Source organism: Rhodococcus sp. NPDC060176, assembly GCF_042728675.1.
Taxonomy (GTDB): domain Bacteria; phylum Actinomycetota; class Actinomycetes; order Mycobacteriales; family Mycobacteriaceae; genus Rhodococcus_F.
In genome coordinates this window covers 57,672-115,342 of record NZ_JBHWYS010000002.1, presented here as the reverse complement: position 1 = coordinate 115,342, position 57,671 = coordinate 57,672, and the positions used below count along the sequence as shown (strand labels likewise).

Annotated in this window: 51 protein-coding genes and 1 tRNA gene (2 of these 52 cut by a window edge); 23 read left to right on the top strand and 29 right to left on the bottom strand. The window is 63.8% G+C overall.

Annotated features, from left to right (window positions below; all coding sequences use genetic code 11):
- From ACFWEM_RS09000 to pafA, 7 genes are all read right to left on the bottom strand, one after another.
- Positions 1-792 carry the 5' portion of a DUF4333 domain-containing protein gene (locus ACFWEM_RS09000; RefSeq protein WP_378532950.1) on the bottom strand. The gene continues 24 nt to the left of window position 1, outside the view, so the window shows 792 of its 816 coding nt (coding positions 1-792); its start codon is at positions 790-792; the stop codon falls past the left edge of the window.
- Between the two features lie 52 nt (positions 793-844).
- On the bottom strand, positions 845-3,556 hold the full coding sequence (locus tag ACFWEM_RS08995; RefSeq protein ID WP_378532948.1) for a DEAD/DEAH box helicase: 2,712 nt from the start codon (positions 3,554-3,556) through the stop codon (positions 845-847).
- Positions 3,557-3,604: 48 nt separating this feature from the next.
- Positions 3,605-4,633 carry a twin-arginine translocase subunit TatC gene (gene tatC, locus ACFWEM_RS08990; RefSeq protein WP_378532946.1) on the bottom strand — a complete coding sequence of 343 codons (1,029 nt, stop codon included), beginning with the start codon at positions 4,631-4,633 and terminating at the stop codon, positions 3,605-3,607.
- Between the two features lie 73 nt (positions 4,634-4,706).
- The gene (gene tatA, locus ACFWEM_RS08985) at positions 4,707-4,982 is read right to left on the bottom strand and encodes a Sec-independent protein translocase subunit TatA (RefSeq protein ID WP_003944836.1); all 276 of its coding nucleotides are present in this window, start codon (positions 4,980-4,982) and stop codon (positions 4,707-4,709) included.
- Positions 4,983-5,116: 134 nt separating this feature from the next.
- The gene (locus tag ACFWEM_RS08980) at positions 5,117-6,094 is read right to left on the bottom strand and encodes a helix-turn-helix transcriptional regulator (RefSeq protein ID WP_378532944.1); all 978 of its coding nucleotides are present in this window, start codon (positions 6,092-6,094) and stop codon (positions 5,117-5,119) included.
- On the bottom strand, positions 6,094-7,104 hold the full coding sequence (locus ACFWEM_RS08975) for a helix-turn-helix transcriptional regulator (RefSeq protein WP_378532942.1): 1,011 nt from the start codon (positions 7,102-7,104) through the stop codon (positions 6,094-6,096). The genes ACFWEM_RS08980 and ACFWEM_RS08975 overlap by 1 nt, the downstream gene beginning before the upstream one ends.
- A 110-nt stretch (positions 7,105-7,214) precedes the next feature.
- Positions 7,215-8,573 carry a Pup--protein ligase gene (pafA, locus tag ACFWEM_RS08970; protein ID WP_230815667.1) on the bottom strand — a complete coding sequence of 453 codons (1,359 nt, stop codon included), beginning with the start codon at positions 8,571-8,573 and terminating at the stop codon, positions 7,215-7,217.
- 144 nt (positions 8,574-8,717) lie between these two features.
- Here pafA and ACFWEM_RS08965 point away from each other — a divergent pair, with 144 nt between their 5' ends.
- Entirely contained in the window at positions 8,718-10,136 is a 1,419-nt protein-coding gene (locus ACFWEM_RS08965; RefSeq protein WP_378532939.1) for a phosphatase PAP2 family protein, read from the top strand.
- Between the two features lie 18 nt (positions 10,137-10,154).
- Here the strand turns inward: ACFWEM_RS08965 and prcA are convergent, their stop codons facing one another.
- From prcA to dop, 4 genes are all read right to left on the bottom strand, one after another.
- On the bottom strand, positions 10,155-10,922 hold the full coding sequence (gene prcA / locus ACFWEM_RS08960) for a proteasome subunit alpha (protein WP_378532937.1): 768 nt from the start codon (positions 10,920-10,922) through the stop codon (positions 10,155-10,157).
- Positions 10,919-11,797 carry a proteasome subunit beta gene (gene prcB, locus ACFWEM_RS08955; RefSeq protein ID WP_230815669.1) on the bottom strand — a complete coding sequence of 293 codons (879 nt, stop codon included), beginning with the start codon at positions 11,795-11,797 and terminating at the stop codon, positions 10,919-10,921. Before prcB ends, prcA begins: the two co-directional genes overlap by 4 nt.
- On the bottom strand, positions 11,794-11,988 hold the full coding sequence (locus ACFWEM_RS08950) for a ubiquitin-like protein Pup (protein WP_003944925.1): 195 nt from the start codon (positions 11,986-11,988) through the stop codon (positions 11,794-11,796). Before ACFWEM_RS08950 ends, prcB begins: the two co-directional genes overlap by 4 nt.
- A gap of 148 nt (positions 11,989-12,136) precedes the next feature.
- The gene (gene dop / locus ACFWEM_RS08945; RefSeq protein WP_283304750.1) at positions 12,137-13,636 is read right to left on the bottom strand and encodes a depupylase/deamidase Dop; all 1,500 of its coding nucleotides are present in this window, start codon (positions 13,634-13,636) and stop codon (positions 12,137-12,139) included.
- A 58-nt stretch (positions 13,637-13,694) separates the two neighbouring features.
- Here dop and ACFWEM_RS08940 point away from each other — a divergent pair, with 58 nt between their 5' ends.
- Positions 13,695-14,252 (top strand): NUDIX domain-containing protein, encoded by a 558-nt coding sequence (locus ACFWEM_RS08940; RefSeq protein ID WP_378532934.1) that lies wholly within the window; start codon positions 13,695-13,697, stop codon positions 14,250-14,252.
- Positions 14,253-14,287: 35 nt separating this feature from the next.
- Here ACFWEM_RS08940 and ACFWEM_RS08935 read toward each other — a convergent pair whose 3' ends face one another.
- Positions 14,288-14,965: a TIGR00266 family protein gene (locus ACFWEM_RS08935; protein WP_378532932.1), complete on the bottom strand. Its 678-nt coding sequence runs from the start codon at positions 14,963-14,965 to the stop codon at positions 14,288-14,290.
- Between the two features lie 119 nt (positions 14,966-15,084).
- Positions 15,085-16,860, bottom strand: a complete 1,776-nt coding sequence (arc, locus tag ACFWEM_RS08930; RefSeq protein WP_003944870.1) for a proteasome ATPase — start codon at positions 16,858-16,860, stop codon at positions 15,085-15,087.
- A gap of 195 nt (positions 16,861-17,055) precedes the next feature.
- Here arc and ACFWEM_RS08925 point away from each other — a divergent pair, with 195 nt between their 5' ends.
- Positions 17,056-17,580 (top strand): hypothetical protein, encoded by a 525-nt coding sequence (locus tag ACFWEM_RS08925; RefSeq protein ID WP_378532930.1) that lies wholly within the window; start codon positions 17,056-17,058, stop codon positions 17,578-17,580.
- Between the two features lie 64 nt (positions 17,581-17,644).
- On the opposite strand, the gene ACFWEM_RS08920 is transcribed toward ACFWEM_RS08925, so the two are convergent.
- A complete protein-coding gene (locus tag ACFWEM_RS08920) occupies positions 17,645-18,568 on the bottom strand; it encodes a tRNA (adenine-N1)-methyltransferase (protein ID WP_378534497.1) in 924 nt (307 codons plus the stop codon).
- A gap of 138 nt (positions 18,569-18,706) precedes the next feature.
- On the opposite strand from ACFWEM_RS08920, the gene ACFWEM_RS08915 reads away from it, so the two are divergent.
- Complete coding sequence (locus ACFWEM_RS08915; RefSeq protein ID WP_378446058.1) at positions 18,707-19,597, top strand: RecB family exonuclease; 891 nt, start codon at positions 18,707-18,709, stop codon at positions 19,595-19,597.
- Between the two features lies 1 nt (position 19,598).
- Positions 19,599-20,408 carry a thioesterase family protein gene (locus tag ACFWEM_RS08910; protein ID WP_317552802.1) on the top strand — a complete coding sequence of 270 codons (810 nt, stop codon included), beginning with the start codon at positions 19,599-19,601 and terminating at the stop codon, positions 20,406-20,408.
- Between the two features lie 46 nt (positions 20,409-20,454).
- Here ACFWEM_RS08910 and hisG read toward each other — a convergent pair whose 3' ends face one another.
- The 6 genes from hisG to metH form a co-directional block, all read right to left on the bottom strand.
- Positions 20,455-21,306: an ATP phosphoribosyltransferase gene (gene hisG / locus ACFWEM_RS08905; RefSeq protein WP_095970083.1), complete on the bottom strand. Its 852-nt coding sequence runs from the start codon at positions 21,304-21,306 to the stop codon at positions 20,455-20,457.
- A 97-nt stretch (positions 21,307-21,403) separates the two neighbouring features.
- Positions 21,404-21,667 carry a phosphoribosyl-ATP diphosphatase gene (locus tag ACFWEM_RS08900; RefSeq protein ID WP_003944933.1) on the bottom strand — a complete coding sequence of 88 codons (264 nt, stop codon included), beginning with the start codon at positions 21,665-21,667 and terminating at the stop codon, positions 21,404-21,406.
- Between the two features lie 59 nt (positions 21,668-21,726).
- Positions 21,727-22,587 (bottom strand): pseudouridine synthase, encoded by an 861-nt coding sequence (locus tag ACFWEM_RS08895; RefSeq protein WP_378534495.1) that lies wholly within the window; start codon positions 22,585-22,587, stop codon positions 21,727-21,729.
- Positions 22,588-22,644: 57 nt separating this feature from the next.
- Positions 22,645-23,505, bottom strand: a complete 861-nt coding sequence (locus ACFWEM_RS08890; protein ID WP_378532928.1) for a rhodanese-related sulfurtransferase — start codon at positions 23,503-23,505, stop codon at positions 22,645-22,647.
- 12 nt (positions 23,506-23,517) lie between these two features.
- Entirely contained in the window at positions 23,518-24,216 is a 699-nt protein-coding gene (locus ACFWEM_RS08885) for an HAD family hydrolase (RefSeq protein WP_378532927.1), read from the bottom strand.
- Positions 24,209-27,778, bottom strand: coding sequence for a methionine synthase (gene metH, locus ACFWEM_RS08880; RefSeq protein ID WP_378532925.1), 3,570 nt, complete (start codon positions 27,776-27,778; stop codon positions 24,209-24,211). Before metH ends, ACFWEM_RS08885 begins: the two co-directional genes overlap by 8 nt.
- 168 nt (positions 27,779-27,946) lie before the next feature.
- Between metH and ACFWEM_RS08875 the strand changes: the two genes are divergently transcribed.
- The 6 genes from ACFWEM_RS08875 (at position 27,947) to ACFWEM_RS08850 (ending at position 38,344) form a co-directional block, all read left to right on the top strand.
- Positions 27,947-28,801: a PAC2 family protein gene (locus ACFWEM_RS08875; RefSeq protein WP_223257810.1), complete on the top strand. Its 855-nt coding sequence runs from the start codon at positions 27,947-27,949 to the stop codon at positions 28,799-28,801.
- Positions 28,798-29,961 carry an MFS transporter gene (locus ACFWEM_RS08870; RefSeq protein ID WP_378532923.1) on the top strand — a complete coding sequence of 388 codons (1,164 nt, stop codon included), beginning with the start codon at positions 28,798-28,800 and terminating at the stop codon, positions 29,959-29,961. The genes ACFWEM_RS08875 and ACFWEM_RS08870 overlap by 4 nt, the downstream gene beginning before the upstream one ends.
- Positions 29,962-30,108: 147 nt before the next feature.
- Positions 30,109-31,194 (top strand): hypothetical protein, encoded by a 1,086-nt coding sequence (locus tag ACFWEM_RS08865; protein ID WP_378532921.1) that lies wholly within the window; start codon positions 30,109-30,111, stop codon positions 31,192-31,194.
- Between the two features lie 33 nt (positions 31,195-31,227).
- A complete protein-coding gene (locus tag ACFWEM_RS08860; RefSeq protein WP_230815680.1) occupies positions 31,228-32,733 on the top strand; it encodes a TIGR02677 family protein in 1,506 nt (501 codons plus the stop codon).
- The gene (locus ACFWEM_RS08855) at positions 32,730-34,172 is read left to right on the top strand and encodes a TIGR02678 family protein (protein WP_378532919.1); all 1,443 of its coding nucleotides are present in this window, start codon (positions 32,730-32,732) and stop codon (positions 34,170-34,172) included. Before ACFWEM_RS08860 ends, ACFWEM_RS08855 begins: the two co-directional genes overlap by 4 nt.
- Positions 34,169-38,344 carry a TIGR02680 family protein gene (locus ACFWEM_RS08850; protein ID WP_378532917.1) on the top strand — a complete coding sequence of 1,392 codons (4,176 nt, stop codon included), beginning with the start codon at positions 34,169-34,171 and terminating at the stop codon, positions 38,342-38,344. The genes ACFWEM_RS08855 and ACFWEM_RS08850 overlap by 4 nt, the downstream gene beginning before the upstream one ends.
- A 57-nt stretch (positions 38,345-38,401) precedes the next feature.
- Here ACFWEM_RS08850 and mshC read toward each other — a convergent pair whose 3' ends face one another.
- A complete protein-coding gene (gene mshC / locus ACFWEM_RS08845; protein ID WP_378532915.1) occupies positions 38,402-39,643 on the bottom strand; it encodes a cysteine--1-D-myo-inosityl 2-amino-2-deoxy-alpha-D-glucopyranoside ligase in 1,242 nt (413 codons plus the stop codon).
- A 10-nt stretch (positions 39,644-39,653) separates the two neighbouring features.
- Positions 39,654-41,741, bottom strand: a complete 2,088-nt coding sequence (locus ACFWEM_RS08840) for an MMPL family transporter (protein ID WP_378532913.1) — start codon at positions 41,739-41,741, stop codon at positions 39,654-39,656.
- A 133-nt stretch (positions 41,742-41,874) separates the two neighbouring features.
- Here ACFWEM_RS08840 and ACFWEM_RS08835 point away from each other — a divergent pair, with 133 nt between their 5' ends.
- Entirely contained in the window at positions 41,875-42,336 is a 462-nt protein-coding gene (locus tag ACFWEM_RS08835; RefSeq protein WP_378532911.1) for a MarR family winged helix-turn-helix transcriptional regulator, read from the top strand.
- Here the strand turns inward: ACFWEM_RS08835 and ACFWEM_RS08830 are convergent.
- The 4 genes from ACFWEM_RS08830 to ACFWEM_RS08815 are packed head-to-tail and all read right to left on the bottom strand — an operon-like array spanning position 42,333 to position 45,398.
- Positions 42,333-43,139: an SCO1664 family protein gene (locus tag ACFWEM_RS08830; RefSeq protein ID WP_378532909.1), complete on the bottom strand. Its 807-nt coding sequence runs from the start codon at positions 43,137-43,139 to the stop codon at positions 42,333-42,335. The two genes, ACFWEM_RS08835 and ACFWEM_RS08830, sit on opposite strands and share 4 nt — an antisense overlap.
- A 4-nt stretch (positions 43,140-43,143) precedes the next feature.
- The gene (locus ACFWEM_RS08825) at positions 43,144-43,743 is read right to left on the bottom strand and encodes a DUF3090 domain-containing protein (RefSeq protein ID WP_030537532.1); all 600 of its coding nucleotides are present in this window, start codon (positions 43,741-43,743) and stop codon (positions 43,144-43,146) included.
- A 55-nt stretch (positions 43,744-43,798) separates the two neighbouring features.
- Positions 43,799-44,494, bottom strand: a complete 696-nt coding sequence (locus ACFWEM_RS08820; protein WP_378446070.1) for a histidine phosphatase family protein — start codon at positions 44,492-44,494, stop codon at positions 43,799-43,801.
- 58 nt (positions 44,495-44,552) lie between these two features.
- Entirely contained in the window at positions 44,553-45,398 is an 846-nt protein-coding gene (locus tag ACFWEM_RS08815; protein ID WP_230815760.1) for an undecaprenyl-diphosphate phosphatase, read from the bottom strand.
- Between the two features lie 228 nt (positions 45,399-45,626).
- On the opposite strand from ACFWEM_RS08815, the gene ACFWEM_RS08810 reads away from it, so the two are divergent.
- From ACFWEM_RS08810 to ACFWEM_RS08790, 5 genes are all read left to right on the top strand, one after another.
- Positions 45,627-46,562, top strand: coding sequence for an aldo/keto reductase (locus ACFWEM_RS08810; protein ID WP_003946175.1), 936 nt, complete (start codon positions 45,627-45,629; stop codon positions 46,560-46,562).
- Positions 46,563-46,654: 92 nt separating this feature from the next.
- A complete protein-coding gene (locus ACFWEM_RS08805; RefSeq protein WP_378532906.1) occupies positions 46,655-47,341 on the top strand; it encodes a heme oxygenase (biliverdin-producing) in 687 nt (228 codons plus the stop codon).
- Positions 47,338-48,345 (top strand): hemin ABC transporter substrate-binding protein, encoded by a 1,008-nt coding sequence (locus ACFWEM_RS08800; protein WP_378532904.1) that lies wholly within the window; start codon positions 47,338-47,340, stop codon positions 48,343-48,345. Before ACFWEM_RS08805 ends, ACFWEM_RS08800 begins: the two co-directional genes overlap by 4 nt.
- A gap of 138 nt (positions 48,346-48,483) precedes the next feature.
- A complete protein-coding gene (locus ACFWEM_RS08795; RefSeq protein WP_378534493.1) occupies positions 48,484-49,506 on the top strand; it encodes a FecCD family ABC transporter permease in 1,023 nt (340 codons plus the stop codon).
- Complete coding sequence (locus tag ACFWEM_RS08790; RefSeq protein WP_378532902.1) at positions 49,503-50,366, top strand: heme ABC transporter ATP-binding protein; 864 nt, start codon at positions 49,503-49,505, stop codon at positions 50,364-50,366. Before ACFWEM_RS08795 ends, ACFWEM_RS08790 begins: the two co-directional genes overlap by 4 nt.
- Here ACFWEM_RS08790 and ACFWEM_RS08785 read toward each other — a convergent pair.
- Positions 50,347-50,769, bottom strand: a complete 423-nt coding sequence (locus ACFWEM_RS08785) for a hypothetical protein (RefSeq protein WP_378532900.1) — start codon at positions 50,767-50,769, stop codon at positions 50,347-50,349. The genes ACFWEM_RS08790 and ACFWEM_RS08785 overlap by 20 nt on opposite strands.
- A 183-nt stretch (positions 50,770-50,952) precedes the next feature.
- Between ACFWEM_RS08785 and ACFWEM_RS08780 the strand changes: the two genes are divergently transcribed.
- The 3 genes from ACFWEM_RS08780 (at position 50,953) to ACFWEM_RS08770 (ending at position 53,372) form a co-directional block, all read left to right on the top strand.
- Positions 50,953-51,978: a hypothetical protein gene (locus ACFWEM_RS08780; protein WP_378532899.1), complete on the top strand. Its 1,026-nt coding sequence runs from the start codon at positions 50,953-50,955 to the stop codon at positions 51,976-51,978.
- Positions 51,978-52,226: a DUF5703 family protein gene (locus tag ACFWEM_RS08775; RefSeq protein WP_007733391.1), complete on the top strand. Its 249-nt coding sequence runs from the start codon at positions 51,978-51,980 to the stop codon at positions 52,224-52,226. The genes ACFWEM_RS08780 and ACFWEM_RS08775 overlap by 1 nt, the downstream gene beginning before the upstream one ends.
- 75 nt (positions 52,227-52,301) lie before the next feature.
- On the top strand, positions 52,302-53,372 hold the full coding sequence (locus tag ACFWEM_RS08770) for a quinone-dependent dihydroorotate dehydrogenase (RefSeq protein ID WP_378532897.1): 1,071 nt from the start codon (positions 52,302-52,304) through the stop codon (positions 53,370-53,372).
- Between the two features lie 58 nt (positions 53,373-53,430).
- On the opposite strand, the gene ACFWEM_RS08765 is transcribed toward ACFWEM_RS08770, so the two are convergent.
- Both ACFWEM_RS08765 and ACFWEM_RS08760 read right to left on the bottom strand, forming a co-directional pair.
- Positions 53,431-53,967 carry a YbhB/YbcL family Raf kinase inhibitor-like protein gene (locus tag ACFWEM_RS08765; protein ID WP_378532895.1) on the bottom strand — a complete coding sequence of 179 codons (537 nt, stop codon included), beginning with the start codon at positions 53,965-53,967 and terminating at the stop codon, positions 53,431-53,433.
- Between the two features lie 65 nt (positions 53,968-54,032).
- Positions 54,033-55,385: a M20/M25/M40 family metallo-hydrolase gene (locus tag ACFWEM_RS08760; protein ID WP_378532893.1), complete on the bottom strand. Its 1,353-nt coding sequence runs from the start codon at positions 55,383-55,385 to the stop codon at positions 54,033-54,035.
- A gap of 118 nt (positions 55,386-55,503) precedes the next feature.
- Between ACFWEM_RS08760 and ACFWEM_RS08755 the strand changes: the two genes are divergently transcribed.
- The 3 genes from ACFWEM_RS08755 to ACFWEM_RS08745 form a co-directional block, all read left to right on the top strand.
- Positions 55,504-55,589, top strand: a tRNA-Leu gene (locus ACFWEM_RS08755).
- A gap of 108 nt (positions 55,590-55,697) precedes the next feature.
- Positions 55,698-57,239 (top strand): SDR family NAD(P)-dependent oxidoreductase, encoded by a 1,542-nt coding sequence (locus ACFWEM_RS08750; RefSeq protein WP_378532891.1) that lies wholly within the window; start codon positions 55,698-55,700, stop codon positions 57,237-57,239.
- Positions 57,240-57,372: 133 nt separating this feature from the next.
- A protein-coding gene (locus tag ACFWEM_RS08745; RefSeq protein WP_378532889.1) for a universal stress protein crosses the window boundary here: on the top strand, positions 57,373-57,671 show its 5' portion. 133 nt of this gene lie beyond the right edge of the window; the window shows 299 of its 432 coding nt (coding positions 1-299); it begins with the start codon at positions 57,373-57,375; its stop codon lies beyond the right edge, outside the window.

The window sequence follows — 57,671 nt, the reverse complement described above, 5'->3', positions numbered from 1 at the left end:
TGTGCCGTTGTCGTCGACAAATGTCACGGTCACGTTCGACTTCACGCCCGCGATCGAGAGCGTGCAGGTGAACTTGTTGCCTGACTTGACTTCCTGGTCCGCGGGGCACTGAACGTTGCTCACGTTCTTTGCCCCGTAGGACTCGGTGACGATCTTTTCGACGCCGGCCTGAGCTGCGCTCTGATCGAGTGTGTTCTTGCCGAAAACACCGAGCACCAGGGCAACCACGACGGCCGCCAGAACAACGAGAACACCGATCGCACCGAAGATCAGGGGCTTCTTCGACTTACCCGCCTGGTTTCCGGGCGCACCGGGACTCGGGAACGACTGGGCCTGGTTCCACTGGTTCTGTTGTCCCGGAGCTTGGCCGGGTGCTGTGGCGCCCCACGCCTGCTGAGGCGCGGCAGCAGGCGGCTGACCCCACGCCTGGGTTGCATCCGGTGCCTGCTGTTGCCCGGGCTGACCCCACGGCTGAGCCGGAGGTTGTTGCTGAGGCTGGCCCCACGGCTGTTGCTGACCAGGCTGCCCCTGGCCTGGTTGCTGGGGCTGGCCGTACGCAGGCTGACCACCCGGCTGCCCAGGCTGACCGTAGGCAGGCTGGCCCCAAGGCTGTTGCTGACCGGGCTGCTGTTGCGGCTGACCCCACGGCTGTTGCTGGCCGGGCTGCTGACCAGGCTGCTGCTGACCGCCCGGCTGCTGGGGATTCTGCCCCCACTGCTGCTCGTTCGGCTGCTGCTGATCACCAGGACCCCATTGCCGATTCGGATCGTTCGGTCCGTAAGGCCCGCTCATGTTCGCCTCCCACTCGAAATACCAGTCTGCGAATCAAACCACATAGTTGTGGTCATGCTGCGTCGACAGCAACTACCCCGCGACGAATCGCAGCTACCGCCCGCGCCGCGGTCTTCGCCACGTCGGCGTCCGTCGATGTCAGGCGGACCTGATCGAGGAGGTCGATCACCTGACGACACCACCGGACAAAATCACCCGCAGACAGCGCGCGGCCTTGCACTCCGGCTGCGATCAGAGCGTCGACCAGCGAATTTTCACTAGCCCAGTGGTAAACGGCAGTGACGAATCCGAGATCGGGTTCGCGCGTCGGCGGCAGCTTGTGGCGAATTTCGTCGGACCGCAATTCGCTCCACAGTCGTTGAGTGTCGTTGAGCGCGTGACGAAGTGCCGCTGTCGGCACCCGATCGACCGTGTCGCCGTCTCGACGTGATTCGTAGACCACCGAGGACACGACTGCCGCCAGTTCGGCCGGGCTGAGACCTGTCCACGCACCGGTCCGCAGGCACTCGGCCACCAGAAGGTCGCTTTCCGAATAGATGCGACTGAGTCGTCGTCCGGATTCGGTGACTTCGGGCGCTGCTTCGGCAGTCATGTACTCACGCTCTTTGAGTAGCGCGATGATTCGGTCGAACGTCCGCGCCAACGAGTTTGTGGTGGCCGCAGCCTTTTCCCTCATCGACTGCGTTTCCCGGGCCAATCGGTTGTAGCGCTCACCGATCCGGCTCAGATGTTCACGATCGGGCCAGCTGTGGCACGGATGCGAGCGAATAGCGCGTCGCAAAGTAGCGACCTCGGCGTCTTCGGACGCACCCGCCTTGTGACGCTTCTTCCGCCGAGGGGCGCTGATTCCGGTGCTACGCAACGCCGAGGCCAGATCGCGCCGAATCCGGGCGGTGTGGTGATCGACATGCTTGGGTAGGCGCATCTTTCCCAAAGCCTCGGCTGCTTCCGGGAAATCGCTCGAGGAGAGTCGGCCGGCCCACTGATCGGCAGTCAGAACCAGCGGACGGGGGTCTTTCGGATCGTTGTCCGGAACGAGGACCACGGCCACTCCGGAATGACGACCGATGGGAATCGCGATCACGTCACCGCGGGTGAGTGCACGGAGGGACTCCACCGCATCTTCGCGGCGATCCTCGCGGCCCTTACGTTCGAGCGCCCGCTCGCGCGCACTGAGCCGCTCACGCAACGACGCGTATTCGAAGTACTCGCCGTCTGCACCACCGAGTTTCTCCTGCAAACCCTTCAGTGCTTCTTCGTTCCGTTCGATGCCACGCACCAGGCCGACCACCGAGCGGTCCGCTTGGAACTGTGCGAAGGAACGCTCGAGCAGCTTGCGTGAATCGGCCGCTCCCATGCGCTCGACGAGGTTGATCGACATGTTGTACGAGGGGCGGAACGAACTGCGGAGCGGGAACGTCCGTGTCGACGCCAAGCCGGCGACATCCGTCGGCTCGACCCCGGGCTGCCACAACACAACAGCGTGTCCTTCGACGTCGATGCCGCGACGGCCGGCCCGACCGGTCAGCTGCGTGTACTCCCCCGGCGTCAGTTCGGCATGCGTCTCGCCGTTGTACTTGACCAGTCTTTCGAGCACCACGGTGCGTGCCGGCATGTTGATACCGAGGGCCAACGTCTCGGTCGCGAAGACCGCTCGCACGAGACCCTTGACGAACAGTTCCTCGACTGTCTGGCGGAATGCCGGCAGCATGCCCGCGTGGTGGGAGGCCAGTCCGCGTCGCAGTGCCTTGCACCAGTCCCGATATCCGAGGACTTCGAGATCCTCTTCGGGTAGTTCCCCGGTGTGCTTCTCGATGATGGTGTCGATCTCGCGAACCTGCTCCGGCGAAGTGAGATCGAGTCTGGACCGCAGGCACTGTGCAAGTGCCGCATCACAACCGGCGCGGCTGAAAATGAAAGTGATCGCCGGGAGCAGTCCGGACTGATCGAGTTGAGCGATGACCTCAGGTCGCGGCAAGGGCCGGAAATCGTTGGAACTCTGGTAGCTGCCACGCCGTCCGCGGCCACGCGGCTGCCAGCTCTCGACGCGTTCGAGCGCCTGACGCTGCTTGACGTGGCGAACCAGATCCTGGTCGACGAGTACGGTCTTCGGCCCAGCGGCGGGATGACTACGACTGTCGAAGAGATCGAAGATCCGTCGACCGACCATGATGTGCTGCCACAGCGGGATCGGCCGCGTCTCGTCCACGACCACGGTGGTGTCGCCGCGGACGGTTTCCATCCAGGCGCCGAACTCTTCGGCGTTGCTCACAGTCGCCGACAAGCTCACCAGGCGAACATCCTCGGACAGATGCAGGATCACTTCCTCCCACACCGCCCCACGGAACCGGTCGGCCAGGTAATGCACTTCGTCCATGACGACGTGCGAAAGCCCGCGCAGTGCCTCGGAGTTGGCGTAGAGCATGTTCCGCAGGACTTCGGTGGTCATGACGACCACCGGTGCGTCGGAGTTGATGCTCGAATCACCCGTCAGCAGGCCGACCTCGCTCGCGCCGTAGCGCTCGACGAGCTCTGCGTACTTCTGATTGCTCAATGCCTTGATCGGCGTCGTGTAGAAACACTTGCGGCCGGCCGCGAGAGCCAGATGGACAGCGAACTCGCCGACCACGGTCTTGCCTGCGCCGGTTGGTGCGCAGACAAGGACACCGTGGCCCGCTTCGAGCGCAACGCATGCCTTCACCTGGAATGGATCGAGTTCGAACTTCAGGCTGGACGCAAACGTGCTCAGTTCACTCTTGTTCATAACCACCTCGTCAGGGTTTCACACGCCGCCGACGTGGTGGCACGGCGCTCAGAGAGTGTCAGTGAAATCCTGACCTGGTGCGTTGTCGCCGGCGGTGTCGGATTTCTTCGCGGCCGGAGCCTTGGGCTTGGACTTGCGTCCGAACAATCCACTCGATTCGGCCTTGGGTTTGGTCGGATTGTCGAAAGCCTCGTTCAGATCGGACGGAGCCGAGATGGAGGAAGCTTCCTCGTCGGAGATTGCGCCCCAGTCTTCACCGGATCGCTTGGCCTTACGTTTGTCGTTGAGGCGAGCGATCTGGACCGCGACCTCGAAGAGAAGCGTCAGGGCCAATGCGAGCGCCAGCATCGAGAACGGATCCGAACCCGGGGTGGCAACTGCGGCAAAGACGAACAGCCCGAAGATCAAACCTCGACGCCAGGCCTTCAAACGCTCGTACGTCAGAATGCCGGCAAAGTTCAGTACGACCACGAGCAACGGAATCTCGAAGCTGACACCGAAGATCAGCAGCAGATTGATGATGAAGCCGAAGTACTCCGAACCACTGAGCGCGGTGATCTGGACGTTGTCGCCGATGGTCAGGAGGAAGTGCAAAGCCTTTGCCACGACGAGGTACGCCAGGATCGCGCCGAGAATGAACAGGGCAGCACCCGCGGTGACGAATCCGACCGCGTATCGACGTTCCTTTGCGTAAAGGCCCGGGGTGATGAATGCCCACAGTTGGTACAACCACACCGGGCAGGCAAGGACGATTCCGGCGGTGAGCGCCACTTTGAATCGCAGCATGAACTGCTCGAACGGCCCGGTCGCCAGCAATCGGCACGCGTCGTCGGTGCTGAGGTTGGCGCGACTCTCGGACGGAAGCTCGCAATACGGTCCGCGAAGCAGATCGCCCAGGCTCTCGAGACCGAGTATCGAGTGTGAGTACCAGAAGAAGCCGAACGCCGTGGTGATGATCACGCCGAGGAATGCGAACAACAAACGAGTCCGCAATTCGTACAGGTGGTCGACCAACGACATGGTGCCGTCTGGATTGACCTTCCGCTTGCGGTTACGCGGGTCTAACGGAATACGCACTGTGCATCCTGGTCTTGGTCAGCAGACAACCGGGGTGAACGAATATTTCACCCCGGCTAGAACGCAGTGTGTACTAGAGCGGCTTGACTTCGGTCGGCTGCGCAACAGGTGCCGCTGCACCGTTTGCGACCACCGCGGTGTTGGCCGTCGGCAACTGTGCCGGAGCAGGCTGTGCGACCGGCGCGCTTGCGGGCGCCGCATCGTCGTTCTGCATTTCCTTGACTTCGCTCTTGAAGATGCGGAGGGAACGACCCAAACCGCGTGCTGCATCGGGAAGCTTCTTCGACCCGAACAGAATTACGACGACAACAGCGACAATCAGCCAATGCATCGGCTGCATTGCACCCATAACGACCTCCCATGATCAGATTCCTCGATGCTACCGGACACAACCGGCGCTCGGAGGTGTCAAAGCACTTACTTCAGCTACCTTTTACCTGTTTGTTTCCTGCGAACTCACTGAGGGTGAAGATTCCCGAAGTTTTACGAACCGATTACGTCGTACGCGTCGAGGGCCGCAACGGCCCGATCGTGTACTTCGGAGACCAATTCCGGCGGATGCAGGACCCGAACACCCTCACCGAACCCGAGGACCAGCCTTGCCATCCATTCGAGAGTTCCGAAACTCATCGTCGCCTCGACCGACCCGTCGTCGTTCACGTGCACGACGTCCATCGGGTAGTAGTCGAGCATCCACACCCATTCTTTGGTGATGAACAACCGTGCTTCCGGAAGAGAACCGTCGCCGCTGAACAACTCGAGATTCGAATCCTCCTCGAGGGCTTGTGGCGGAGGATCGGCAGGTTCGTCGAGTTGGACTGCTGCGTCGATCCGATCGAATCTGAACAACCGCACCCCCTCGGCTTGGCGACACCAGGCCTGGAGGTAGCTGTAGTTGTCGACCAACACGATACGAACGGGATCGACGATGCGCTCCGAGACCGCGTCTCGCGAAGCCGAGTAATACGTCAATCGAAGGGCGGTCTTGTCAGCGAGCGCGGCTCTGACCGTCGCGGCGATCGGGTCTTCGGCGATATCCGGAGCCAGCGAAGTACTGCGATCTTGGCCGCCGGCTCGCGCCGCGGCCGAGCCTGCTGCGTCCTCGATCTTCGCGATAGCGCGCTGGGCCGAAGACGGATCGACCATGCCCGGCATTTCCACCAATGATCGAAGCGCGATCAGCAATGCAGTCGCCTCTGTGGAGGTGAGGCGCAACGGGCGATCGATTCCGGCCGAGAACGTGACCTCGATGCTTTCCTCGGAGAAAGACAGGTCGATGAGATCGCCCGGACCGTAGCCGGGCAGTCCACAGACCCACAGCTGATTGAGGTCGGTCATCAGTTGAGTGGTGCTGACACCGAGTTCCTCGGCAGCCTCGGCGGGACTGATACCCGGATTCGCGATGAAGTACGGCACGAGGTTGAGCAGCCGCGCCAACCGAGATGACAGTCGATTGCTCATCAGTTCTCCCCCTGTCCGTCGTTGCCGGTGATCGGGCTCGCCGCGGCGCGTAGCTTCGCGACGACTTCCGCACGCAAATCCGGTGGGTCCAACACCAGTGCATCCACCCCGTGTCCGGCGATCAACCGAGCGGTCCACTCCCAGGATCGGACGGGGACGGACAGCACGCTGCCGTCGCGATCGGTCAACCGCCGATCGGACGACGCCGTCGCAAGCCGGCGAAGCTCGTGTGCGCGACCGTCTGCGACCCACACCGTAGCGGTCCCGGTCACCACGCCCGACCCGGTCACCCGGTCGACGACCTCGCGAAGATCGACACCCTCGGGTTTGTGGACCGATCCGGCGGGCCCGAACTCCCTGACGTCGTCACCGATCCGGGAGAGCCGGAAGGTTCTCACCGCATCACGGTCGACGTCGTGCCCGACCAGGTACCACTTGCCGTTGTGCGTGACGACGCCCCACGGTTCGACGGTGCGTTCGGTGAACGGTTCGTTCAATGCGCCGCGGTGCTGAAAATGAACTGCTCGGCCGGCGTCGACCGCTGCAAGCAGCTTTCCGAGGGCGGGCTCCGAGCCGCGGGTGCGTGCGGGAATCGCAGTAACCGGTGCGGCACTGACTTCTGCGTCGACCTGCACGCCGGCTGCTCGGAGTTTGAGTAGCGCACTCTGGGCTGCCGAAATAAGTTCCGGAGATTCCCACAACTGCACTGCGACGGCGACGGCAGCAGATTCCTCGCTGGTGAGGTCCACGTCCGGAAGCTCGTAGGCATTGCGATTGATCCGGTACCCCTCGACCGTCGAGAACCGTCCTGCCAGACCGGTTTCCAAAGGGACACCCAGGTCACGAAGTTCGTTCTTGTCGCGCTCGAACATGCGACTGAACGCTTCGTAGTTCGCGGAATCGTTGTACCCGGCCACACTGTCGCGGATTTTCTCCGCCGTGAGGAACTGTCTGGTGGACAGCAATGCGATCACCAGGTTCATCAACCGCTCGATTTTTGATGTCGCCACGCCGAAATCCTAGTGGCTATCCGATAACCGAACGCGCGCCGGACACTTTCGTGCCCGGCGCGTCGCCGCAAAACAGACCTGCCGTCTTGTACATCTCGAAAATGAGGGACCTACATCGAAGCGATCAAACGCTCGACACGCTCGTCGACAGAACGGAAAGGGTCCTTGCAGAGCACAGTTCTTTGCGCCTGATCGTTGAGCTTGAGGTGAACCCAGTCGACCGTGAAGTCCCGGCCGGCGGCCTGGGCTGCGGTGATGAAGTCCCCTCGCAGCTTGGCGCGGGTGGTCTGCGGCGGATTCTCGACGGCCTCGTCGATCGTCTCGTCCTCGGTGACCCGCTTGACCAAGCCTTTGCGTTGCAGCACGTCGAAGACGCCGCGGCCACGTTTGATGTCGTGGTAGGCCAAGTCGAGCTGCGCGATCTTGGGATCGGACAGATCGAAGCCGTGACGGTCCTGGTAGCGCTGGAACAGCTTGCGCTTGATGACCCAGTCGATCTCCGTGTCGACCTTCGCGAAATCCTGAGCTTCGACGGCGTCGAGGGTACGACCCCAGAGATCGACAACCTGCTCGACCTGCGGGTCCGGTTCGCGGTTGCGCAGATGTTCGACTGCCTTGGAGTGGTACTCGCGCTGAATATCGAGAGCACTGGCCTGACGTCCACCGGCCAGCCGGACAGGCTTCTTGCCGGTCACGTCGTGGCTGACCTCGCGGATGGCACGAATCGGGTTGTCCAGGGCGAAATCGCGGAACGAAACTCCGGCTTCGATCATTTCGAGCACGAGTGCTGCAGAACCGACCTTGAGCATCGTCGTCGTTTCGGCCATGTTGGAATCGCCGACGATCACGTGGAGACGGCGGTACTTCTCGGCGTCCGCGTGCGGTTCGTCGCGAGTGTTGATGATCGGACGCGAGCGAGTGGTCGCCGACGAGACGCCTTCCCAGATGTGTTCCGCACGCTGCGAGAGGCAGAACGTCGCAGCCTTCGGTGTCTGCAGCACCTTGCCGGCGCCGCAGATCAACTGGCGCGTGACGAGGAACGGCAACAAGACATCCGAAATCCGGGAGAACTCCCCGGCGCGCGCGACGAGGAAGTTCTCGTGGCATCCGTACGAGTTTCCGGCCGAGTCGGTGTTGTTCTTGAAGAGGTAGATGTCGCCACCGATCCCCTCCTCGGCGAGTCTCGCCTCGGCGTCGATCAGCAGTTCTTCGAGCACACGCTCACCAGCTCGGTCGTGATTGACCAACTGGATGAGACTGTCGCACTCGGCCGTCGCATACTCCGGATGCGAACCCACATCCAGGTACAAGCGGGCTCCGTTGCGGAGGAAGACGTTGGAGCTGCGACCCCACGACACGACACGACGGAAGAGGTAACGAGCAACCTCGTCGGGGCTCAGTCGCCTGTGCCCGTGAAAGGTGCAGGTAACGCCGAATTCCGTCTCGATACCCATGATTCGTCTCTGCACACTTCGACAGTACAACCAGAATGCGAGGTTCACCCCTGTACTTCGATCGCGTCGTAAGTCACGACTCGACAACGTCGGGCGGCGGCATAGTGTGACGGTGTGAGCCTTATTCGCCGAAAAGTTGTCCGAAGCGACGTCAAAGTCATGGAAAGCACTGGAGCACTGCGCCCTTCCGTGCTCGACCCGACCATGCGGTTTCTCTCCAGAGCGGCCGATCACGGCGTTTTGTGGATGGTCGTCGCCGCCTTGCTCGCGTTGATCGGTGGCCGGCCCAGGAGGGCCGCGGCACGTGGGATGCTCGCACTTGCCGGTTCGAGCGCGCTGGCCAACGGCATACTCAAGCCCCTGTTTCCCCGGCGGCGCCCACCGGCGCGTGTCTGGCTGAGCCCGAAGCGAGGAGTCGACATTCCGACGTCGTCCTCGTTCCCCTCCGGTCATTCGTCGTCAGCGGCGGCATTCACCGCGGCAGTGGCCATGGAATCCCCGGCGGCAGGCGCGGCCATCGCACCATTGGCCGCAGCGGTCGCGTACTCACGCGTTCACAACGGAGTGCACTGGCCGTCCGACGTATTCGCCGGCCTCGCGGTCGGCGGCGCAATCGCTGCCGGCACACGACGTTGGTGGGCGGTGCGCGACGAAGAGCCCGCCGAACTCGGACCCGAGTGCGTAGTTCCCGCGCTCTCTCGGGGAGAAGGCTTGCTGGTCTTCACCAATCCGGGTTCGGGCTCCGAGGACGACGGGATTGTCGAATCGATTCGAGAATCACTACCGGCAGCGATCATCTACGAATTCGACGCCGACATCGACTTCGACATGCAGATCGACGCCAAGATCCCCGAACTCTCGCCGAAAGCGTTGGGCGTATGCGGGGGCGACGGAACAGTGGTCACGGTCGCGACCGCGGCAACAAAGCACGACCTACCCCTTGCGGTTTTTCCCGGCGGAACGTTGAACCATTTCGCCCGTGATGTCGGCGCGGTGAACGTCGAGGAGACCGCGCAGGCAGTCGAGTCCGGGCAGGCCGCATTTGTCGACCACGCTGTGGTGCGCACGGATTCCGGCGTGACTGCACGCTTTCTCAACACCGCCAGCCTGGGTGGATACCCGGACGCCGTGCGGCTGCGGGAGAAGTGGGAACCGCGATTCGGAAAGTGGCCGGCCGCGGGTGCCGCAATGATCCGTGTTCTCGCGGCGGCGGAGCCGATGACTGTCACCATCGACGGGAAACCGACTACCATCTGGATGCTGTTCGTCGGAAACGGGCGATACTCCCCCGCTGATCAGGTGCCGATGTCGCGTCCGGAGATGAACCGTGGACTACTCGACGTCCGCTACCTGCGCGCAGACAAGAAGTTCTCGCGCTCACGTCTTCTGTTTGCAGCCGCCACAGGAACATTGGGCAGCTCGCGGGTCTACGTACGCGAACTCGTGTCGTCGATGTCGGTACGAGTGGCCGATTCACCGGTAGCCATCGCCACCGACGGCGAAGTGGTGGCCGACGCGCGCCGGTTCGATTTCGACACCGAACCGGGCGCGGTGGCCGTCTACAGAATCACGCAGTAACTCCCAGACCTGCAGTAACTACGAGGGTGCGTCGCCGTTTGCCGGCGGCGCATCCTCAGTTGCTACCGGAGCTGGAAGCATCTCTTCCAAAACCGTTCCAGCGATTCGTTTGAACGCGCGGCGTGGACGGTTGCTGTCGAGGACGGCCACCTCGAGCGCACTCACATCGAGTGTTCGTGGTTCCGCCTCAGTGGTTCCGGCCGGTGCCGGGCCACCCTTTTGAAGCGCCCCTACCGCGATCCGCACTGCGGATTCGAGGTCGAGATCTCGCTGGTACGACTCACGCATCGCCGTCACGATCGGTTCGGTTGTACCGCCCATGACGACAAATTCCTGCTCGTCCGCGATGGAACCGTCATACGTGATCCGGTAGAGCTGAGCCGGCGTACTGCTTCCGAAGCGGCCGATCTCGGCAACGCAGATCTCGACCTCGTACGGCTTGGGCTGCTCGGTGAAGATCGTTCCCAACGTCTGCGCGTACGCATTGGCGAGGGAACGCCCCGTGACATCCCGACGGTCGTACGAGTACCCGCGCATGTCCGCGTGCACGATGCCCGCGCGGCGCAGATTCTCGAACTCGTTGTACTTGCCCACTGCAGCAAATCCGAGACGGTCGTACAGTTCACTGACCTTGTGCAGCGCCCGCGACGGATTCTCCGCGACAAAGAGAACTCCGTCGCGGTAGGTGAGAACGACGACGCTGCGTCCGCGGGCAATTCCCTTGCGCGCCAATTCCGAACGATCGCGCATGATCTGTTCGGCTGATGCGTAGTACGGCATCGTCATAGCGCAGACTCCCCTTCCGGACTCGCGGTCGCAGTGCGAGCCGCGACGATCTCCCTGGCAATCTCGGCAGCCCGCGTTGTCGACAACTCCACCGCGCCGGCAGAGGTGATGGTGACCGCTGTCGGATAGATCCCGCGTGTCAGATCGGGACCACCGGTAGCCGAATCGTCATCTGCTGCGTCGTACAGCGCTTCGACTGCGAATCGAAGTGCAGTGTCCTCGTCGATTCCCGGGGAATACAGCTTCTTGAGCGCCGATTTCGCGAACAGAGAACCCGACCCGACTGCGTGATATCCAGCGCGCTCCTCGTATCGCCCACCGACGACGTCGTAGGAGACGATCCGGCCGGCCGTTGACGGATCGACCGCGTCCAGGTCGTAACCCACGAGCAGCGGCACGACCGCCAATCCCTGCATCGCTGCTCCGAGATTTCCGCGAACCATCGACGAAAGTCGATTGGCCTTACCGTCGAACGTGAGTGGGACGCCTTCGATTTTCTCGTAATGTTCGAGTTCGACTGCGAAGAGCCGAACCAGTTCGATTGCGATCCCGGCCGTTCCGGCGATACCCGCAGCCGAGTAATCGTCGGTGACGTACACCTTCTGCACGTCACGGCTGGCGATGAGGTTGCCCATCGTCGCTCGGCGATCACCGGCGAGCAGAACACCACCCGCATAGCTGATCGCGACGATGGTGGTGCCGTGCGGAGCTACGTCTCCCCCGCCCATGACAACACCTCCTGTGTCGGCGAAGCGGTTCTGCGGAAGATGCTCCGGTGCATGCACACGAAGGTATTCCGAGAATGACGACAGATTCGAGCCGAAGCTCAACCGTGTGTCCCCGTCGGTGATCCGGGGCGCGCGATCCACCGTCACTGGCCGCCCTTCTGGACATAGGCGCGGACGAAGTCCTCGGCGTTCTCTTCCAACACGTCGTCGATCTCGTCGAGCAGGTCGTCGGTTTCTGCAGCCAGCTTCTCGCGACGTTCCTGGCCTGCGCTGCCGTCGCCACCAGTGGTTTCGTCGTCTTCGCCGCCACCGGCACGCTGCGTCTGTTCTTGAGCCATCGCCGTCGACCTCCTTGTGTGAAGGGAGCTCTCGCGAGCATCCTGTTCGGCCCAGCAGAGTCGGTAACTGATCCCGCTCGGACCTTCACCCTACCGAGCGGCACCGTCAGGTGTGGAGAGACGCGACGGCGAGCCGCATCGGCTGATTTCAGTGAGTGAGCTGATCAACCAATTCCGCGGCGCTGTCGACGGAGTCGAGCAACGCTCCGACGTGCGCTTTGGTGCCTCGAAGCGGCTCGAGGGTGGGGATTCGGATCAACGACTCGCCCCCGAGATCGAAGATGACCGAATCCCAGCTCGCGGCCGCGATATCGGCACCGAATCGACGTAGGCACTCGCCGCGAAAGTATGCGCGAGTGTCGGTGGGAGGGTTCATGACCGCGTCGAGAACCTGTTGTTCGGTGACAAGCCGCTCCATGGAGCCGCGAGCAACCAGGCGGTTGTACAGACCCTTGTCGAGCCGCACGTCGGAGTACTGCAGATCCACCAGATGCAACCGCGGCGCCGACCACGCGAGTCCCTCACGATTGCGGAAACCTTCGAGCAGACGCAGTTTGGCCGGCCAGTCCAGGATGTTCGCGCACTCCATGGGATCGCGCTCGAGGAGGTCGAGAACCATCGCCCACTTGGCGACGATGTCGTCCGCTCGCGGATCACGATCGGTCTCACGGTCCAGGAACTTCGAGACACGTTCGAGGTAAATACGTTGCAGCGCAAGTCCTGTCAGTTCACGTCCGTCTGCCAGCGCCACGGTCTTGCGCAGAGTCGGGTCGTGGCTGATGTGGTGGACGGCGGTGACCGGACGTGCCAGCTGCAGATCGGTGAGGTCGACACCAGCCTCGATCAGGTCGAGTACCAGCGCCGTTGTTCCCACCTTGAGGTACGTCGACATCTCCGCGAGGTTCGCGTCGCCGATGATGACGTGCAGCCGGCGGTACTTGTCCGCATCCGCATGCGGTTCGTCGCGGGTGTTGATGATTCCGCGCTTGAGCGTGGTCTCGAGGCCTACTTCAACCTCGATGTAGTCCGATCGCTGCGAAAGCTGGAATCCGGCCTCGTCGCCGGACTGACCGAGACCCACACGACCGGAACCACAGATCACCTGCCGGGACGCGAAGAACGGCGTCAAGCCGGTCACGATCGACGCGAACGGGGTGTCGCGCGAGCACAGGTAATTCTCGTGCGTGCCGTACGACGCCCCCTTGCCGTCGACGTTGTTCTTGTACAGCTGCAGCCGTGGTGCACCGGGCACGCTGGATGCGTGCCGCGCAGCAGCTTCCATCACGCGTTCGCCGGCTTTGTCCCAGATCACGGCGTCGAGCGGGTCGGCGACTTCGGGGGCCGAATATTCCGGATGGGCGTGGTCGACGTACAACCGTGCCCCGTTGGTGAGAATCATGTTCGCGGCGCCGATCTCGTCCGCGTCGATCACCGGTGCAGGGCCGCTCATGCGCCCCAGGTCGAAGCCTCGGGCGTCACGGAGCGGAGATTCGACCTCGTAGTCCCAGCGTGTGCGCTTGGCTCGTGGCACGCCCGCTGCGGCGGCGTAGGCAAGCACCGCCTGGGTTGAAGTGAGAATCGGATTCGCCGACGGCTCACTGGGTGAAGATATTCCGTATTCGACCTCGACACCGATGATCCGCTGCATGACACAAGAGCCTATGTGATTGCGGCGCGGTGCCTACAGCCGTGGCACAGTTGGAGGAATGCACCAACCTCTCACCGCAGACCTCAATCCCGCGGACGAGGTAGTCGCCGTGTACGACCGGACGGGTAATCCGATCGGCCGAGCAACACGTTCCGTCGTCTACTCGGGCGGGCTCTGGCACGCGAGCGCAGGAGTCCTCGTTCGCACCGGGGACGGTTCGCGTATCTACGTTCATCGCCGAACCGACACGAAGGCAGTATTCGGGGGCTATCACGACTGTCTTGCCGGAGGCGTCGTCGATCCAGGTGAGACGCCGCAGGAAACTGCGATTCGTGAAGTTGGTGAAGAGCTCGGAATCTTCGGAACGGCAGATCAGCCACTCCAACTGACGGAGATCGCTCGAAAATCCTGGGACGGCGAGTGGAACAATTCTCCGTTGCGCTGTCACCTGTTTGCGTTCGAACTCAGGTACGACGGTCCGATGGCTCATCAGCCCAGCGAGATCGCCGAAGGTTGGTGGTGGACGCCGAAAGAACTCGGCGCCCACCTGCAAGACCCGTCGTGGCCGTTCGTTCCGGACTCGCGCGCTCTGCTGGCCGACTATTGCTGGAGCTGAACACCGCTGGGACTGAACACTGGTGGGACCTGTGATCAGCCCGGGGTGATCGCCGAGAGCCACGCCGCAAACGCGCTGGGGTTGCGGGTCTGTGCGAGAACGCGTCCGGGGCCGGTGAAGTCGAAGACAAATCCTTCACCGGACTTCATCGACTGAATGGTGCGCCCTTGAACGGCGCGCCGCATGTTGAAGTTCATCCCGAGGTCGTAGGCGACCACGTGACCGGTGTCGATCGTGATCGTCTCGTCCGGCTGCAAGTCGATGACGTCGATCGCGCCGTAGACGGCCAGCACTACCTCACCGTCGCCACTTGCCCGCAGGCCGAATCCGCCCTCACCGCCGAAGAGGTTGGACATGCCTCCCCATTTGGACTCGACTGTGACGCCGTAGGAGTTGGCCAACCAGGTTCCACGGTTGAGGAAGAACGGGCGATCGGACGTGATGGTCAGCGGGATCAGATCGCCGGGAAGAACGCCCGTCACATCGACCCAACCACCTTGCGGCGGAGCGGTATACGTCGTGACGAAAAACGATTCTCCACTGAGCATCGACCGCTTGAGGCCTTGCAGGACGCCGCCCTGCGCCTTCGCTTCGAGAACCACGCCGGCAGAATGCGCGAGCATTGCCCCGCTCTCCACGCGCAGCGGTTCGCCGGGCGCGAGGTAGCAGCGAGCGACTGTGGACGACGGATTGTGTCGAAGATGTATCTGCACGGCGGGACTCTAAACCAGCGCGACCGACCGGTCCAATCGCAACGGAGGGAACAGCAGCGGCGCACCGATCGGGCCGACAACTCTCGAGGAGTGGCCGGCCCGATCGGTGTTGGTTTTCGCTACAGGTACTGGCCCGTGTTCGACTCCGTGTCGATCGCGCGGCTTGCACTGGCGTTCTTGCCCGTGACGAGAGTACGGATGTAGACGATCCGCTCCCCCTTCTTGCCCGAAATACGTGCCCAGTCATCAGGATTGGTGGTGTTGGGCAGATCCTCGTTCTCGGCGAACTCGTCGACGATGGAATCGAAGAGGTGCTGCACACGCAAGCCCGGAGCACCGGTGTCGAGCACCGACTTGATCGCGTACTTCTTGGCGCGGTCGACGATGTTCTGGATCATCGCACCCGAGTTGAAGTCCTTGAAGAACAGAACTTCCTTGTCACCGTTGGCGTACGTGACCTCGAGGAAACGATTCTCTTCGCTCTCCGCGTACATGCGATCGACGACGCGAACGATCATCGCCTTCAAGCATGCAGTGCGATCTCCACCGAACTCGGCGAGGTCGTCCGCATTGATCGGCAGACCGTCCACCAGGTACTTCGAGAAGATGTCCTGAGCAGATTCCGCGTCGGGACGCTCGATCTTGATCTTCACGTCCAGTCGGCCCGGACGCAGGATGGCCGGGTCGATCATGTCCTCACGGTTGGACGCACCGATGACGATGACGTTCTCGAGCCCTTCCACGCCGTCGATCTCGCTGAGCAGCTGCGGAACGACCGTTGTCTCCACGTCGGAGGAGACTCCCGAACCACGGGTACGAAAGATCGAGTCCATCTCGTCGAAGAAGACGATCACCGGAGTACCCTCGGACGCCTTCTCGCGAGCACGCTGGAAGATCATCCGAATGTGACGCTCGGTTTCGCCGACGAACTTGTTCAGAAGTTCCGGGCCTTTGATGTTCAGGAAGTAGGACTTGGCGTCCTTGCTGTCCTGACCGCGGGCTTCGGCGATCTTCTTGGCCAACGAGTTGGCGACTGCCTTGGCGATGAGCGTCTTACCGCAACCGGGAGGACCGTAGAGTAGTACTCCCTTCGGCGGTCGCAGCGAGTACTCGTGAAACAGGTCCTTGTGCAGGAACGGAAGCTCGACGGCGTCACGGATCTGCTCGATCTGACGACCGAGACCACCGATGTCGTCGTAGTGAACGTCCGGAACTTCCTCGAGAACCAGATCCTCGACCTCGGCCTTCGGGATGCGCTCGAAGGCGTATCCGGCCTTGGTGTCGACGAGCAACGAGTCGCCGGGACGCAGTTTTCTGGTCGGAGAATCAGCGTCGTACGCGATGATGTCGGCTTCGGGATCGGCGAAGACGGCCGCCAACGGTGCCGCGAGCCAGACGATGCGCTCTTCGTCGGCATGCCCGACCACCAGCGCGCGCAGTCCGTCGTCGAGTACCTCACGGAGCGTGCTGATCTCGCCGACCTGCTCGTAGGTGCCCGCCTCGACGATGGTGAGTGCCTCGTTGAGGCGAACCGTCTGTCCGAGGGCAAGGGTGTCCGTGTCGATGTTCGGTGAGCACGTCAATCGCATCTTGCGACCGGACGTGAACACATCGACGGTCTTGTCCTCGTGTACCGAGAGAAGGACTCCGTAACCGCTCGGCGGCTGACCGAGTCTGTCGACTTCTTCACGAAGTGCGATGAGCTGCTGACGGGCCTCCTTGAGGGTGTCCATCAGCTTGCTGTTTCGGATGGACAGCGAGTCCACCTTCGACTCCAGCTCACGCACCTGCTCCGGCGATTGTGCGAGTTGTCGGCGCAGAACCTGTGCTTCCACTCGTAGCGCGTGGAGTTCTTCTGCTGCCGCAACCGAATCCGGGTTCTCTGTCGAGCTCATGTGCGTCTCCTCCCAGTGCGATCCATCAACGCTACCGGCATAAGGCCCCAACTGTCGCCAGACACGGTGCGCGAGTGCGAATTCACACCCGCACGGGGACCGTGCCGACTGGTCTCGAGCCAGAATTTGGTCATGTTAGCCTTGCCTACAAGATGGAGACAGCGCCTGTCTCTCTTTACAACGAAAGGTAACGCTGTGATCATCCGCAAGACTCTCATCAGCGCTTGTGCCGTCGCTGCCGTCCTGACCATGGGTGCATGCAGCTCGGACGACAACAAGGATTCGACGGCTGCCAGCTCGACTTCCGCCGCCGCCTCGAGCTCCACGGCCAAGGCCTCGGCTTCCGCCACGACGTCAGCTGCCGCTGCCGCAGCGGCTCCGACGGCGGAGGAGCTCAACGCCTCGCTCGTCGCTCTGATCGATCCGGCCAAGCCGATCGAGGAGAAGACCGCTCTGGTGGTCGACGGAACCAAGCGTCAGGCCAACATCGAGACGATGAGTGCTGCGCTGGGCGGTAACCCGGCCTACGCGATCACGTTCAACGTGGACAACGTGAAGGTCGACGGTCAGACCGCAACTGCAGACGTCGCCGTCGTCAGCCCGCACGGCGCCGCCCCGGCCACCCCGTGGACCTGGGAGCTCGAAGACGGTTCCTGGAAGCTGTCCGACACCTCGGCTTGCGTGCTCCTGGAAATGGGCCGCGCTTCCTGCACCGCATAACTTCCAGCTACAACAAGAGCGGCGATCCGGATACCGGATCGCCGCTCTTGTTGGTTTCGTGTGACTACTTGGCCGCGGTGTTCGAGCCCTTGCCCGCACGCCGTTGGGGCTTCGGGGTGACAGTTCCTTCGGCGAGACGACGAGCGCTCACGAGGAACGCGGTGTGGCCTTGCATCCGATGTTCGGGGCGCACCGCCAAACCGACGACGTGCCAACCGCGCACGATCGATTCCCACGAGCGCGGCTCGGTCCAGCATTCCTGCTCGCGCATCGCCTCGACGACCTTCGAGAGCTGAGTAACGGTCGCGACGTAGACGATCAGAACGCCGCCAGGCACGAGCGCCTTCGAGACGGCGGGCAGGACGTCCCACGGAGCCAGCATGTCGAGTACGACGCGATCGACCTTGCCTCCGTGCGCTTCCGGATCGAACTCGGCGAGATCGGCGATGGTCAGTTCCCAGTTCGGCGGACGTTCCCCGAAGAAGGTCTCGACGTTGCGAACCGCATGTTCGGCATGATCGTCGCGGACCTCGTAGGAGATGACCTTGCCCTCGGGTCCGACGGCACGCAGCAGCGAACATGTCAATGCGCCGGAGCCGGCTCCGGCCTCGAGCACGCGTGCTCCTGGGAACACGTCGCCTTCGTGGACGATCTGAGCCGCGTCCTTCGGGTAGATGACCTGGGCACCGCGCGGCATGGACAGCACGTAGTCCACCAGCAGGGGGCGCAGTGCGAGATAGGGCGTGCCGTTGACCGACTTGACGACGCTGCCCTCGTCGGCACCGATCAGATCGTTGTGAACGATTCCGCCCTTGTGGGTGTGGTACTCGCGGTTCGCCTCGAGAACGATCGTGTAGTGGCGTCCCTTGCCGTCGGTCAGCTGGACTCGGTCGCCGACGCGGAACGGTCCCGACGGCCGCTTGCCCGGCGCAGTGAGATCAGCGTCTGGAAGCTCTTGTTCGGGAATCTCGGCGACAGCGGACTGCACAACCTCATCCACTTCGGTCGTGACTTCTTCTGATTGCAGCTCGTTCGCCATGCGCAGATGATCCCTGTTCGCTTGTTTCCGGTGTCCTCGCCACCGGCTCCGACGGAGTTGTCGGACCAACCGCATAGCCTGCCAGGTGTGAGCTCTGTCGAATTGCCAACCCCCACTCCAACGGGTGCCACATCACACGAGCGCCCGCGTAGTCGGCCGGCGCTCTCTCCGTCTCGGGCGGGTGACTACAAACAATGCCCCCTGCTCTATCGGTTTCGAGCGGTCGACAGAATTCCGGAAACACCAACCAGAGCGCAGGTCAGAGGCACCGTCGTACACGCGGCACTGGAAGCGCTGTTTGCACTCCCGACCGGTCACCGGGTTCCCGATCGCGCAGCCGAACTCGTCCGGCCCGCGTGGGAACGTGTCAGTGCCGAGTCTCCCGAGGCCGCCGATCTGATTCCGGACGACGAGCTGGACGCGTTTCTCGGTGAAGTCGGCAAGCTCGTCGCGACCTACTACACGCTCGAAGATCCCACTCGATTCGATGCCGAGGCATGCGAGGTGTACGTCGAGACCGAATTGGACAACGGCGTTCGACTCCGCGGTTTCGTCGACCGGATAGACGTTGCACCGACGGGCGAGGTGCGGGTGGTCGACTACAAGACCGGGAAGGCTCCTCGTGAGTTCACCGAGTCCAAAGCGCTCTTCCAGATGAAGTTCTACGCTCTCGTATTGCTGCGCACTCGCGGAATCGTTCCCGCGCAACTGCGCCTGATCTACCTGGCCTCCGGCTCGATTCTCACGTACGCCCCGGACCACGACGAGCTGATCAGATTCGAACGAACCCTCTCCGCCATTTGGAAGGCGATCCTCGCAGCAGGTGCGACCGGAGACTTCAGACCCAAGCCTGGCAAACTGTGCGACTGGTGCGATCACAAGTCACTGTGCCCCTCGTTCGGCGGAACACCACCGCCGTATCCAGGTTGGCCGGATCTGTTGAGCGCCGAACCTGTTGTCGCAAAGGAGAATTCATAACATGACGGACAGTTCGTACTACCGCTACCTCGGAACGACGGAGGAAGGGCACGAGCGGTTCGCGAGCACGCAGGCAACTGTCAGCATCTGGGGCCCGACGCTGCAGCACGGCGCTCCCCCGTCGGCGCTGTTGGTACGAGCCCTCGAGCGGTGCGGTGCGCGCGACGAGACCCGTCTGACGCGTGTCGTCGTCGAGATTCTCGGACCGATTCCGATCGCCGACCTCGAAGTCCGGTCCTGGATCGAACGACCCGGTCGCCGTATCGAATTGATCGTCGCCGAACTGTGGGCGACCACCACCGACGGATCTGCACGTGCTGTTGCGCGAGGGACTGCGTGGCGGATGGAGACGGTGGATACCGGTGACGTCGTCCACGTTGTCGATCCCCCGCTCGAACCCCGCGACAGTGGAACCCCGGGCGTTCTCGAGGGTCTCTGGAGCGTCGGCTACCTCAAGACCCTCGATTGGTCCTGGATTGCTCCGATCGGGTGCGTGGGCACCGGAAAGGTGTGGGCACGCCCCAAGCCCGAACTGGTCGAGGGCGAGAAGATGTCTGCCCTCGAGCGCTTGTTCGCGGTGGCCGACATCTCCAACGGCGTCGGCGCCAAGCTCGACCCGGAGCACTGGACGTTCCTCAACACCGATCTCACGGTGCACATCTTCCGCGTGCCCGAGGGTGACTGGGTCGGTGTCGCCGCCGAAACCACAACCGGTCCGGACGGCGTCGGCATGTGTGCGGGTGTGCTCTACGACGAGCAGGGTGCCGTCGGCCGTATCGCCCAGACTTTGCAGATTCGCGCCCGTTCCTGACTTCCAGGAACGGGCGCGAATGCGCGTAGATCTATTCAGGCAGTGATCAGAAAGCGCGTACCGAGCGGATGTTCGACGCGAGGATGGCCTTGGCGCCGAGTTCGGCCAAGGCATCCATCACCTGGTTGTGTCCCTTGATCGGGACCATCGCGCGAACCGCGACCCAGTCAGGATCGGCCAACGGTGAGAGCGTCGGCGACTCCATACCGGGGGTCATCTTGATGGCGTCGTCGAGGATGGTGCGCGGGCAGTCGTAGTCGATCATCAGGTTCTGCTGAGCGAAGACGATTCCCCGTACGCGTTCGATGAGCTGGTTGCGGGCGGGATCGTCCTGCGGAGCGCCGGTGCGCTCGATCAGGACGCCCTCGGAATCGCAGAGCGATTCGCCGAAAGCCACGAGGTTGTGTTGACGGAGAGTGCGACCCGATCCGACCACGTCGGCGATCGCGTCGGCGACACCGAGCTGAATCGAGATCTCCACGGCGCCGTCGAGACGGATGACGGTGGCGTCGAGTCCGCGATCTGTGAGGTCCTTGCGGACGAGATTCGGGTACGACGTCGCAATACGAAGGCCGGACAGATCCTCGACCGTCCAATCCTTGCCGGCCGGTGCTGCGTAGCGGAACGACGAACGGCCGAAGCCCAGCGACAGACGCTCGGACACGGGAGCTCCCGAGTCGCCGGCGAGGTCGCGACCGGTGATGCCGAGATCCAGTTCACCGGAGCCGACATAGATCGCAATGTCCTTGGGGCGCAAGAAGAAGAACTCGACCTGATTGGCAGGATCGAGGACCGTCAGATCACGGGAATCGGTGCGTCGACGGTAGCCGGCCTCGCTGAGAATCTCGGCGGCGGACTCGGACAGTGAGCCTTTGTTGGGAACTGCTACGCGCAGCATGGTGGATGTCCTTTCGGAAGGTGTGGTTGACGTGAGACGACGTGAATCGGAAGCCCTGGACGAGCGAGATGGCGAACATCTCGCTGGTCAGCTCCGATCACAGATGTCGGTACACGTCCTCGAGGGTCAGTCCGCGACCGACCATCAACACCTGCGTCCAGTACAGCAGCTGGGAAATTTCCTCGGCTAGCTGCTCATCGCTCTGGTATTCCGCAGCGATCCACACTTCACCGGCTTCCTCGATGACCTTTTTGCCCTGCGCATGCACACCGGCGTCGAGGGCGGCGACAGTGCCGGACCCCTCGGGGCGAGTAGCAGCACGCTCGGTCAATTCGGCGAACAAGGATTCGAAGGTCTTCACGGGTAGACATTCTTTCACGAGGACGGAAGCGGTTTTCACACGCCCACGAACAGCGGTGTTCACAGCCCTGCGTCGAGGCTGCGCGAACTGACGAACCTGCGGGTCTGCCCGGTGATCGGATCCGGGTACTCCAGCGCCCGCGCCAACAATCGCAATGGCGTGGAGAAGTCGCCAGGCACCGCGGGTAGGTACTCGGGGTAGTAATTGTCGCCGACGATCGGGATTCCAAGTGAGTTCAGATGCAGGCGAAGCTGATGGGTCCGGCCGGTCCGTGGGAGCAACCTGTATCGCCCGAGCGTCCGGCCGGCCGAATCGGTGATCACCTCGATCAGTTCGATCGAGGTCTCACTGTTCGGCTCACCCTCGATCTCGGTGGCCGTCATCTCGCCGTGAACCTTGTTGATGCGACTGCGCACCGTGCGCGGGAAAGTCAGTTCCGGATCGACGCCCGCAATCGCCTCGTATTCCTTGACGATCCGCTGCTCGGCAAAAAGTTCCTGGTACGGCCGTCGTAGGTCCGGTGTCACGGTGAACACGATGACCCCCGCCGTCATCCGGTCGAGGCGGTGAACCGGCGCAAGATCCGGAAGATCCAGGTCGCGACGCAGTCGCACGACCGCACTTTCGACGATGTGCGCTCCCCGCGGAATGGTCGCCAGGAAGTGTGGTTTGTCGATCACGAGAATCGAGTCGTCGCGGTACAGGATCTCGATCTCGTGCGGGACCGGAATCTCGGGAGCTGGTTCGCGGTAGAAGTACACGAAACGGGTCGGCTGATAAGGCGTTTCGCCGGTGATCTCGCGCCCGTGCTCGTCGACGACATCCCCGGCGCTGACGAGGTCCGCCCACAGATCCCGCTCCCCCGGATTGTCGGCGATCAGGTGCTCGAGGACGGTACGCGCGGACGACTCGGCCGGCATCCGCAGCCGATCCGGCCCGAGACCGTTTCGGATCGGCAACGGAGCCTTGGGCACTGCTCAGTCCTGCTCGAGGTCTGGTGAACAACTTTCGCAGAGCAATTCGAGGGTGCGACCGTCGCCGTCGATCCGATTGCGGAACCGCGGCGTCGGAGTACCGCAATCGACACAGACGCCGAGCGTCTTGGCTTCGGATGAGAACTCGATGTTCATCCGCTTGTCGAACACGTATAAGGAACCGTCCCAGAGACCGCGGTCGCCGAAAGTTTCGCCGTAACGGACGATTCCGCCGTCCAACTGGTAGACCTCGTCGAAGCCACGTGAGCGCATCAGTGAAGACAACACCTCGCAGCGCACTCCCCCGGTGCAGTAGGTGACCACGGCTTTGCCCTTGAGATGGTCGTACTTGCCGCTGTCGAGTTCGGCGACGAAATCGCGAGTGGTGGCCACGTCTGGAACCACTGCATCTCGGAAACGGCCGATCTCGGCTTCGAACGCATTGCGCCCGTCGAAGAACACGACCTCGTCACCGCGACTGTCGACGAGTTCGTGTAGTTCTTTGGGCGCCAGGTGAACCCCGCCGCCGACTACACCGTTCTCGTCGACCTTCAGCTCGTCGGGGGCACCGAACGTCACGATCTCCGAGCGAGCCTTGACGCTCAGGCGAGGGAAATCGTCACCGAGTCCGTCCGACCACTTGATGTCAGCGGTGCGGAACGGCTCGTAGCCACGCGTACCTCGGACGTATCGCTTGACATCCTCGATGTCTCCGCCGACCGTCGCATTGATCCCGTGAGGCGAGACGATGATCCGACCCGTCAAGTTGTTCGACTCCGCGAGGCTGTGCTGCCACAGTTTGATCGCTTCCGGGTCCGCCAAGGGCGTGAACTGGTAGAACAGAACAATTTTCGGAATAGCCACAGCAAATCCAGCCTAACGTGCCGCGCTCGAGTGAACGTCGTGAAGATCGTGAATGGACAAGTCCACCAGGGACTCTCGGAACACGCGGCCAGGACCGGCCGGGACGTCGACCTCACACGGAACGACGAGCACCGCGCAACCCGCGGCGCTGGCCGACGCCGTACCGGTCGGTGAGTCCTCGATCGCGAGGCACTGCGCCGGCTCGAGTCCGAGCAGGTGCGCGCCGCGCAGGTACGGATCCGCTGCCGGTTTCCCGTTGGGGACCTCGTCGCCGCACACCGAGTGGTCGAAGAACTCACGGCCGAGCATGCCGAGTGCCCGATCGACCAGTACTCGCTCGGTGTTGGTGACCAGTGCAGAACGCAGACCACCGTCACGCACGGTCGACAGAGCATCGCGAGCGCCCGGTCGCCAGGTCACGCCGTCCTCGAACAGATCGCCGACGCGGGTGTACATCCAGTCCTTCGCCTCGGCGATGGCATCGGGATGCTTCTCCAGGCCGAGCGCGTCGAACACCGTCGCCAGGGCGAAGGGGCTCGACGCACCGATGACGGCGATGCGAGTCGCTTCCGTCATCGGTCCGCCCAGGCGCAGGGACAGCTCACGTAGCGCGATGTCCCACAGCTTCTCCGAATCGAGCAGGGTGCCGTCCATGTCCCACAGGACACCACCGAGGGTCGTTTCGGATACTTCGGTCAACAACTCAGACATTGAAATACTTTGCTTCCGGGTGGTGCAGGACAAAAGCGTCGGTGGACTGCTCGGGATGCAGCTGCAGTTCCTCGGACAGTTCGACGCCGATCCGCTCGGGTTCCAGCAAAGCAACCAACTTGGCACGATCCTCGAGGTCCGGGCACGCGCCGTATCCGAACGAGTAACGAGCGCCGCGGTACTCGAGATCGAAGTACCCGGCAACCTCGGTCGGATCCTGCTCCGCGACGGTGTGGCCCTCGGGAAGCACAAGCTCTTCACGGACGCGTCGATGCCAGTACTCGGCCAGAGATTCCGTGAGCTGGACGCCGATTCCGTGTACTTCGAGGTAATCGCGGTACGAATTCGACGCGAACAACTCGTTGGCGAAGTCCGCGATCGGCTGACCCATCGTCACCAGCTGGAACGGAAGAACGTCGACCTGGCCGGTGGCCTCGGCGTCCTTGCGCGAGCGGACGAAGTCCGCGATGCACAGGAAGCGATCGCGGTGCTGACGCGGGTAGGTGAACCGGAACCGTTCGGGTGCATCCGGTTTCGGCTCGGTGAGCACGATGACGTCGTCGCCCTCCGAGATCGCCGGGAAGTACCCGTACACCACAGCGGCGTGCGCGAGGATTCCCTCGGACGTCAGGCGATCGAGCCAGTATCGCAGCCGCGGACGGCCTTCCGACTCGACCAGTTCCTCGTACGTCGGACCGTCGCCCTTGCGCTGACCGCGAAGACCCCACTGGCCGAGGAAGAGAGCGCGCTCGTCGAGCAGGCCCGAGTACTCGGACAGCGAGATTCCCTTGACGATGCGCGAACCCCAGAACGGAGGTGTCGGCACCGCAATGTCGGTGGCAACGTCGGAACGCTCCGGCAGGATGACGGGAACCGCTGCAGCCTTACGCTTTTCGGCGATTCGCTTGGAACGCTCGTGACGGGCTTTACGCTCGGCCGCCTTCTCACGCGCTGCGATGGCCTCCGGGCTGTCCGGCGCTGGGCCGCCGCCACGCTTGGTCGTCATGATCTGGTCCATCAAGTTCAGACCCTCGAAAGCGTCGCGGGCGTAGCTGACGTCGCCCTCGTACACCTCCTGCAGATCGTTCTCGACGTACGAGCGCGTCAGCGCCGCACCGCCGAGCAGAACCGGGAACTTCTCGGCGACACCGCGTGCATTGAGTTCCTGCAGATTTTCCTTCATCACGACAGTGGACTTCACGAGCAGTCCGGACATGCCGATGACGTCGGCCTTCTTGTCCAACGCGACGTCGAGGATGGTCGCGATCGGCTGCTTGATGCCGATGTTGACTACCTCGTAGCCGTTGTTGCTCAAGATGATGTCGACCAGGTTCTTGCCGATGTCGTGAACGTCGCCCTTGACGGTCGCGATCACGATACGGCCCTTGCCGTCCTCGTCGGTGGCTTCCATGTGCGGTTCGAGGAAGGCAACCGCAGCCTTCATGACCTCGGCCGACTGCAACACGAACGGCAGCTGCATCTGACCGGAGCCGAACAGCTCACCGACGGTCTTCATGCCGGACAGCAGAGTCTCGTTGATGATGGCCAGCGGCGGCTTGATCGTCATCGCCTCGGTAAGGTCGTCGTCGAGGCCGTTGCGCTCACCGTCGACGATGCGACGCTCGAGGCGGTCGAACAGCGGAAGTCCCGCGAGTTCCTGTGCACGGGACTCACGCGCCGACGCAGCCGAAACGCCCTCGAAGAGAGCCATCAGCTTCTGCAGTGGGTCGTAACCCTCGCGACGACGGTCGTAGACCAGGTCGAGTGCGGTTTCACGCTGCTCGTCCGGAATGCGGGCCATCGGCAGAATCTTGGACGCGTGAACGATCGCCGTGTCCAGACCGGCCTCGGTGCACTCGTGCAGGAACACCGAGTTGAGGACCTGACGTGCGGCCGGGTTCAAACCGAACGAAATGTTGGAGATACCCAGGGTGAAGTGCAGTTCCGGGTAGGCGGCCTTGAGCTGACGGATGGCTTCGATGGTCTCGATGCCGTCGCGTCGAACCTCTTCCTGACCGGTCGAGATGGGGAAGGTCAACGCGTCGACGATGATGTCGGACTCGGCGAGTCCCCAGTTTCCCGTGATGTCCTCGATCAGACGCTTGGCGATGGCAACCTTGGTCTCGGCGGTGCGAGCCTGGCCTTCTTCGTCGATGGTCAGGGCGACAACGGCCGCGCCGTGTTCCTTGACCAGCGTCATGATCTTGTGGAAACGCGATTCCGGGCCGGCGCCGTCTTCGTAGTTGACGGAGTTGACCGCGCAGCGGCCACCGAGGTGCTCGAGACCGGCCTGCAGCACGGCAGGCTCGGTGGAGTCGAGCATGATCGGGAGCGTCGAGGACGTCGCCAAACGGCTTGCCAGTTCTGACATGTCGGCGGCACCGTCACGGCCCACGTAGTCGACGTTGAGGTCGAGCATGTGTGCGCCGTCGCGGGTCTGGTCCTTGGCGATGTCCAGGCACTTCTGGTAGTCCGCGGAGAGCATTGCCTCGCGGAAAGCCTTGGAGCCGTTGGAGTTCGTGCGTTCGCCGATCATCAGGATGCTGGCGTCCTGCTCGAACGGCACCGCGGAGTACAGCGAAGAGGTGCTCGGCTCGTGGATCGGAGTGCGCTGGGCCTTCTCGACCTGGCGGACCGCCTCGGCCACCGCGCTGATGTGCTCCGGTGTCGTACCGCAGCAGCCACCGACGAGACCGAGTCCGAACTCGGACACGAAACCACTGAGGGCTTCGGCCAATTCGTCGGCGGTCAGCGGGTACTCGGCACCCTTGGGGCCGAGTTGCGGCAGGCCGGCATTGGGCATGACCGACACCGGCAGCGTCGAGTACTTGGAGAGATGTCGGAGATGCTCGCTCATCTCGGCCGGCCCGGTGGCGCAGTTCAGGCCGATCATGTCGATACCGAGCGGCTCGAGTGCCGTCAGCGCCGCACCGATCTCACTGCCCAGGAGCATCGTTCCGGTTGTCTCGACCGTCACGTGCGTGATGATCGGCAGCCGCAGTCCGAGTTGCTCCATCGCGCGCTGACTGCCGAGGATTGCAGCTTTCACCTGAAGCAGGTCCTGGCAGGTTTCGACGAGGATGGCGTCGGCGCCACCGTCGATCATGCCGAGCGCAGCTTCGGTGTACGCGTCACGAAGGACTGCGTACGGTGCGTGTCCGAGGCTGGGGAGCTTGGTTCCCGGCCCCATCGAGCCGAGTACGAATCGGGCCATTCCGTCGCGGCCGGGTCCCATCTCGTCCGCTACTTCGCGGGCGAGAGCAGTGCCTTTTTCCGAGAGTTCGCGGATCCGGTGAGAGATGTCGTAGTCGGCGAGGTTGGGCAGGTTGCAACCGAAGGTGTTGGTCTCGACGGCATCGGCACCAGCGGCGAAGTACGCACGGTGGATGTCTTTGAGCACGTCGGGACGGGTGTCGTTGAGGATCTCATTGCACCCCTCGAGGCCGAGGAAGTCGTCCAGGGTGAGGTCCGCGGCCTGCAACATGGTGCCCATCGCTCCGTCGCCGATGACAACGCGCTGTTTCAGCGCATCAAGCAGGGCAGAGTTAAATGGGGCAGACATGCCGTCCAGAGTAGTGGGCGCACCGACAAGCTCTGGCCGTAGGCTGGGTGGGTGAGTCCAAGTGAGTTCCCCGTCACTCCCGACGGCCCGGTCGATTTCGACGATTCCGCGGCCTTCGAGAGCCCTGACGGCTTTGCCGTCGACACCAGCGACCGCCTCGAGGGCGACATCCCTGTCCTACGTGACCCCATCCTCGTTGCAGCTTTCGAGGGCTGGAACGACGCCGGTGACGCGGCCAGTGGTGCGGTCGAACATCTCGAGCTGATCTGGGATGCCCAGCCGCTCGCCGAACTCGATTCCGAGGACTACTACGACTATCAGGTCAACCGTCCCACGGTCCGTCAGGTCGACGGAGTCACCCGCGAAATCGTCTGGCCGGCAACACGTTTGTCGGTCTGTTCGCCCCCTGGCAGCGAGAGCGACATCGTCCTGCTGCGCGGGATCGAACCCAACATGCGGTGGCGCAGCTTCTGCGAGGATCTGCTCGAGTTGATCGACCAGCTGAACGTCAAGACCGTGGTCATTCTCGGTGCACTGCTTGCAGACACTCCGCACACACGCCCGGTCCCGGTCACGGGCACGGCGTACAGCAGTGAATCCGCCGCCCGGTTCAATCTGGAACAGACCCGGTACGAAGGCCCGACGGGTATTACCGGAGTCCTTCAGGACGAGTGCGTTCGTGCTGGTGTACCGGCTATTTCGTTCTGGGCGGCCGTGCCGCACTACGTGTCGCAGCCACCCAACCCGAAGGCCACAGTGGCCCTCCTTCAACGCGTCGAGGATGTTCTCGACATCGAGGTCCCCCTCGGGGAGCTCCCAGCTCAGTCGGAGGACTGGGAGGAAGCGGTCAACGAAATGACCGCGGACGACGAGGAAATCGGCGAATACGTGCGCACCCTGGAAGAACGGGGCGACGCTGAAACCGACATCAGCGAAGCCATCTCCAAGATCGACGGCGACGCCATCGCCGCGGAATTCGAGCGCTACCTCAGACGGCGAGGCCCCGGCAGCTTCGGACTGTGAGCAAGAACACTCCAGAGGAAGAAGGCGGAAGTACACAGCGCCCCTTGCGCCTCCGACTTCAACTGATCGCGCTGTACGCCGGCGGGTTCCTCGGCCCGTTCGGCGGCGGTGTGGTTGCTTCGATCCTCCCCGAGATCGGTAACGATCTCGGGGTCGGGCCGTCGGCGGCCGCCTCCTCGCTCACCGCGTACCTGCTCCCCTTCGCCGCACTGATGTTGGTGTCCGGGACACTCGGGACACGGTGGGGCAAAGTCCGGACCGTGCGGATCGCATACAGGGTCTACGTCTTCGCGTCGTTGGCGTGCTTCCTCGCCCCGACTCTCGAGATCTTCCTGGCCGCCCGGGTACTGCAGGGCTCGGCGAACGCATTCACCACGCCGCTACTTCTTGCTTCGTTGGCGGCCGCAACACCGCAGGCTCGACTGGGCCGAGCGCTCGGAGCCTTCGGCGCTTTCCAGGCTGCTGGGCAGTCGTCAGCTCCGTTGATCGGCGGCCTCGCGGCCGAATTCGACTGGCGTCTGGCCTTTCTCGTCATTGCTGTGGTCGCAGGCATCCTGGGAGCCGTCGGGCTCCCGAAGTCCGAAGCGCCGACGGCAACTACTCCCGCACGCCTACGCGATGCACTGCGCCCCGAAGTGCTCCGGATCGGCATCGCTGCACTGCTCGGCTGGGGCGCCCTCGGTGGGCTGAGCTTCCTGCTTGCCTTCCGCTTCGAAGACGAGTTCGGACTGTCCCCCACCGTCCGCGGCCTACTGCTCACCGTTTTCGGTGTGGCCGGCATCCTCTCGGCCCGACGCATCGGAATCCTCATCGATCGCATCGGCGCACGGTCCTCCGTGATGATCGGCGCCCTGGGCGGTGCAGTTCTGGTGTCCGTCGTCGGCCTCGCCGGCTTGGTGCCGGTGATCGCGATCGCATGGTTTGTCGCAGGCGTCGCGAGCCAGTTCGTCCTGGTAGGCGTCAACGCTGCGGTACTCGGCTCCGAGGGGCCCAACCGCGGCGGCGCCGTGTCGGTCGTGCAAGCGATGCGCTTCGGCGGCGCTGCCCTTGCTCCCCTGGCCCTGACACCGATCTACGACTCTTCGCCTGCCGCGAGCTTCCTGATCCCCGCGATACTGCTCGCCGTCGTCGCTCCCCTGGTGATGCCGAAGCAACGCTGATCGGTCTTGGCTGGTTTCGGACATTTTGTGGTGCGAACGCCGAGGTGTTTGAGGAAAGGGACCGCCGTTGTCTTGAGACCGACCGGTTGAGCCATATTCGGAAAATCGTGTGTTTCCGTCAGCGACAGATATTGATACCATTGGAACATGAGCGAATCTGAGTCGGAACCGGAACGGCCGATCGACATTTTCCGGCGATCGGTTGCCGTCATCGAAGAAAATTTGCCTCCTACCTGGTCTTTGTCGACACAGCGCTCCCCCGACCTGTCCGAGGCGCCGCTCCGCCTCGACCTCCGCTCCCCTGACGGCGCCGTGGCCAAATTCGGCGTGTACGCCGCTCACGGTGTCCTGAGCAGCGACGTTCCCGGTATCGCCGACCGCTTCCCCACCGGCCAATCGGGCTTCGTGTGCGCAAAATATCTGTCCGAGCCGGTCCGCCGGCAGCTCGATTCCCACGCGATCTCGTACGCAGATGCCACGGGCAACGTGTCGTTGACCGCAGATCGACCCGCCGTCTGGGTTCGCGGACGCGGAGCAGATGCCGATCCGTGGCGGGGGCCCGGACGTCCTTCCGGACAGCTGACGGGCGATCCGTCAGCTCGCGTCGTGCGTGCGCTTGCCGATTTCGCGGCGCCACTGGCGATCACTGCCTTGGTGGGCCTGGCCGGTGCGTCGACGGGAGCAACCTATCGGGTGGTTCAGACACTTTCGGATCGCGAACTGGTGACGCGTCTCCCCCGCGGCGGAATTGGCGACGTCCGCTGGCCGAAGATGCTTCGTGAATGGGCGGCTGAGGCCGGGGCCAAAGCACCAACGCCTCACGGCTTTCACGCGCCGGACGGGTTGGAAGCACTCTTCGACCAACTGCGTCAGCTCAGCGGTCACATCTATGCCGGTACCGCCTCGGTGGCCGCGGCGCCCTTTGCTCGGTACGCCCCCACCCAACGCGCGCACTTCCATGCCGACAACGTCGACCAGTTCGCCGACGCTCTCGGCCTTCGACGTGTGGAATCCGGCGGTGACGTGTGGATCACCGCTCCCCTCTCACCGTCCGCATTCGATCGATTACTCACTCGCGACGGCATCCGCATCGTCGCGCCGAGCCAGGCGTTCGCTGATCTTCTGGTCGGCCCGGACTCCGACGAAGCGGCAGCCGAGCACCTGCTCACGTGGATGATCGAGAACGAATCACAGTGGCGACGCGCCGCATCCCCTGCTACGGATCGCCCGTAGGAAAAAGAGGGGGCGTCTCTCGCCTACCCTGTCATGGTGGAAGAAACGAGTGCGCCCGATTACGCCGCGTACGCCGACACCAATCGACTGAAGCTGTTTTCGTTCACGATCGCGGAAAAACGGGCCGAGTACCTCTGGGTGCTTCGTGCCTTCGACCATGCTCGGGCCAACTACACCGTGCTGCTGCATGCCGGAACCGTCGCGCACATCCTCGAGAAGATCGGCGGCTCGGATCCGGCCGCCGACCTGTCGGCAGCAGAGGTCACTCCCCTGTTGGATCAGCTCCACGTGTGGGAGATCCTCGAACGCAGCTACGACGGCACCCGTGCAGCGACGCTGGCCGAGTACCGGAATCGCCACTTCGTCTACCAGTTCGGTCAGGCCGGATACCAGGTCTATCGATCAGTCGAGGACGTTCTTGCCGCACGCCTGGACTCGGCGTCGCTCTCTCGTCTCGCTCTGGCGGACCTGCTCGCAGACATGTCCGAACTCGCGGAAGCCAACCGAAGCTCCGACGGCGATCTGATCTTCCGCAAGCTCAAGCGCCTCGACTCGACGCTCTCCGACATGGCCGATCGAGCCGCGCACTTCTATCTGACCCTCGGCGACTTGGTGCGGACCACGGAGATCACTCCGCAGGCTTTCCTCACGCACAAGGACGCTCTGCTCACCCACATGCGCGAGTTCAGCTCCGATCTGGCGCGCTACGCCCCGAAGCTCAAGGAAGCGATCGAGCACGTCGAATCCACCGGTGTCGATCGCATGATCCGCCTCGCCGCCGCCAGTGACGAGCGGGTGTTCGTCCCGATCGCCGAACGCGAAGACGACTGGGCTGCGCGTTGGCGAGGATTGACCGCCTGGTTCGTCTCCGCGGAATCGGGGATCAGCGAGTCCGAACGCCTGCGTGAAGGCACGATGAGTGCGATCGCCGCAGTTCTGGCGCTCCTTCGCCGCGTCACGGAGACCCGTCGCGGCGGCGTCAGCCGTGAGAGCCAACTCAGGCACCTCGCCGGTTGGTTTGCCGCCACCCCGTCCGAAGACGCAGCTCACGCTCTGTTTCAAGCTGTCTTCGATCTCGGCCGACCCCGCCACCTGTCGATGGTGCATCCGGACGCCGACATCATTTCGCACTCGCGTTCGTGGTGGGAGGCACCGCCGGTGGAGATCGCGCGGACACTCGCCGAAACCGGCCGGCCCCCCTCACCCGGGCTGCCGAGCAAAGTTGCCCGCAACGACGGCAGCATCCGCCGACTGCGCGAAGAGCAGTTGGCGGCGCAACGTACCCGCAGCGCCGCCGCGCAATCTCTCGCGTCGAACGGTGTTTATCAACGCGAACTCAACGAGCAGGAGACCGAAGTTTTGCTGAGTCTGCTCAATGCAGCACTGACCGCGCGCGTTCCGGTGGTGGGACGCGTCAAGAGTTCCACCGGTAGCGAGAACGGGGTGAAGCTCACGCTCAGTCCCTCGGACGGTTCGACCACCATCAAGACCGCCCGCGGACGTATGCATCTCGACGGTATCGAGGTCAGTGTTCGATGAGAGCTCGCGAGATCACGCCCCTTGCCCTCGATTCGTACCAACGAGCGGCGCGCGTGATTCTGTCCAATCACCTGATCACCTCGACGTACCCGGATCGAATTGCGTTGCCGCTCTTGCGCCGTTGGGCCACCGAGCTACGCGACGACTTGCTCGAACTGTTCGGATACCGCCTCGAGGTGACAGAGACCACCGCGCGCCTGTTCACGGTGTCGGATCGACTCAACCCGTCGGCACCGGCCAGAACTGCCTCCGAGCGAACTTTCGATCGCACGCGCTACGCCTATCTGGCGTTGTGCCTGGCCGCTCTGGGCCGCGCCGGAAACCAGATCACGTTGTCGGAGTTGGCCGATCACGTCGCGGCCGACGCCGCGCAGGTCGACGGCGTCGAACTGTCCACCGATCGTGCGTCGGACCGCGACGCCTTCGTCGACGCCGTCGGCTGGCTCGGCGTCCGGGGCGCCATCGCCCTCGCCGACGGTGACGCAAACGGCTGGGCGTCCAATCCCGAAGCGGGAGAAGCGCTCTACGACATTGATCGGTCCGTCGTCGTGGCCCTGTTCCGTCCGCCGCGCGCCCTGCAGCACCTTCACTCCATCCGAGGGCTGCTGGCGGCGGAGACCTCGAGCGCCTCCGAGGACGACGGAATTCCCGTGGACGCGAAAGAGATCGGACGCCGAGTGCGTCGGGCTCTCGTCGAGCGCCCGGTCGTACTGGCCGGCGAACTCGATCAGCACGAGTTGATCGCGTTGGCGCAGCCCAAGACCGCGTCGGAAGTCGAACTCCTGACGGGGTTGGTGGCCGAGCGCCGCGCCGAGGGAATCGCGATGATCGATCCCACCGGTCGACTCTCCGACGTCCGCTTCCCGAGCACCGGGACGATCGCTCAGGTGGCACTTCTCCTGGCCGGCGAGATTGCCGACCGCGTACTCGACGTCGACGCTCCCGAACTGCCGAAACTTCCGATCCCGCACGTGTCGGACGATCACCTGATCGAACAACTCGATGCCGCCATCCCCGAGGCTGGAATCTTCGAGGACCTCGCCGACGAGGACGACGACTTCGTGCTGCCCGCCGGCGAACCGGCCGAGCCACCGGAACCCGTCACGTACCCGAAAATCGACGACGACTGGCTCGCCGACAAGGTCACCGAGTTGGTGGACCAGTTCGGGCGAACCTTCGCGGCACAGTGGCAGGCCGATCACAACGGACTGCGCAAGCAGGCGCTCGGGTTGTTGCAACGTCTACGACTGACGCACGTGGTCGACGGCGGAGTTCTGGTCTTGCCCGTGTTGGCCCGGTACCGCGACGTCGTGGTCTCCGTGCGCGAACGCGACCCTCAGATCGACTTCGCGGTGGACAACTCCGCACCGGATCCGGTCGACGAATTCGGCCCCGAACCTTCCCCCAACGGCGAACTATCAGAGGTAGAGAACGTATGAGCAACGCCCGCTTCCGACCTACTCGGGCTGGAATCATCAACCTCTGGGATTACCGAGACCAAGAGTTCTCGTTCGCCGACGGTCGACTGGTTCTGCGAGGACCCAACGGATCCGGCAAGACCAAGGCCCTCGAGGTCCTGTTCCCGTTCGTCTTCGACGGCCGCATCGAACCGCGGCGCCTCAACCCGTTCGCCGGTGAAGAGCGCACCATGAAGTCCAACCTGCTCTACCGCGGTCAGGACAGCGCGCACTCCTACGTGTGGATGGAGTTCTGCCGCGGCTCACTCGAAGATCCCGAGTCGGTGACCGTGGGAATCGGCATGCGTGCAACACGCACCAATGACAAGGTCACTCGCTGGTACTTCGTCGCCGACGGCCGCGTCGGGGTCGATTTCTCGCTGATCGGTAACGACGATCGTCCCCTGACCAAGAAGCAGTTGGCCGAACAACTCGGCAGCGATTCCATCACCGACCGTCCCCTCGACTACCGCACTGCCATCGACGCGCGGATGTTCGGTCTCGGTGTGCAGCGCTACGACCAGCTGATCAACCTCATTCTCACGCTTCGCCGCCCCCAGCTCGCGAAGAACCTTGACCCGAAGGGCCTTTCGCAGGCACTCACCGACGGTCTCCGTCCGCTCGACGACCAGCTGGTCCTCGAAGCTGCGCGTTCGTTCAGCGACATGGAGGAGGTCGGCCGGGCGCTCGAGGGGCTGGCGGCAGCCGATCAGGCGGCGCAGAGTTTCATCGGGGTCTATACCAAGTACCTGCGTCAACAGTCCCGCGGAGAGATCGAACAGGTCAGTACCCGCCTCGCAGCGGTCACCAGAGGTGTTGCCGCCATGGACGAGTCGTCGCTCGCCCAGACCCGCAGCCGTGAGGCGCGGGCAGCTGCCGAGGAGCGATTCAACCAGGCCGAGCAGGCACTCGAGAACGCGCGCGCCAATGTCGAAGCACTGCAACGCTCGAGCGCGTACGAAGGCAAGCAGCAACTCGACGATCTCGCCCAGGCCGTCGCGACGCTGAAGCTCTCGACCGAGCAGCAGGCAGACAAGTCACGGAAAGCGCAGGCCGCACTCGCACAACGCGGCGACGAAGCCGACAAGGCCGCATCGTCGGTCAAGCGTGCGGCCGAAGCACTCTCGCGCGCCGAGGACGAACTGCAGGCAGCAGCCGAGGACGCCGGCATCGTCTGGACTCCCCTGCCCGACGGCTCACGCAGTGACCAGATCACGGCAGCCGTCCGTGGCCATGCCGAGGAACGTGACGGTGACGTACGCGTCGTCCGCACCGCACTGGCGACCGTCGAGAAGGCGGCGACCGAACGAACCCGGGCCGAAAACAGCTCTCGCCGTGGACAAGAGCTGCTCGAAGCGTCCAAGGCGGCTGTGCTCGAGGGCGAAGCTGCCGTGGAACTCGCACGCAGTCAGTGCGCGAGTGGGCTGCGCGCGTGGTGGACCGATCACTCCTCTCTGTTCTCGGCTGTCGGCGCCGACACGTCGCTGTTCGAGGCTCTCGACGCAGCGCTCGCCGAGGTCGGCGACGAGGACGCGCCGGCGCTGTCCGCAGTTCTCGCCGAGCAAACCGAGGCCGGAACCGAGACGCTGCGCGAGCGTCGTCGCGAAGCAGAAGCGGAAATCTCTGCTTCACACGCCTCCATCGCGGCTCTCAAATCCGAGCGCAAGGCCGTCTCGGCGGAACACGACGACGCTCCGCCTGCCTTCCACGCACGCACCGACAACCGCAGTGAACTGGGTGGTGCACCGCTGTGGCAGCTGGTGCGCTTCGCCGATTCCGTCGAACCGGACGTGGCCACAGGTATCGAATCCGCACTCCAGGCGGCAAATCTGCTGGACGGCTGGGTCTGCCCGGACGAGAAGATTCCCGAGCACGTCAGCGAGCAGTTCCTGACCGCTCTTCCGGTCAAGCAGCGCCCGAAGGGACGAACGCTGGCCGATGTCCTCGAGGTCGAAGGCAATGACGACGTACCCGACGCTCGGGTACAGGACATTCTCGTGTCGATCAGTCTCGTCGAGGCACCGGGCGACTCCGACGCAAGCGTCGCGATCGGCGTCGACGGCCGCTTCTGGCAGGGCGTCGCACGTGGCCGGCATGTCAAGGCCGACGCCGAGTACATCGGCACGACAGCACGGGCGCGTCGACGCGAAGCTCGGATCACCGAGATCGACGCGGCTCTCGAAGAGCTTGCCGGCGCAGTCGATGCAGCCAAGGCACTGGTGGCGCAGACCAACGAGCAGCTGAGCCGGATCAACTCTGCAGCAAAGGAATTGCCGAAGACCGGTTCGATCCTGCGCGCACTCAAGACCGTCACCGAATCCGCCGGTGCTCTCCGCACTCGCTCGGAAGCCACCGAAACAGCGCAACGCGAACTCGACGCGGCGATCGCCGATCTCGCAGCGAAGGAAAAGCAACTCCGGGCGACGGCGTCGCAGCACCGGACGCCGCACGTCGGCCGTGAACTGGACTCCCTCGCCGCGGCGATCCGGCACTTCGAGAAGCAGGGTGAACTGGCGCTACGCTGCCGGCGCGAGCACGCCAAGGAAGTCGAACTCGAGCGCGAGTCCCGCGACCGCCTCGACGAATCACGGGCCAATGCCGAGGAATTCGCCGAAGAAGCCGCCATCGCCGAGGAGAGTCTGCTCCAGCAGGTGCAACGTCTCGAGACGCTCCGCGACACTCTCGGTGCCAGCGCCGAGCAGATCGATCTCGACCTGGCAAAAGCGCGCGCGAAGATCGAAGAATGCAAGGTCGAGCAGCGTGCTGCGCGAAAGGCGTACGACGCTGCAGTCCTCCAGATCGGCACGGCAGAGGGTGCATACAACACCGCTGTCGAGACGTTGCGTCACACCCTGACCGAAACCCGCAGTGATGCAGAGCGACTCGCGCCCTACGCTCGTCCGGATCTACTGGAATTGTTGGGCGTCAAGGAGCACCTGAGCTGGCCGGCCAGTTCGGCGGCGTGGATGAGTCCCGATCAGTTGGTCTACCGCATCCAGAACGAAGATCGCAGCGAGGACGCCGCCCACCCGCCTGTCCTCCCCGAAGACGTCGACAAGTTGTACCGAGCGCTCGAGGCTGCGACCTCGGCGGTCCGCGTCACCGACGGCGCCCGCAAGGCAACCCGCACGGCACTGACCTCGGCGCTGCAGGACTTCGACGCGCAACTCGCCGCCGCCGGACAGGACTACCGCCTGCAATGGGATGCACCGGACGGACTGACCGTCGTACGTGTGCAGGACGATCAGGGCTATTCGTCGATCGGTGAATTCGCGACACGGATCCACGACGCTCGCGGCGATCAGGAGCAATTGCTCACCGAATCCGAGCGTCGCATTCTCGAAGATGCCCTGCTGACCGGTTTGGCTCAGCAGATCCACGAGCGCACCGTCGACGCACGAGAGTTGATCGCACAGATGGGCACCGAGATGCGTGAGCGTCGCATGTCCTCGGGCAACACCATCGGCGTTCACTGGGTGCTGGCCGACAACCTCGACGACAGCTCGCGGGCGATCTCCAAACTGCTGGATCGAGATGCGTCGGCCCTCGGGGTTGACGAACTGGCGACTCTGCGAGCACATTTCGCGACCCAGATCCGCACCGCCCGCGCCGCGCACCCCGAACGCTCGTACCCGGAGATCCTGTCCTCGGCGCTCGACTACCGGCAGTGGCGTGTGTTCTCGTTCACTCTCATCAGCGGTGAGGGCAAGGAAGACCGGCTGACTGTCGCGCGGCACAGCGCACTGTCCGGTGGCGAGCAGTCCGTCTCGCTGCACCTTCCGCTCTTCGCTGCCGCGCACGTCATGTTGGACTCGGCCGACCCGCACGCCCCGCGTCTACTGGCACTGGACGAGGCCTTCGCCGGTGTCGACGACAACGGTCGCAGCGAGCTACTCGGCTTGAGCGTTCAGTTCGACCTGGATCTCTTCATGACCGGCTACGACCTGTGGATCACGTACGCAGACGTCCCCGGCTGTGCGCACTACGACCTCGCGCACTCCACTGCAGAGCAGGCGGTCAGCGCCGCGCTGCTGGTGTGGTCGAACGGTGAGTTGCTCGCCGAGCACGACGGAACAGATCTGGCGCGGGCGCTGGGCTCGCCGCTGCGGCGCCGGGTGCCGACACCAGCCGAGGGCGCGTTGGACTACGCCTAGAAACTGCTGTGCGCCTTTATTAACCGCCCGCGGTTAATAAAGGCGCACAGCAGGACTTCAGCGAAGCGAAATACCCAGCAACGCATCCACGGCATCGGCGAACTCGCCGGGTGCCTGTGCGTCGGATCCGCCACCTTCGATTGCGCGGCGTGCCCAACCGTCGAGCGCGTCGAGAGCCTTCGGGGTGTCGAGGTCGTCGGCCAGGTGCTGACGCAACCGTGCGACGGTGTCGGTGACGGACTGTGCGGAACCGAGGGCCGCTGCCTCCCGCCACACCTGAAGACGCGACTGAGCATCCTCGAGGACCTGTTCGGTCCACGCGCGATCCTGGCGGTAGTGGCCGGAGAGCAGTCCGAGTCGGATTGCTGCGGGGTCCACGCCCTCGCCGCGCAACTTGGAGACGAAGACCAGGTTTCCGCGACTCTTCGACATCTTCTCGCCGTCGAGGCCGATCATGCCGGTATGCACGTAGTGCCGCGCGAAACGGCGATCGCCCGTCGCCGATTCGGCATGCGCAGCCGAGAACTCGTGGTGCGGGAAGATCAGGTCGCTGCCACCGCCCTGGACGTCGAAGCCGGAGCCGATGCGGTTGAGCGCAATGGCAGCGCATTCGATGTGCCAACCGGGGCGACCCGGCCCGAAGGGCGAGGGCCACGAGGGCTCGCCCGGACGCTCCGCCCGCCAGACGAGTGCGTCGAGCGGATTGCGCTTGCCGACGCGATCGGGATCTCCGCCGCGTTCGGCAAAGAACTTCTCCATCGTCGCGCGGTCGTAGCCCGACTCGTAACCGAACTGCTCGGTCGCGTCGGCGCGGAAGTAGACGTCGGGGAACTCGGCGTCGTCGACGACGTAGGCGGCGCCGGACGCCACGAACTTCTCCACCAACTCGACTACTTCGTTCACCGACTCGACGGCGCCGATGTAGTCCTTCGGCGGTAGTACCCGCAACGCTTCCATGTCCTCACGGAAGAGTGCCGTCTCACGCATGCCGAGGACCATCCAGTCCTCGCCGTCGCGATTGGCCCGCTCGAACAGCGGGTCGTCCACGTCGGTCACGTTCTGGACGTAGTGGACGTCGTGTCCGGCGTCTCGCCAGATGCGGTTCACGAGGTCGAACGTGAGGTACGTGGCCGCGTGACCGAGGTGGGTGGCGTCGTACGGGGTGATGCCGCAGACGTACATCGTCGCCTTCTTGCCCGGCGTGACGGGACGAACCTGACGGTCGGCTGTGTCGTACAGCCGCAACGGCGGCCCCTGACCGGGAACGGACGGGAGTGCGGTATCGGACCAAGACTGCATGCTGCCGAGCCTAGTGGAGGCTGCTCTGAGGCTCGGAAGGTGCTGGCTGATCCTGCTCCGGTTCGGGCGTCGACGCGAGCTTGCTCGGCCACCAGATCTTCTGACCGATGTCGTAGGTCAAGGCCGGTACCAGCAGAGATCGGACGATCAGGGCGTCGAGCAGGACGCCGAACGCCACGATGAACGCGATCTGCGCGAGGAACAACAGCGGGATGACCGCCAACGCCGAGAAGGTTGCTGCCAGAACAACTCCGGCAGAAGTGATCACCCCGCCGGTGACTGTGAGTCCCCGCAGAGCACCCGCGCGAGTGCCGATCTTCAGCGCTTCCTCCCGCACCCTCGTCATGAGGAAGATGTTGTAGTCGATTCCCAGCGCCACGAGGAACACGAATGCGAACAGCGGAACCACCGGATCCGCGCCGGGGAAGCCGAAGACGTGGTCGAACACCAGCGACGAAATGCCCAGTGTCGCAGCAAACGAGAGCACCACGGTGCCCATGAGGAGCAACGGCGCCAGAAGCGAACGCAGCAGGAGCGAAAGAATGACGAACACCACGATGATCACCACCGGAATGATGAGAGTTCGGTCACGAGTCGAGGTGGTCTTCGTGTCGAGATCGGTCGCTGTGACGCCACCCACCAGTGCGTCGGCGCCGTCCACGGCGTGAACTGCATCACGTAGACGGACGATCGTGTCTTCGGCCGCGAGTGAGTCGGCAGCGTCAGTCAGCGTCGCCTGCAGGGAGACTCGTCCGTCGACAACCAGAGGTGATCCCCCGTTCTGGACGACACTCACATCACTGACACCGTCGACGCGACTTGCTGCCGCGACCGCATCGACCTGGTCGGCATTGGCGATCACCACGGCCGGCGACCCTGAACCGGCGTCGAAGTGCTCACCGAGAATCTCCTGGCCTGCAACCGAATCGACGTCGAGCAAGAAGATGTCGGACGAAGAGACACCGCTGGCCTTGAACTGCGGCATCATCAGCGCGAAGATCACCAACACCAGCGTCGACGCCACCCAGAAGCGGCGCGGATGCCTACCGATTCGAGCAGCGAGCCCGGCCCAGAACCGGTGATCGTTCGCCTCGTCGTGGTGCTCGCGGTCGGCGTCGAACTTCGGCTTGGTCGGCCAGTAGGCAGTTCGCCCGAACAACACCAGCACTGCCGGTAGGAACGTCATCGACGCGAGGAAGGACGCGGCAATTCCGATGGCAGCCACCGGACCGAGTCCGCGGTTGGAGTTCAGGTCGGAAAGCAACAGGCACAGAACGCCCGCGATGACCGTTCCGGCGGACGCTGCGACGGGTTCGAGCGTCGCGCGCCACGCGGTACGCATCGCCGCGTACTTGTCCTTCTTGATCCGCAACTCTTCGCGGTAGCGCGAGACCAGGAGCAGCGCGTAGTCGGTGGCGGCGCCGAACACGAGGATGAACAAAATGCCCTGGCTCTGACCGTTCAAGGCGATGACGTCTGCGTCCGCGAGCAGATATACGAGCAAGCTCGACAGACCGAGGGCGAAGATCGCCGAGAAGATCACGACGAACGGCAGGATCGGGCTCCGGTAGACGACGATCAGAATCAAGATCACGACGGACCCGGCGACCAACAACAGCAATCCGTCGATGCCTGCGAATGCTGCCGAAAGATCCGCAACCTGTCCCGCGGGTCCGGTGACCTTGACCGTGAGTCCATCAGGGCTCGATTCCAGCGCCGTGCGCAGCGCTTTCACGCTGTCCTTGACCTCGAGCGTGCTGTCGACCGGCAAAAACATTTGCAGTGCCTGGCCGTCGGCTGACGGGATCGGCGGCGATGACGCGTCCCCGAACCCCTCGGTACCGACGAATGAATCGACGGTCTGGGACAGGAAGGTGGAGTCCGAAGGCTCGAGTCCACCTGATCGTTCCGCCACGATGATGGCCGGCACGAAGCGTGTGTCCGTGAAGCTCTCTTGAAGCTTCGCGACCTCGGTGGCTTCGGCCGAGGCGGGCAGGAACGAGGTGTTGTCGTTCTGCTGCACCGTGCTGAGCTTTCCGGCGAACGGCCCTCCGAACCCTCCGATTGCCAGCCAGCCGATCACGAGGAGAGCTGGCACAATCCATCGAAGGCGACGAACAGGACGATTTTGTACTGGTGTGCTCACTGGGTCTCCAGAGATCGGCAACAGATGAGGACTTGCCGACTATTTTGTTCAGCATGCTGAGTAATTGCAAACGGAAGGCAAAAACATGACCAGCGACGGCCTGGACGACTGGCCCACCGGCCGGCTGTTGTCCACCGCTGCACGCCTGGTGGAGCACTCGTGGGAGAAGGTCTTGCGGTCTCAGGACATGACGCACGCGGGCCTGATCGTGCTCCACTCGATCGCCGGTGGGGCGGCGTCTCAACGCGACATCGCGAAGAATGCCCGAGTCACCGATCAGACGATGAGCCGCACGATCGACCGTCTCGAACGAGCGGGTTACGTCACTCGTGACACCGATCCGAGGGACGAGCGCCGGCGCGTGATCGCGATAACCGACACCGGAAGACTGACGTACGAGCGACTACTGACGCTCGAGAAGGAAGATGCGGCGTTGACCGTCGGCGTCGGGGATGTCGCCGCGCTGCGCGAACAACTACTGCGATTGGTTCGCTCACCCGGATTGAAGACCGCAACTCGCGAACAGCAGGAAACGTCTCGAGACTAGAAAGCCGGCCAGGGAATCGTTCGATGGCCGTTCGGTTCGGGCATCACAGCGGACTCTGCGAACTGCATCGCCCGCACCGCCAAAGCCACGATCTCTTCCTCGGTGATCAGTTCGGACAACTCGTCGCCCAGATCCCCGTCGAGAGTTGTCGCGAGTTCGGCGACGTCGGTAATCAAGGCGCCCGGTACGGGCTGCCCCGCCCACCCCCACAACACGGTCCGCAGCTTGTTCTCCGAGTGAAGACAGATTCCGTGATCAACCCCGTACACCGAGCCGTCGACGCCCTCGAGGGCGTGACCGCCCTTGCGGTCGGCATTGTTGATGAGGACGTCCAGAACGGCCATTCGTTGCAGCCGCGGATCGTCCGCATGGATGAGGGAGACGGGTTCGCCCTCCGAGTCGAAGGCCTGCAGAACCTCGAACCACCCGGGTGGAACATTGCCGGGACTGCACAGGTCGACCATCTCGAGGCCGCCCGATCCGTCCGCGCGGCGATCGACGGTGTCGATCCACCGCTGCACCATTCCTGGACCGAAAGGACCGTCCCGCAACACTGTTCGCGGAATCACTCCCCAGCCCAGCGCCTCGGACACGCGGTACGACGCGACCTCACGCCCCGCCAGAGTGCCGTCCGGGAAATCCCACAGGGGGCGTTCCCCACGCACCGGCTTGTAGACCACACGGGTGGACTGCTCCCCCAGAGTCGACTCGCACACCAGCGTGGCGTTGCTTGCCGTGGTGATCTGGCCGATCAGGGTCAGATCACCCTCGAGCAGAACGTCCGGCACTCCAGGTTCGGACACGACGTCAGACCTCGTCGTCGTCTGCGTCGTCGATCGCAAAACCGAAGGACTCGCCGCGTCGGTAGCCGTTGGTGCGGATGCAGACGTGCCCCTCGGGCGCCAACGGTTCACCACACAGTGGGCACGGCGCGCGTCCCGCCGCGATGACGCGTTCGGACCGCAGCGAAAATTCGCGCGCTTGCTCAGGTGTCAGAAACACACGGACCGCGTCCGGACCGTCGTCGGCATCGTCGAGGACAACCGATTCGTCGAACTCCGTCTCGCTGACAGCAAGCAACTCCACGACGACCGCGCCGGCATCGGCGTCCCAACCGAGTCCCATCGTGCCCACCCGGAACTCCGCGTCGAGCGGAGTGACCAACGGGCTGAGATCGGAGACGTCGTCTGCCTGCGGCGGAACCTCGGTTCCGAACCGGCGATGTACCTCTTCGAGGAGCAGGCCCATGCGATCGGCGAGGACCTGAACCTGCTGCTTCTCGAGCAGCACACTCACCACCCGTGCTTCGTGCACGGCCTGAAGATAGAAAGACCTGTCACCGGGTTCGCCCACCGTTCCTGCGACAAATCGGTCAGGAGTGCGAAATACGTGAATCGCGCGCGACATTGCACCTCCTCGAGTTCGAGCAGAACATCACTGAGTACCCATTATCCGTCACAGCTCACGCACCGACCTCTCCGCCGGGTACGGACTCCTGCGCGGGAGCCGAGCCGTTGGTCGCGGCCTTCGCTGCACCGATCGCTGCGAGTACGTCTCCGGTGTCGTTGACCCGCAGTACGAACGGCAGCGTGGCCGTGTACCGAATCACGCTGACTGAAGCGGGCTCGGCGACGATGCGCTGGAATGAATCGAGGTGCATCGCAAACGCGTCGGCAAGAACCGATTTGATGACGTCGCCGTGCGTGCACGCGATCCAGACGACGTCTTTGCCGTGTTCTTCGGCCAGCCGTGCGTCGTGCTCGCGGATCGCGGCAACGGCTCGCGCCTGCACCTGGGCCAGTCCTTCACCGCCCGGGAACACGGCACCGGAAGCGTGGCGCTGCACCACTTTCCAGAGCGGTTCCTCCAGCAGTTCCTTGAGAGGGCGGCCCGTCCAGTCTCCGTAGTCGACCTCGATGAGGCGATCCTCCACCAGCGGCGTCAGACCACGGTCGACGGCGATGGGGCCGACCGTCTGCTCGCACCGCAACAGCGGCGAGCGGACGATCTCCGCGATGTCCAGACCGACCAGCCGATCGACGACGCCTTCGGCCTGTTTCCGGCCGTGATCGTCGAGTTCCACACCCGGCGTTCGACCGGCCAGGGTATGGGCAGTGTTGGACGTCGACCGCCCGTGCCGCAGTAGGACAACTGTCATTCCACAACCCTAATGGGGCGGTGGCCGCACGGACGGGTGGTCGACGTCGAAACAGGCTCTATGTCGCGGACACGACCCCTGTGGCCAGCAGCGCAAGGACGACTACGCCGAGAGCGATTCTGTATCCGACGAACCAGTACATGGAGTGATTCACCACGAAGCGAAGCAGCCAGGCGATTGCTGCGTAGCCGACCGCGAAGGCGATGACGGTCGCCACGAGCAACTGCGGGCCGCTCGCGTTCAGGCCCTCACCTGCCGGTTCGAAAGCGTCCGGAAGGCTGAACAGGCCGGAGGCGAGAACTGCCGGAATCGCCAAGAGGAACGAGTAGCGAGCTGCGGCCTCACGAGTGAGCCCGAGGAAGAGTCCGGCGCTGATCGTGCCACCGGAGCGCGAGACGCCCGGGATGAGCGCGAGTGCCTGCGCCGAACCCATGATGATGCCGTCGCGCGCTGTGAGAGTTTCGATGGGCCGAGTCTTGCGCCCGTAGTACTCGGCAGCGGCGATGACGAGCGCGAACACGATCAACATCGTGGCGATCAACCACAGATTGCGTGCGCCGGTACGGATCTGGTCCTTGAAGAAGAAGCCGAGGATGCCGACTGGAATGGTGCCGATGATGACGTACCAACCCATGCGGTAGTCGAGATCGCCCCGGTGCTCGGCGTTGAACACACCCCGGAACCAGGCAGTGATGATCCTCACGATGTCGCGCGCAAAATAGATCAGCACTGCCAGCTCGGTGCCGAGTTGCGTCACCGCGGTGAAGGACGCACCGGCGTCACTGCCGAAGAATATCTCCGACACGATTCGCAAATGTCCGGAAGACGAGATGGGCAGGAACTCGGTCAATCCCTGCACGAGGCCCAGGATCACGGCCTGGAGCCAGGTCATCGCTTCGCCCATCACTCACCGATCCCGGCTGATTCGAATGGGGTTACTGCACACAGGTTTCGTGTGTCGGGTTCACGTTTCACCGGCGCCACGCTACCGGTGCTCACTGCAGCGCGCCGCGCCCGGCACGTCCGTGTCCGAATACCCCGACTCGAGGCGAGCGCCCACTAGTCTGCACGTGGTGAGATCTCTCGGGTGCCGCACTTGCGCACACGAGTCGGGCGCGAGATGCAGGCGGTTATGAAGCACAGATCTGTCGGAACGAGCGGACTTCGGGTCTCGCGACTTGGGCTCGGCACACTGACATGGGGACGCGACACGGACGGCGACGAAGCTGCGGCGCAGCTGCTCGCCTTCGCCGAGGCAGGCGGAACCCTGGTCGACACCTCGCCCGCGTACGGCGCCGGTGCGGCGCAACGGATCCTCGCCGAGTTGCTCGACGACGTCGTTCCGCGTGACGAACTCATCATCAGCTCGAGCGCCGGCATCGATCCCACTCCGATCGGCACCGACCGCGTCGACTGCTCGCGGCGCGGATTGCTCCGCCAACTCGACGCGACTCTTCGTGAACTCGGAACCGACTTCCTCGACATGTGGCAGGTCGCAACCTGGGATCCGCTCACGCCCGTCGACGAGGTTGCAGCAACCCTCGACTACGCGGTCTCGAGCGGCAAGGTGCGGTACGTCGGGGTGCGAGGTTACCTCGGCTGGCAGCTGGCGACGGCCGTCGGAGCCGGTGGCGCAACAACACTCGCCGCGACGCAGGCCGAGTACTCACTGCTCGCACGCGGCGTCGAGGAGGAATTGTTCGCAGCGGCGGCCCATCACGGCGTCGGAGTGTTCGCCGCAGTGCCTCTCGCGGGCGGCGTTCTGACTGGCAAATACCGCGACGGCATTCCCGTCGATTCCCGCGGCGCCGACGAAGCACATTCACAGGACGTTCAGAGCTACCTGACCGATTCCTCGATCCGGGTGGTCGACGCCGTCGTTACCGCCGCCGACGGTCTGGGTACTTCACCACTGGCGGTGGCACTGGCCTGGGCGCGCGATCGCGCCGGGGTGGCCAGCGCCGTCGTCGGCACGCGTGATCTCGCCCAGTTGACAGGAGTACTGGCAACCGAAGAATTGGAACTTCCGAAAGCGATTGCCGCGGCTCTCGACGACGTGAGCGCTTAGTTCGTCCCGCTGATCGAAATACCGAAGGTATCGCCTTGGCGAGGGCAGGCTAACCTAGTAGGCAACGCTTTACTACAGCCTCAGGAGAATCCATGACCACGCTCGACGCAGACAGCCTTTCCGCAGACGCAGGCCCCGCCTTCTCCGAACGAATCAAGACCGAGACGGACGCAGCGCACCGCGAGACCGAGCAGTCGCGTTTCGTGGGTGCTCTGCTCGGCGGTGAGCTGACCACCGCAGGCTATGCCGCTCTCCTGGGGCAGACCTACCTCGTCTACACCAGCCTCGAAGAAGCCGGCCGCACCCACGCCGACAACGAGTTGGTCACTCCGTTCCTGTCCGAGGATCTGCTGCGGGTGGCTTCACTCGAGTCCGATCTCGAATTCCTCGGCGGACCGAACTGGCGCGACGAACTCGTGGCACTGCCGGCAACCGAGCGCTACATCGCCCGGCTGAAGGAGGTGGCGTTCGACTGGCCCGCCGGCTTCGTCGCACACCATTACCTGCGCTACATGGGCGATCTGTCCGGCGGACAGATCATCCGCCGCATGCTCGAACGCGCCTACGGATTCGAGACCGACGGACTTCGCTTCTACATCTTCGAAGGCATCCCCAAGCCGAAGCCCTTCAAGGACGATTACCGCTCGAATCTGGATGCACTGCAGATTCCTGCCGAGGAACAGCAGCGTTTCATCGACGAGGTGAATCTGGCGTACCGCCTCAACGGCGACCTGTTCGCCGACCTCGAAGGCGACATCGAGAGCTACCTCGTCAAATGATGAAGCGCTTGGCCGCGGCGGCGCTGGTCGCAGCAGCCGGTTTCGGTCTGGTGGCTTGCGGGTCCAGCGACAATTCCACGACATCTCAGGGTGCCCGGACCGCGGAACTCGAAGATTCCAGCCCGGTTCCCGTCTCCGACAACCCGACCGCGACACTGCCCGTGACGGTGAAGAGCTTCGACGGCGTCGACGTGACCATCACCGACAACAGCCGGATCGTTGCGGCCGACCGCTACGGGACGCTCGCGACGACGACGGTGGCGCTCGGCCTCGGTGACAATCTTGTCGGCCGCGACACTGCAGCCAAGTTCCCCGCAGTCGCAGACGTTCCGGTTGTCACGGTCGGCGGCCAATCGCTCAACACCGAGGCGATCCTCGACCTCGATCCCACCGTGGTTCTCACCGACACGAGTATCGGGCCCAAGAGCGTCCAGGATCAGTTGCGCGCCGCCGGTGTTCCAGTCGTCTTCTTCGATCCCACCCGAACACTCGAGGGTGTGCCGGGGCAACTCCAGGCCGTCGCCGACGCGCTCGGCGTCCCCGCCCAGGGCGCGGCGCTGGTCGATCGGACCGAATCGGAAATCGCTGGAGCTCGTGATCTGGTCCCCGCCGAGGGCGATCCGCTGAAGATCGCGTTCCTCTACATGCGCGGATCGGCCATCACCATGATCGGCGGTGAAGGGTCCGGAGCCGATTCCTTGATCGAGGCACTCGGCGCCACCGATGCAGGAACCGCCTCGGGCATCGCACAACAGTTCGTGCCCATCACCAGCGAGGCGCTCATCGCCGCCGCGCCGGACGCCCTGCTCATGATGACGGACGGGTTGGCGTCGATCGGCGGTATCGACGGCCTCGAAAAGGTCCCTGGCATTGCTCAGACACCGGCCGGAAAGAACAAACGAGTAGTCGACATGGAGGACGGAGTGTTGCTCAGCTTCGGGCCGAACACCGGACGTGTCATGGCGGCACTTGCCGAAGCGATCTACGAGCCCGGTGGATCGTGAGCAGAGATTTGTGAGTGCTGATTCGTGAGTACAGAAACAGATAGTTCCGACGCAGGTAAGACTGGGTCCGCAGCCGAGGATTCACACGAGGTCAAGGGCGCCGACAAGTCGGCATCTCGCCCCGCGTCGCGGTCGCGGGTGAGTGCAGTTCTGATCAGCTTGACTCTCGCTTTGGTGATCGTCGCAGTGCTGTCGGCGTGCATCGGTCAGGTTCCGACGTCACCAATCGAGGTTTTGGGCAGCATCCTGCACCGCATCGGGCTCGATCTCGGTCCGATGCCCGCCCATCCCAGCGGTGAAGTGACCTTGTGGGAGGTTCGTTTCCCCCGCGTCGTGCTCGCCATCTGTGTCGGCGCGGCGCTGGGATGTTCCGGTGCGCTCCTGCAGGGTGTGTTCTCCAATCCACTCGCGGAGCCAGGAGTGATCGGAGTGTCCGCGGGCGCTGCGGTCGGCGCGAGCGCTGTCATCGTCGTCGGCGGCACGTTCGTGGCCGGCTGGGCTGTAGCTGCCGCGGCGTTCGTCGCCGGACTGGTGACCACAGCTGCGGTGTATCTGCTCGCTCGGCACGAGGGCAGAACCGAAGTGGTGACGCTGGTGCTGACCGGCGTTGCGATCAACGCGTTCGCCGGCGGTCTCATCGCCTTCTTCACCTTTGTCGCCAGCCCGTCTGCTCGCGATCAGATCGTGTTCTGGCAACTCGGCTCACTCAACGGCGCTTCCTGGAACGCAGTCCTGATCGTGGCCCCGATGACCGTCGTCGGGATCGCCGCGACGATGGCGATCGCCCCGCGCCTGGACCTGCTGGCGCTCGGTGAACACGCGGCCCGTCACCTGGGCGTCAACGTCGAACGGCTGCGCCAGTTCGCGGTTCTGATCGTCGCTCTCCTGGTCTCGGCGAGTGTTGCCTTCACCGGCATCATCCTCTTCGTCGGTCTGGTCGTTCCGCACCTGATGCGCATTCTCGTCGGCCCTGGCCACCGCGCGCTGATTCCCGCGAGCGCCCTCGCCGGCGCACTGGTTCTGCTGGTCGCAGACCTCGGCTCGCGGTCGCTGATCGACAACGCGGACCTGCCACTCGGAATGCTGACCGCTCTGGTGGGTGGACCGTTCTTCTTCTGGCTTCTCCGACGCACTCGTGCACAACAGGGCGGGTGGGCATGAGCAGCCTCGTCCGAAACTGGCGCGAACTCTTCGGCCGCGTCACCCCCGAACCGGAGAGCCCTGGCGTCGGTGACGTCACGCTCGAGGCGCGCGACATCACCGTCGAGCGCGGTGGTCGGCACATTCTCGAAGGCGTGTCGCTCGAAGTCCGGGCCGGAGAAGTCGTCGTCCTCGTCGGACCGAACGGCGCCGGTAAGTCGACACTTCTTGCGGCGCTGGCCGGTGATCAGCCCGTCATCGCGGGGCGGGTGGACGTCGACGGCACCGACCTCACACAGTGGTCGCCGATCGATATGGCGCGCCGACGCGCGGTGCTCCCCCAGAAACACACCATCGGATTTTCGTTCAGTGCTCGCCAGGTCGTTCGCATGGGCCGCGCACCCTGGGCCGGAACTCGCCGAGAAGACCGCGACGGCGCTGCCATCACAGCGGCGATGAAGACCTGCGATGTCGAGGGGTTCGCCAATCGGCCGTTTGCCGTGCTGTCCGGTGGCGAGCAGGCGCGAGTCGCACTTGCGCGGGTACTGGCGCAGGAGACGTCGACCATCCTGCTCGACGAACCAACGGCAGCACTCGATCTCGGACACCAGGAAGCGGTGATGTCCGTGGCTCGCGCCCGCGCTGCGGACGGCGATGCCGTCGTCGTCGTGTTGCACGATCTCGCGTTGGCAGCGGCGTACGCGGATCGGATCGTCGTGCTCGAAAATGGACGGATCGCCGCTGACGGTCCCCCGGAATCGGTGTTGCACGAAGAACTTCTGACCCGCGTCTACGGATATCCGGTCGAGGTGTTCCCACATCCGAAGACCGGAGCAACCCTGGTGATCCCGCGCCGAGAATTCACCGAACAGAATCGATGATCGATCCCAGCCTGTTGAGGACGGCTCTCACCGTCGGCAGGCTGCGACCGTCGCCCTCACGAACTCCGTCACCGGGACCGGGCTGTGACCAATCAGCCTCCGTCGACAGAACTGCGTCGCGGACCACACCGGCGATGCTTCGCTCGTCGGTCAGATCGATATCGGTCACCGATCGCTCGGCCGTAGCGATGACATCCGACGGGGTCGGCACACTGTGCTCGCAGTATTCGCCGTAAACCTCGACGAACAACACGCTCTTGCGTACGCGAAACGCGAAAGTTCGACCGTCGGACCTGCCGAAACCGTGTGCGTGAGCGCCGACGGTGAGGTCCTCGATCTCGAAGCCCGGCCGCGCCGGTTCGGGCGACTGCGCGCCGGAATCGGTGGGTTCTGTGGGAATCACAATGATCTCCTCGGTGATTGCAGCGTTAACCGCAATCGCTGTTCGTACGGTATCGCGTCAAGGGTGTGAGCGGAATGGTCGGTAGATCCTCGACGCGATGAACGGCGCCCGACTGCGATCAGGGATGATCGATGACAGTCGCACTGCGTGAAGAACAGATGACAAGAAAAAGAGGAACTACACATGGCTCGCCTAGGGATCCGCACCACTGCAGCAGCAATGGGAGCGGCGGTTCTGCTGGTCACAGGATGTTCTTCCGGAGATGGCGGTGACGACCTCATCACGATCGATCCCGCAACGGCCGCGGTCTCGCCGGCCACCACCAGCACCCCGGACGGCGTGGTTCACCCGTATTCAGGTCTGATCGATTCCATCACATTCGACCCGATCACGCGCAGCGCTGTCCTGGTCGCCGACAACCCACGCTCGGTGCTGGTCGTTCCTGCGGACGGCTTGTCCGGCGCCGACCCGGCCTCGACAGGTCGTCCGATCACCCTGAATTCGGACGTGCGCGACGTCTCGATCGCCGCTGACGGCAACGCACTGCTGTCAATGGATCGCCAGGTAGTGAAGCTGAAACTGACGTCGGGCGAACAGACTTCCATCCCGGTCGACGGCCAGGCGAACTCCGCGGTCGAACTCACCGACGGCCGCATCGCGATCGGTACGGACAATGGTTCAGTTCACATCGTCGACCCTAAGACCGATCAGTCACAGAAGGTTTCGGGATTCGCATCCGTGGACGAACTCGCGGTGACCGGCGGCAACCTGAGCGCCCTCGATCACCGTCAGACCTCGCTGACGGCGATCAACCTCGAAGACGGCAAACTCGGCGTTGCACTCCGTGCCGGTGAGGGTGCGACCCACCTGGCCACCGATCGCTTCGGACGCATCATTGTCACCGACACCACCGGCAACGAACTGCTCGTCTTCACTGCCGATCCGCTCCTGATGCACCAGCGCTACCCCGTCGGCGAGTCGCCGTACGCCGTTGCCTACGACGAGACCGCGGATCGAGTGTGGGTCACGCTGACCGCAACCAACGAGGTAGTCGGCTTCGACCTGTCGTCCGGCATCCCTGTGGAGACCGGACGGTTCAAGACGGTGCGACAGCCGAATTCGTTGGCCGTAGACTCTTCCAACGGCAATCTGATCGTCGGATCGGCAACCGGTGACGGGCTGCAGGTCATCCCGTCACGGGAGAACTGATGGAAAAGCGTGCGCGCGGGATCCCCGCGCAGTGGGAAACGTCGGACGACAAGTTCGACTACGTGCCACTCCGGCTACCGCCGAATGTTTCGCGGGTCACGGCGTCGATGCGCCTGGCGATCTCCGCCGAGTTCGGCGGTTGGGAACTCTCCCGTGTTCGTCTCTATCCCGACGGCAGCCGACGTGTGCTTCTCAAGCGCAAGAAGACGCCGCTGCACGTGACCGATCCGGACGGCATTCAGCACTGATCGTCCAACAGACGACCAGGGCCCGCCGCTGTCGAAGCCGCTGACAACATCACACCACCGAAGAGCTGGAGAATCGTGTACCAACTGCTGCTGAGCCTGATGTTCCGGGTACCACCGGAACGCATCCACCACATTGCCTTCACCGCGATGAAACTGGTGACACGGTTCGCTCCCCTTCGCTGGCTGGTCGCAAAAGTTCTTGTCGTCGACGACCCGGTATTGCGCAGTCAGGCTTTCGGTCTGACGTTCCCCGCACCTCTCGGTCTGGCGGCCGGATTCGACAAGGACGCCACCGGAGTCGACGCCTGGGGCCCGTTGGGATTCGGTTTCGCCGAGGTCGGAACGGTGACGGCCCAGGCTCAGCCCGGTAACCCCGCGCCGCGTCTGTTCCGGCTTCCGGCCGATCACGCTCTGATCAACCGGATGGGCTTCAACAACCACGGCGCCGGTCATGCCGCCAACTTCCTCCGGCAGCGCCGCGTCACGGTGCCGATCGGCGCCAACATCGGCAAGACCAAGATCGTCGAAGCCGCCGACGCCGCTGCCGACTACACCGCCAGCGCGCAGCTTCTCGGACCGCTGGCCGACTTCATGGTCGTGAATGTCAGCTCGCCGAACACACCCGGACTCCGTGATCTACAGGCCGTCGAATCACTGCGCCCGATCCTGCAGGCCGTGCTCGACACCGTCAGCGTGCCGGTACTGGTGAAGATCGCTCCCGATCTCTCCGACGACGACGTCGACGCCGTCGCCGATCTGGCCGTCGAACTCGGACTTGCCGGAATCGTCGCGACCAACACCACGATCCGTCGCGACGGTTTGAAGACCCCGGACGCCGAGGTAGCTGCGCTCGGCGCGGGCGGGCTGTCGGGAGCACCGGTTGCCGAGCGCTCGCTCGAGGTACTTCGGCGCCTGTACGCCCGAGTGGGCGACAAGATGACCATCATCTCGGTCGGCGGTATCGAGACGGCCGATCAGGCGTGGGAACGGATCCTCGCCGGCGCGACGCTGGTGCAGGGATACACCGGCTTCATCTACGGCGGACCGTTCTGGGCTCGCAGCATCCACAAAGGCATCGCCAAGCGCGTGCGCGCAGCCGGCTTCTCGTCAATTGCTCAGGCAGTCGGAGCTGAGAACCCTCGCTAGGAACTGCTGTGCGCCTTTGTTAACCGCGGACGGTTAACAAAGGCGCACAGCGGGGTGACTATTCGACCTCGAACGTCCCGGTCAGGGTTGCACGCGCAATCGCGTGATGGAACACGTTGAAACCGAGGAACGCCGGTGACGAGTCAGGGGTGACTCCGTCGAGCGTCTCCACGTCGAGGGCATGCACCGCGACGATGTAGCGATGCGGACCGTGCCCGGGAGGCGGGCCTGCACCGATGAAACCGAACCCGCCGCCGTCGTGGCGGAGGGTGACGGTTCCGGCGGGCAGGACATCGCTGTCCGCCGCGCCGGCACCGGTCGGAAGTTCGGTGACGGAAGCGGGGATGTTCGCCACGGCCCAGTGCCAGAATCCTGACGCCGTCGGTGCATCCGGATCGAACACCGTCACGACGAAGCTCTTCGTCTCGGCCGGAAAGCCCGACCACGAGAGCTGCGGTGAGATGTCTTCGCCACCGGGAACACCGAAGGCACCACTGGCCTGAGCAAGTTTCAGTGGCTGACCGGCAGTGATGTCGTCACTGGTCAGCTCGAAACTCGGCAACTTCGGCAATGGTTCGTACGGATCGTGCGCCATGCGAATCCTTTCTGTGACAAGAGAGCTCGATGTGAGTCGAGCTCACGGATCTATCCACGTGCTCGTCAGGAATTGAGCAGGAAATGTTCCAGAACACGTGTCCCGAACAGTAGTGCGTCCACCGGAACTCGCTCGTCGACGCCGTGGAACAGCGCGCTGAAATCCAGCTCGGGCGGCAACTGCAACGGTGCGAAACCGAAGCAGCGAATGCCGAGTTTCGCGAATGCCTTCGCGTCGGTTCCACCGGAGAGCATGTACGGAACTGTGCGAGCCTCCGGATCGTGGGCGAGAATCGCCTCGTTCATGGCGTCGACAAGGTGGCCGTCGAACGTCGTCTCGTACGAGTCCAGCTTGGTGATCCACTCGCGGGTCACGTCGGGACCGATCAGTTGGTCCACCGTTCGCTCGAATTCGGCCTGGCGCCCCGGCAGCACGCGGCAGTCGAAGACCGCCTCGGCCGTCTGCGGAATGACGTTCGCCTTGTATCCGGCCTTGAGCATCGTCGGGTTCGCGGTGTCACGGAACGTCGCCCCGATGATGTTGGCGATCGTGCCCAGCTTCGCGAGGGTCCCGTCGATGTCGGGTGATCCTGGGTCGAAGTCCAATCCGGTCTCCTCGCCGACGGCGGTCAGGAACTCCGCGACCGAATCGGAGATCACGATCGGGAACTGGTGGGCAGCTAGCCTCGAGACCGCGCCGGCGAGTGTGGCGACCGCGTTGTCGTCGTGCAGGAAGGAGCCGTGCCCGGCGCGTCCCTTGGCGGTCAGGCGCATCCACCCGAGACCTTTTTCCGCAGTCTCCACCAGGTAGAGGCGGCGGTCGGTTCCGTCAGGCCGCGGAACCGTCAGCGAGAAGCCGCCGACTTCACCCACGGCCTCGGTCACTCCCTCGAACAGATCCGGGCGGTGCTCGACCAGCCACTGGCATCCGTACTTTCCGCCCGCTTCCTCGTCCGCCACGAAGGCGAACACCAGATCACGCGGCGGTACGACGCCTTCCGCCTTGAACTGTCTGGCGAGGGCCAGGATCATCCCGACCATGTCCTTCATGTCCACGGCGCCGCGCCCCCAGACGTAACCGTCCTGGACGGTGCCGGCAAAGGGGTGCACGCTCCAGTCGGCGGGCTCGGCCGGGACGACGTCGAGGTGACCGTGAAGCATCAGCGCGCCGCGACCCGACTCGGCTCCCTTCAAGCGAGCAAAGACATTCCCGCGACCAGGTGCACCGGACTCGACGTATTCCGTCTCGTAACCGACTTCTTGAAGCTGCGCGGCAACCCACTCCGCGCACGCCCGCTCGCCTTTGGTGGTTTCGAGTTCTCCCGTGTTCGAGGTGTCGAAGCGGATGAGAGAACTGACCAGTTCGACTACTTCTGCTTCGGCCCTGCTCGGATTCGGATTAATCGGGGTTGTGGTCATTCCACTTTCCTACCATCGAATCAAACGACGCGGGCGACCGGAATGCCCCGCAACCTGGCGATTTGGGGCAGCTGAGCTAATCGGATACTCTTTCCCAGCACCGAGAAATCGGGGCCGAGTCCGAGTGGCGGAATGGCAGACGCGCTAGCTTGAGGTGCTAGTGTCCTATTAACGGACGTGGGGGTTCAAGTCCCCCCTCGGACACTCTGTGTTGAGACAGACAGGAAAAGCTCCGGTTCATCGAACCGGAGCTTTTCTCGTAATTGGCGAAGTTCCCGAACCAGGGAACAGTCCGCGCGAGCGGCGATCGAGATGGAACAGAAGTTCGAAGTGGATACAGACACCAAGAAGTCGGATGCACTGCAGGCAGATTCGCTGGAAACAGCCGATTCAGAATCTGCTCGAGCCGAACTCACCGGACTCGACCCCGCAGAACTCGAAATCTGCTTGAAGGTCCTTTCCGAAGCCGCCGAACTCGACGACGAGCATCCCGACTCGATCACCATGCAGCGCGCTGTCGGCCATCTGTTCAAGCGACTCAAGAAGAAGCGCCGCCTCGCTTCGCGCGCAGCCGTCAACGAAGCCGACCGCCAAGTGGTCGCCGCGACGGCCACCGGTTCACCCGATCGCATCGACGACGAGACCGCAGGCATTCCGATCAAGTCGAACACCGCCGGCGCCTCAGCCGGCACGCTCATCAAGGCGCGGCCGTGCTACATCTGCAAGCAGCGCTACACCGCAGTCGACGCCTTCTACCACCAACTGTGCCCCGATTGCGCTGCCACCAGCCGCAGCAAACGTGACGCCAGCACTGATCTGACCGGCCGACGCGCACTACTCACCGGCGGCCGGGCGAAGATCGGCATGTACATCGCGTTGCGCCTGTTGCGTGACGGTGCGCATCTGACCATCACGACGCGATTCCCCAACGACGCGATCCGCCGCTTCAAGGCGATGGAGGACAGCAACGACTGGATTCATCGTCTGCGCATCGTCGGCATCGACCTCCGCGACCCCGCCCAAGTTGTTGCACTCGCGGATTCTGTTGCCGCACAGGGCCCGCTCGACATCCTCATCAACAACGCCGCACAAACAGTTCGACGCTCCCCCGGTGCTTACGGCGCTTTGGTGGACGCCGAGTCCGGCGCACTGCCTGCCGGTGAACTGCCCGATGTCCTGACCTTCGGCAAGACGAGCGACGCTCACCCCGCTGCTCTGGCTGGATCGCTGTCGGACGTCGCGAGCATCACCTCCGGAAATCTCTCGGCCGACGCGGTCAGTTCGCTCGCTCTCGTCGCCAAGTCGGCTTCGCCCGATCGCATCGAGCAGGGCATCGCCATCGACGCCGGCGGACTGCTTCCCGACCTCGCACACACCAACAGCTGGGTTCAGACCATCGAAGAGGTCGATCCGATCGAGCTTCTCGAAGTCCAACTCTGCAACTCGGTCGCGCCCTTCATCCTCGTTTCGCGCCTGCGCCCGTCGATGGCCGCGGCCGCGGCGCGACGCAAGTACGTCGTGAACGTTTCCGCCATGGAGGGTCAGTTCAGCCGCGCGTACAAGGGCCCTGGCCACCCGCACACCAACATGGCCAAGGCAGCACTGAACATGCTGACCCGCACCAGCTCCAAGGAAATGCTCGACGACGGCATCCTCATGACCGCCGTCGACACCGGCTGGATCACCGACGAACGCCCGCACTTCACCAAGATGCGGCTGGCCGACGAAGGTTTCCACGCACCACTCGACCTCGTCGACGGTGCAGCCCGCGTCTACGACCCCATCGTTCAGGGCGAGCTGGGCGTCGACCTGCACGGCTGCTTCCTCAAGGACTACAAACCCTCGCCGTGGTGATGGGCGGCACCTAGTCGCCCCGATGTGGCGATCTCGTCACCCCCAAACCCCCGTGTCGAGTAGCTCATTTCAGGTAGAGCACAGCATTGCAGGCGATAATGGAGCCGACACTGCTCACCGACTCGGAGGAACCATGACGATCGCCGTCGTACACAAGGACAGCCCGGAAGGCCGCGCCGCAATCGTGGCCGCTGCACGGGAATCCGTGGGTCGAAGCGAAGAACTGCTGGTTCTGCACGTCCTGGACGACGTCAACATCGGAGACACCGTCAGCATCGGAAACACTGAGGATGATCGGGCCGCTCTTCGCGGCGAGATTCAGGCGGCGCTCGACGCCGGTGGATTCTCGGAGACGAAGTGGGATCTGCGCACCACCGAGCACGACGGCGATCCGGTGACCGCGCTCGTCAACCTGGTGCACGGCGCGGGTGT

Excerpts from the sequence above, each read along its gene's own strand:
- ACFWEM_RS08995 (WP_378532948.1), bottom strand. The coding sequence starts at position 3,556 with ATGAACAAGAGTGAACTGAGCACGTTTGCGTCCAGCCTGAAGTTCGAA.
- tatA (WP_003944836.1), bottom strand. The coding sequence starts at position 4,982 with ATGGGTGCAATGCAGCCGATGCATTGGCTGATTGTCGCTGTTGTCGTC.
- ACFWEM_RS08980 (WP_378532944.1), bottom strand. The coding sequence starts at position 6,094 with ATGAGCAATCGACTGTCATCTCGGTTGGCGCGGCTGCTCAACCTCGTG.
- ACFWEM_RS08965 (WP_378532939.1), top strand. The coding sequence starts at position 8,718 with ATGGAAAGCACTGGAGCACTGCGCCCTTCCGTGCTCGACCCGACCATG.
- prcA (WP_378532937.1), bottom strand. The coding sequence starts at position 10,922 with ATGACGATGCCGTACTACGCATCAGCCGAACAGATCATGCGCGATCGT.
- ACFWEM_RS08950 (WP_003944925.1), bottom strand. The coding sequence starts at position 11,988 with ATGGCTCAAGAACAGACGCAGCGTGCCGGTGGCGGCGAAGACGACGAA.
- dop (WP_283304750.1), bottom strand. The coding sequence starts at position 13,636 with ATGCAGCGGATCATCGGTGTCGAGGTCGAATACGGAATATCTTCACCC.
- ACFWEM_RS08940 (WP_378532934.1), top strand. The coding sequence starts at position 13,695 with ATGCACCAACCTCTCACCGCAGACCTCAATCCCGCGGACGAGGTAGTC.
- arc (WP_003944870.1), bottom strand. The coding sequence starts at position 16,860 with ATGAGCTCGACAGAGAACCCGGATTCGGTTGCGGCAGCAGAAGAACTC.
- ACFWEM_RS08910 (WP_317552802.1), top strand. The coding sequence starts at position 19,599 with ATGACGGACAGTTCGTACTACCGCTACCTCGGAACGACGGAGGAAGGG.
- hisG (WP_095970083.1), bottom strand. The coding sequence starts at position 21,306 with ATGCTGCGCGTAGCAGTTCCCAACAAAGGCTCACTGTCCGAGTCCGCC.
- ACFWEM_RS08895 (WP_378534495.1), bottom strand. The coding sequence starts at position 22,587 with ATGCCGGCCGAGTCGTCCGCGCGTACCGTCCTCGAGCACCTGATCGCC.
- ACFWEM_RS08885 (WP_378532927.1), bottom strand. The coding sequence starts at position 24,216 with ATGTCTGAGTTGTTGACCGAAGTATCCGAAACGACCCTCGGTGGTGTC.
- metH (WP_378532925.1), bottom strand. The coding sequence starts at position 27,778 with ATGTCTGCCCCATTTAACTCTGCCCTGCTTGATGCGCTGAAACAGCGC.
- ACFWEM_RS08865 (WP_378532921.1), top strand. The coding sequence starts at position 30,109 with ATGAGCGAATCTGAGTCGGAACCGGAACGGCCGATCGACATTTTCCGG.
- ACFWEM_RS08860 (WP_230815680.1), top strand. The coding sequence starts at position 31,228 with ATGGTGGAAGAAACGAGTGCGCCCGATTACGCCGCGTACGCCGACACC.
- ACFWEM_RS08855 (WP_378532919.1), top strand. The coding sequence starts at position 32,730 with ATGAGAGCTCGCGAGATCACGCCCCTTGCCCTCGATTCGTACCAACGA.
- ACFWEM_RS08850 (WP_378532917.1), top strand. The coding sequence starts at position 34,169 with ATGAGCAACGCCCGCTTCCGACCTACTCGGGCTGGAATCATCAACCTC.
- mshC (WP_378532915.1), bottom strand. The coding sequence starts at position 39,643 with ATGCAGTCTTGGTCCGATACCGCACTCCCGTCCGTTCCCGGTCAGGGG.
- ACFWEM_RS08835 (WP_378532911.1), top strand. The coding sequence starts at position 41,875 with ATGACCAGCGACGGCCTGGACGACTGGCCCACCGGCCGGCTGTTGTCC.
- ACFWEM_RS08825 (WP_030537532.1), bottom strand. The coding sequence starts at position 43,743 with ATGTCGCGCGCGATTCACGTATTTCGCACTCCTGACCGATTTGTCGCA.
- ACFWEM_RS08820 (WP_378446070.1), bottom strand. The coding sequence starts at position 44,494 with ATGACAGTTGTCCTACTGCGGCACGGGCGGTCGACGTCCAACACTGCC.
- ACFWEM_RS08815 (WP_230815760.1), bottom strand. The coding sequence starts at position 45,398 with ATGGGCGAAGCGATGACCTGGCTCCAGGCCGTGATCCTGGGCCTCGTG.
- ACFWEM_RS08810 (WP_003946175.1), top strand. The coding sequence starts at position 45,627 with ATGAAGCACAGATCTGTCGGAACGAGCGGACTTCGGGTCTCGCGACTT.
- ACFWEM_RS08805 (WP_378532906.1), top strand. The coding sequence starts at position 46,655 with ATGACCACGCTCGACGCAGACAGCCTTTCCGCAGACGCAGGCCCCGCC.
- ACFWEM_RS08800 (WP_378532904.1), top strand. The coding sequence starts at position 47,338 with ATGATGAAGCGCTTGGCCGCGGCGGCGCTGGTCGCAGCAGCCGGTTTC.
- ACFWEM_RS08790 (WP_378532902.1), top strand. The coding sequence starts at position 49,503 with ATGAGCAGCCTCGTCCGAAACTGGCGCGAACTCTTCGGCCGCGTCACC.
- ACFWEM_RS08780 (WP_378532899.1), top strand. The coding sequence starts at position 50,953 with ATGGCTCGCCTAGGGATCCGCACCACTGCAGCAGCAATGGGAGCGGCG.
- ACFWEM_RS08775 (WP_007733391.1), top strand. The coding sequence starts at position 51,978 with ATGGAAAAGCGTGCGCGCGGGATCCCCGCGCAGTGGGAAACGTCGGAC.
- ACFWEM_RS08765 (WP_378532895.1), bottom strand. The coding sequence starts at position 53,967 with ATGGCGCACGATCCGTACGAACCATTGCCGAAGTTGCCGAGTTTCGAG.
- ACFWEM_RS08760 (WP_378532893.1), bottom strand. The coding sequence starts at position 55,385 with ATGACCACAACCCCGATTAATCCGAATCCGAGCAGGGCCGAAGCAGAA.
- ACFWEM_RS08750 (WP_378532891.1), top strand. The coding sequence starts at position 55,698 with ATGGAACAGAAGTTCGAAGTGGATACAGACACCAAGAAGTCGGATGCA.